This window comes from Longimicrobium sp. (genome assembly GCF_035474595.1).
Taxonomy (GTDB): Bacteria; Gemmatimonadota; Gemmatimonadetes; order Longimicrobiales; family Longimicrobiaceae; genus Longimicrobium.
Genome location: NZ_DATIND010000028.1, coordinates 53842 through 109598, shown reverse-complemented (window position 1 = coordinate 109598; position 55757 = coordinate 53842). Strand labels below are relative to the sequence as shown.

Below are 55757 nucleotides of genomic sequence, written 5' to 3'. Positions count from 1 at the left end.
GGCGGTCCGGCGCCCGCGTCGCTGAGATATCCGCCCCCGCGATCGCGGTCCCGCTGTCCGTGAGGACCCGCCCGCGGATCACGTCGGCACGCGCCTGTGCACGGCTCGTTAACGGTACGATGGAAAGGGCGACGGCCAGCGCGAGCAGCACCGGGCGCATGCGGAACGACTGATGTGGGACCGGGGAGCGGCGGAACAAGATCATCTACGACTCGGGGCGGGGTAGCGCGTCAGAGCAGAAGGTTGAGGCGAGAGGCGGACCGGGGTACGCCTGGAGTGGCAGCGTGCTGCCATCACAGCCGGGCCAGCACACGGCCGAGCAGCTCCTTTGCCAATTCGTCCGCCGCAGGCCCGGCCGCGTACACTCCGACTTCGACGTGCAGGCCATTCTTCACGCCTTCGATGGCGTGCACCTCGCGAATGCCGGCGGCGGGCCGCGGCGGCTGCGGGGTACGTCGCCCCGCGGTGCTGCGGCGGGCACCCGCCGGAGTGACGGTCAGAACGACGCGGCGGCCGCCGCCAAGGTCGTACTCGCAGCCCCCGTCGAACTTTCGGGCGAGCACGCGGGCCGGGGCTCCGGGCCGATCGGCCGCCGCCGAGGCGACCTCGTCACCCGGCAGCAGCCCGCACCGGTCCACCTCGTGCCGGGCCCGCTCACCGCGGCAGGAAACGACGGCGCCACACAGGAGCAGCGCGGCGGCCAGCCGCGCGGAACACAGACACGAGGTCATCCGGAGATTGTCGCTGGAAGAGTGTGGGAAACCAACGATATCCATCCAGCCGTTCTGCGGCAACCACGGCCAGCCCGCCATTGCAGAAAAACGTCGCCGCCCTGATCTTTGAAGGACTCCCAGCATATCTACCAGCCGTACTCCACCGCGCCACCTCCCGCGGTTCCGACGCATGCTCGAGAGATGAAGAGCTGTTTTTTCCTCGCCGCGGCTGTGCTCGCGGTGTGCAGCCGAACCCTCGCCGCACAAGTAAGCGGGACGGTCGTCGATTCTGCGGGTACGCCGGTTTCCGCGGCCAAGGTGGAGGTCTGGAGCGCCCTGCGCCGGAGCGCGGCGACCACCTCGGACCCGTCAGGCCGCTTCTCCTTCGGGGCTCCCGAGGTTTCGGACGCAACCGGCCTCGTGGTGAGCCGGGTAGGATACCAGACCCGGGCCGTACCGCTCACCGGCGCCGACACGGCCTTGCGGGTACGGCTCCAGGCCGCCCCGGTGATGCTGGCGGGGATCACCTCCGCGACGCAACCCCGCGATCCGTGCCCGAACCGCGAAGACCCGCGCGCCCGCTCGTTCTGGGAATCGGTCCGGGCGAAATACCCCGCCGTGCCCGACACGCTGGTGTTCCACTCGCTGGGAACGATCCGGTCGCAGCAGCAGGATGCGTCGTCCATTGGAGAGTTCGGAGACGAGCGCGGAAGCCGCCAGTGGACCGCCGCGACGAACGACGCCTGGCCGGTGTGGAGGCGCCTGATCGGCTCTTCCGGCTACGCGATGCCGCAGGCGCAGTCGGTGCAGCCCCGGTATGCGTACTGGCGGTACGTCCCGCTGGAGGACGGCTTCTCGCAGCATTTCGTAGAGGAGCAGTTCGGAGCGCTGCACACCCTCAGCATCGCGAACTCGTCCGGCGGCTACACGACGCTCGCGTTCTGTCCGCGCGCCGGACCGCGCCGTTCGGAGGTGAGCGGAACCCTCACCGTGTCACCGGAAGGCTTCCTGGTTCGTGGTACCTGGCGGTACCGCACCCCATCGCCGCGCGAGGATGCCGGAGCGGAAGTCGACTTCGTGCCTCCGGTGGCCACCCGGCAGAGCCTCCTGCTGGTCCAGTCGTATCTCTTCTGGCGTCGCGTGCAGCCGCGGCGATACTACGTCGAAGCCGTGGAATACGAAGAATGGCGGCTCTACCCGGGCGCGAATCCGCCGCCGGTGCCGGCCGACCTCTACGCCCGTCCCGTTCGGGCGGGACGCCACTGAACGCGAGATGCCAGGTTGTCGTGATCCGTGGCGGGGTCGTCCGGGTTTGCATTATACTCGTGTGGCTGGTCCCTCCTCACCTCCTACCCCAAGGAAATCCATGAAGAAGCTGCTGCTCCTCGTGTGTAGCGCGGTCACGTTCGGGGGAAGCTACGTGCTGCTCTCGCCGCCCGCTTCCGCGCAGACCCCGATTTCGCCGTGCACTCCGCCGAAGGGCGCGGAGAACTGCAAGATGACGTCGTGCTCCTGCAGCAACGGATGGTGCACCAGCACCTGGGTGTGCCCCTGACGCGACCACCCGCCGGTGCCGGCGCGGAAAACCCCGCCGGCACCCCTGCGCCTCTGCCGCTCCCGTCACGCGCTCCGCTACGTCTCCAGCGCCGTCCACATGAAGAAAGAAGCAGTTCTGAACGCCGCCGTCGTCGTGATGATGGTCTGCGCCGTCACGGTCACGGCGCTCGTTGTCCGGAGGGAAATCTTTCCTCCCGCTGCGGCAGCGACCCCTGCGAATCCCGTACGCGTCGGTGACTGGCGCAGTTTCGCGGAAGGCGGGCAGAAGACCGGCAACCCGGCGGCGCCCGTCACCGTGGTCGAGTTCGCCGATTTCCAGTGCCCTGCCTGCCGCAAATTCGCCGATCAGGTGCATCAGGCGGAGCTGAGACACCCGGGCAAGATCCTGGTTGTCTACCGGCACTACCCCCTGCAGGCGATCCATCCGTATGCGATGGCGGCGGCCAACGCCGCGGAATGCGCCGCCGAGCAGGGGCGGTTCGCCGAGTTTCACGATGTTCTGTTCGCTTCCCAGGATTCGATCGGCCGCACACCGTGGGTTCAATTTGCCCGGGCCGCAGCGGTCCCGGATACGGCTCGATTCACGCAATGCGTCGATCAGCGCAGGTACCAGGCACGGATACAGGCGGACATCTCCGCCGGCCGCCAGCTCAAGGTCGACGGAACTCCGACTGTGGTCGTGAACGGGTTGCAGTTCACCGGGGTGGGAAGCGACGAGGATTTCGAGTCGCTCATTGTGAAACTGCTTGATTGATCGTGCGAAGTGCGGCGCCAGATGGCTCGCGAGGACCGGTCACGCGCGGCGCCATAGTTGCCCGCGCTCAAAGCGGGGCTGGTCGAGCGGGTGAGGATTGCGAACCCGGATCATCGCGCGCACGGATGCCGTTGCTCCGGATCTCGGAGCAGGGCACCACGTGCTGGTCCCCCAGGGGAAATGCGGTACGCCCGACGATCTCGAGTTCGGAGAGGTCTCCGAACTGCAAAACGCCGGTGACGTTCTCCCGCCCCACGGTGACTACGGCGCGCACCAGATCGGCGGGCGAAAAGGTGAGGATCCGGTTCCCGGCATGAAGCCGCCGGTCGGAGCCACTGAGTCCCTCGGGGCGGTATGTAATGCGCATTCTTCAGGAAAAACTGGGCGGCGTCATGCGTCGAGCATCACTTTCTTCTTCAGCCCGTTGAGTCTGTCCCATCCGAGCTTCTCCCGCTTCTGAAGTTGGCCCACAACGATTCCGGGCGCGATCCCGATTGCCTGGGCAAACGACTCAACTGAGCGCCGCGTGAAGTTGCCTGTGGCGAGAAAACGGGACATCCGTTCGATGGGGACCAGGAAATCCGTTGCGAAGTCGTTAGCCTCCATTTCCCTGAGGTCCTGATCATCGCCTGTTTGCTCAAGACATTCGACGAATATTTCATTCCGACCATGGAAGACGACGTGTGCAGCCTCGTGGTAGAACGTAAACCAGAAGTGATCATCCGATCTATAACGGCAACTTAGCTGAATGATGGCTTTCTCCAAGGTCAACCAACGAGTTGCTCCACTGATTCCGGTATTCGGCAATGCTGCAACGAAGACGACTGCAACACCGGCGCTGGAGCAGCGATCGGCTATGGCAGTCAAGTAGTGCTCGGGTTCTTGAACAGTCAGCTTTCTCAGTTCGTGCAAGGCATCCATGAAAGCGTCCCGGTTATATGGAGCGCATTCGATACGGTCAGCCAGAAGCACGCCGATCCTGAGCCATGCCGCCACAGCCGCCGGATCCGCATCGACGTGAACTGACTTTCGGAACTGCACGGCAGTGCGGGCACACTGCAGTTGCCATTGTGCAACCGAGTTAGCGCCAAAGAAACGCAGTATCTCGGCGAGTTGCGCCGCACCGTCGCGTATCCGCTTGATCCATCCACGTTTCGCGAGCTCCTTGACCGGAACGGACTCGATCGACAGCTCCTGCATGCGCGCGAGCACCTGCAGTTGTTCGAGTCGGAGCCGCTCGACGAGCCCGAGTCCGTCCCGTTCAACCTCGCCGTAGTCAAGGCCGGCCTCTCTCAGCACCTGACGCCGGGAGATAGGGTCCTCTGCCACTCCGCTTGCCAACGCGGAGAAGAAAGCATCCATTTGGTCTTCGTTATTGCGCGTCATTGCGATCTCTTCATCCAGGGTTCCGGCCCTTCCCGTGGATTCGCTCCAGCCTCCGCATCAGCTTTCGCTCCGACGTGTATACCTTCTTCACGTCTACCCCCAGCTTGGCCGCGATTTCCCGCGGCTTCATCCCGTCGCGCAGCAGTTCGCCGAGTTGCCGCAGTTCAACATCATCTCCGCTCGCCATATCGACGGACTTCCAGAATTCCTCGATCCAGGCCGAGCGCTCCTGGACCGACTCGTCCCGCGGATCGGTCGCGGCTCCAAGGCGAACGAGGTCACCCTCGTCCGCCGCAGCGACCTGGAGCCGGTTTGTCCGGGAGCGTGCCAGCGCGTAGAGGGCGCTGTCGATGCGGCTGGTGAGATGATCGAACAGCCTGGGGTGCTTCTCACGGTTCCAATGGTGCTCACCGGAGAAGAGCTTCGTGATGACGTGCTCGACAACGTCCTGAGGGTCGTTGCCATTGGGGAGGTTGAGGTCTCCTCTTGCCCATCGGAACCGCTTCGCACGCACGATGGTGTACGCGGTGAGCTGGGGGATCAAGCCCTTCCAGTCCTGCGATGCGAGTTCCGTGACGAGTTCGGCGTGATCCACGATAGGTAGGGCGGGCCCGGTTCGGGCGGGCATGGTGCCAGCGCCCCGTGGTACTCTGCTGAGGCAGGCACCGAATTCGTCACGTGACGAATTCTTCCGGGTGTTTGGCTAGGTAAGGTGACGGAGTGCGCGACGCGAGGGTTGGGCAGGCGGCAAGTATAGACCGCCGGTCGATCGTACGAAAGTACCCGCAAGGCGCGGCACCCTGATCCGCTTCTCTGCGACTGCCGTGGAGCGGTGACAGCCAGGCGATGTCGATCGCCAGCCTTCCAAACCCGCGCGGCCGAGCCGCTGCGCCCCTAAAGCTGCGGGAGTAGAGAGATGAAGCCTGAGAAGCTGGAACTTACGGTGGTAGTGAACGGCACGCCTACGCAGCTCGAAACTCCCGCACAGGCCGAACTGCGGAGTGTGGTAACCCGTGCGCTGGCGCAGACGAAGAACTCCGGCCAGCCCTTCGAGAATTGGGAGCTGCGCGACGTGAACGGCCAAGCGCTCGATCTTGGAAAGAAGGTCGGGCAGATCAACTTTGCGTCTGGCTCGACGCTCTTCCTCAGCCTCCGCGCCGGCGTTGGCGGCTGAGGATGTGGTGACGGCTCCTGGAGGGGAACTGTTGGCGGACCCGGCGGTCTCGCGCGCCAAGTTCGCGCGAGAGATCGCCGATTTCCGCACGGTGGAATCCGAATACCGCCGCCGGGGCATCCTTCTGCTCGGAGCGGAGTTCCCAACCGTGTCCCTGGCGTTCGCCGCGGCGCAGATCGCGCCGTCGCCGATGGTGTTTGGTGCCGATCTCGACTTCACCAACTACGACCTGCTTCCGCCGGCCGTGACACTGGTGAATCCATTCACGCGTGAGCCCTACCGGGCGCGTGAGCTTCCAACAGACCTGCCCCGCCTGGCGAGGGTGAATGGAAAGCCGGTGCGTCGCGAAGAAGTGGACAAGCTCCTGGCGAAGCACCGGGGCAATATCCCTAAGCATCTGGGCATGCTCAGACAGCGGCTGCTGGTCTGGCACGATCCGGATCAGGTTCCGTTTCTCTGCTTGCCCGGGGTCCGGGCCTACCATGAGCACCCCGAGCACTCGGGCGATTCCTGGCTCCTCCACCGGACGAGCGGAGCGGGGCGGCTTGCGACGATCATCGAGCATCTGTACCGCTTCGGCGTGCTCACTGTTCGCGGCTACGCCTTTGACGTGAACATCCAGATCGGACCGGGCCCGACGAAGCAGCCTCAAGCTCAAGCGCAGGTGCACCTGCGCGGCCTTCAGATCGTACCCGGTGGGGAATGACTGACCTGTTGACCGTCCGTCGGGTTCTGCTTCCGCGCGAGCTCGCCGACGCCACCCGCGACAGCCTCAGGGTCGCGGGTGAACAGGGCTGTGAAGGGATGGCGCTCTGGGCTGGCGTACAGGATGGGGAGCGGTTCGATATCCACGCGATGATCGTCCCCGAACAAAAGGCTGCGCGGGGTAGTGGGGGGCTCCTGGTGGCAGTCGGCGCGGACGAGCTCTTCCGTTTGAACCGTTGGCTCTTCGAGCACCGCCTGCGCCTGATTGCGCAGATACATAGCCACCCAACCGAGGCCTATCACTCGGAGACGGATGACGCGTTTCCGATCATGGCGCAGGCCGGGGGATTTTCGCTCGTCCTCCCCGACTTTGCCGCGCGCGGGTTCGATCTGGAAGATGTTGCAGTTTACAGGCTCAGCGAGGATCGGGGCTGGGTGCTGCAGACGCGCGACGAGGTTCTGCGGACGTTCATTATCACCGAGGTGTGACCGTGGCGCTCGCGAGGTACTTCGACAAGGCGATACTCGCCGGGTCGTCCGTGTTGCAGGGCTTCGATCCAGCGGCGTTCACGAAGACTCTCGAGTCGCACGTGATCGGCATCGCGTGGGACGGCCCCGCAGCGGAGTCGCAGGAGGGGCGGACGGCGCTCGCGCTGATCGTGGAACTGCTTGCACGCCTCTATCCGGTCCTTGCCTTCGCACAGGATGATGGGGAGACGAGTGCGTTCGCGGCCTCGTTGATCGCCCGCGCGCGTGCGATCAACGAGAGGCTCGACCTGGCCGAGCCGGCGGCCGCCATGGTCTGGGTCTGCGTGGGACAGGGCGCTGCACCGGCGAACGATGCTCTGGCCCTTCACGTCGGCAGCGACGGCTGGATCGCGCGCTTCTCTTCCCGTGGGCCGGTGCCGGTCGGATCCTCCCCGAACCCGTTCGGCGCGGCGGCCGCGGCGTGCCTTGGTGCCGCCAACGTCTTCCGGTACGTATTCGGCGACCAGCTTGTCGCCGGCGATCTCGACGGAGACGTGCAGATTTCGGTTCTCACGCTGGACCCGTTGGAGGCGGAACCAACGAATCCCACCCTCCCCCCGGTGGATTTTGGCGAGGCGTTTCTGGTCGGCGCGGGCGCGATCGGAAGCGCGACCGTGTGGACGCTCACCCGCGTGCCCGCCCTCGCCGGAACGCTGCACGTTGTCGACGGGGAGAAGCTGGATCTGAGCAATGTCCAGCGTTATGTGGGGTCGTCAGAGGCCGAGATCGGAACGGTGAAGGTTGAACTGGCGGCCCGGGCGCTCGCGAATACCGGGCTTCGCGTCGAGCCGGCGGCGATGCGCTGGGGCGAGTTCCTGAAGCGGCGCGGGGACTGGGGGCTTGAGAGTGTCCTCGTTGCGCTTGATAGCGCCGAGGACAGGATCTTGGTGCAGGGTGCGCTGCCCCGCTGGATCGCCAACGCGTGGACGCAGCCCGGCGACATCGGCGTATCGCGTCACGACTTCGACGACGAGCGGGCCTGCCTTGCCTGCCTCTACACGCCGAAGGCGGTGCAGCCCCACCTCCGGGATAAGGTGGCAGAGGACCTCAAGCTCACGACGGTGGAGGCGAAGGCTCGGGTGAGTAATCTCCTCTACAATGGGGACGCGGTAGGCGAGGAGTTCTTGAGAGAGGTGGCTACGGCGATGAACATGGACGTGCAGCCCCTGCTTCCGTTCGCCGACAAGCCGCTGATCGAGTTCTACCATGTCGCCGTGTGTGGAGGTCTGATCCTGAGCCTCGGCGGTGGGAGCGACGCGTCCCGCGCTGAGGTCCCTCTCGCGTTTCAATCGGCGATGGCGGGGGTTCTCCTGGCTGCTGAGTTGGTCGCGCACGCGGGCGGCCTGCGATCGGTGCCCCTCGCAGTGACAACGAAGATCAACCTTCTGCGGCCTCTCGGCTCGGTGCTGTGCCTCCCTCACGGAAAGGCGCCGGGTTGTATCTGTGGTGATGAGGACTACCTCGCTGCGTATCGGACAAAGTACGAACATGTTCACGGGAGCGGGGATGCCAGCCTCCGCGCCACACGGGAAGGCCCTGCACTTCTCTGATTTACCATCCAGCAACCGTCACATGGCCAATGTGGGCAGACAACGAAACCACGACGGATCTCCTGAACGTCCGCCACCTCGTTCAGGTCATCTCGGACACGATCCAGACCGAACGTCTTCTTCCGTTGACGATCGGTGTCTATGGCGGCTGGGGAAGCGGGAAGTCGAGCCTTGTGCACATGGTGCGGGCCGATCTGGAGCGAAAAGAGGGAATCGTCTGCATCTCGTTCAACGGTTGGCTTTTCGAAAGCTATGAGGACGCGAAGTCTGCCCTGATGGGCACGATCCTGGACGAGATCCGCACTCGGAGGACGCTGGGTGCGAAAGCGCAGGCTCTCCTCGGAAAGCTGAGTGCGCGCGTAGACTGGTTCCGCGTGATGTCGCTCGCGGGCAAGGGAGCCCTCACGCTGGCGCTGGGCGGGGTTCCGGGCGCGCTTACCGGCCTGCAGGTGACCGGTGCCGCGATGAAGTCGCTCGCGCGAAAAGCCGGAGAGAAAGCCGTGGCGGCCGACCCCGAGAAGCTCGAGGGTCTGGTCCGTCAGAAAGATGAACCGGATACGGAGGAGCCGGTCCACGCGATCCGCACTTTCCGGGAGGACTTCGTCGAACTGCTCGAAGAGACCAAGATCAAGACGCTGGTGGTCTTCATCGACGAGCTGGACCGGTGCATTCCCGAGACGGTGGTGCAGACGCTCGAGGCGATCCGCCTATTTCTCTTCGCGGAGCGGACCGCGTTCGTAATCGGCGCGGACGAGCGACTTGTCCAGCACGCGGTTCGCCAGCGGTTCAAGCTCGAGGGAATGGATCCGCAGATCGGGGCGGACTACCTGGAGAAGATGATCCAGATTCCGTTCCGCATCCCGCCTCTCGGCCGCCGGGAGATCCACACCTACATGAATCTCCTGTTCACGGAACTGCACTGTGATGCGGGTGCGTTCCGCGACTTGGTGGAGGAATTGGATGTTCGGGAGCGGGGGCCATTCGGAGAGTTGACGTTCTCGTTCGAAGACGCACGTGAGCTCCTCCGCCCGCTTCCCCCGGAGCTGGGCGACAGCTTCGCACTGACGGAGCAGCTCGCCGACACGCTCGCCCAAGGACTCGCGGGGAACCCGCGCCAGACTAAGCGGTTCCTCAACGCGCTGCTCCTGCGGATCCGCCTCGCGGAACTACGTAAGATCGAGCTGGGGCGTCGCGTCCTTGGGAAGCTGATGCTGCTTGAGTACTTCCGCCCGGAGCACTTCCGGATTCTGGCAGGGTGGCAAGGGCGCCAGGCGGGCACGCCGGAGGAGATTGCGGCCCTGGAAGCCGCGTTGAAGACACCAGCCCCGGCACCGGCTGTGGAGGCCAACGCTGCCATGCTCCCGGTGGACGCGAGGGCGCCACGAACCAAATCCGGCCCCAAGCGAGCAGCAGCCGATGCGGAGGATGGTAAGGCGGGTGCCGCGGCGGGCGTGCCCGAGCACGCAAGGGATTGGTTGGAGGACAGTTGGTTAAAGAGCTGGCTCACTCTCGAGCCGGAGCTTGGGGGCGTAGATCTGCGTCCGTACTTCTACGTCGCCCGCGACAAGATCGGGCACACGGAGAACGCGCTCCTTCAGCTCAGTCCAGGAGCGACCGAGACTCTGCGCCAGCTTCGAAGCCCGTCGGAAGCTCTCCGAAGCGCCGGCCAGACGAGGCTGAAGGAGCTCTCCGCGGGCGAAGCGGTTGGCATCCTCCAGGAGCTCGCGACGCAGGCGCGGCAGACGGAGCAACTCGGGGGCGCGAACGATCCTCCACTGGTTTCTTTGTTCCTGCTGGCGGAAGCGCGGCCGGAACTCGGGGGGGAGGTGGTCGCGATGTTCCGGGGGATGTCGGAGACGCAGATCCCGGTGGGCGTGATTCCCCGTCTCATGTACAGTACGAAGGGTCAGTCCGGTGAGGCACAGGCCCGGGCTCTCTTCGAGCAGTGGTCCAGATCGACCGTGAACGTACGTCTTGCCCGCGCTGCGGAATTGCAGCTGAAGAAGTAGCCTTTTCCAGGGGATCCTGAACATTGGGTACTTCGAAACCATACGGCGGTCCCAAGGGTCCGGGCGACCTCCTCCCGCCCGACGCGCCTCCGCCTCCGCAGGAGCCTTGCGATGAGCCGCCACCGGAAGAGCTTCCTCCGCCAGGTGACGACGATCCAGGAGGAGACAGCCCCGACGATGGAGATCGGCCGGTGCCCGGTAGCGCCGTTCCACCGCCTCCGCTGAAGAACCCGTGGAGAGCCGCCAAAACCGCGATGCGGGCTTTCGCGCGATCGGGCGGGGGTGCGCCGGGACGGGGCTCCCGGAGCCGCGCGGTCCGCTACTTCGTGCGCGCGCAGGGCGGGGCACAGCGCGCGGCGCGGAACTCCCCGTCGGCGATTGCCTCGGGCCGCGCTCTCGCGCGATTTCTCTCCGCGGTAGCTGCACGAGGCCTCGCTGAGGCCGCCCGCGAGTTCAGGATTGGCGAGTTCCTGAACCGGGGGATCGACGTTTTCCTTGCGGCACTGACTCGGGTGCTGGCACCGCGCGCGGGGACGAACGAAGAGGCCGCCGCCCATGCTGCGATCGCCGAAACCACTGCGTTCCTGTTCGATGAGTGCGGAGTGGAAGACGCCGGCCTTGAAGCGCTTGAGGAGCTTGACGCGGCGACCATGGGACGCGCACTGGAGCATTTCGTCGCCTCGTTCATCAACACGAGGCTCATGCACGTACTGGGTAGTCGAATCGAGGCCGCGGCGCAATCCGCAGAGCAGGCTGTCGCGCTCGAGGCCGAAGTGAAGGACTACGTGCGCGAAAGGGTGAGGCTGGACTTTGCCGAGCGCGACCTGCTGGAGATCAACTGGGACGCGCCGGAAAGCCAGAGAGAGATCCAGGACATCTTTGAGGAGGCATATGTCCTCCTGGAGGACGCGCAATGAGATGGCACGTCGACGTCCGGGTAGGAGATGCCGAGCATGAATTGGCGGTCGGCGATGGGGAACAGGTGCTGCGGCTACCAATCGACACCGGAGGTGTGCCAGGCTCGCTCAAGCATAACGCGTGGGACGTCATCCGGCGGCACCAACTTCCTGATCCCGCTCCCGCGGCCGTAGACCTCTTCCGGATGGCCGCGGCAGTATACGCAGCCGATCTGAGGACCTCTCGCGGCGCAGATCCGCATTCGGACGGATGGACGCGGCACTTCGTGCTGCACCTCCCGGTCTCGGATCCGGCACTCTGGGAGGCTGCCCGTGACACGCTCACGCAGTTGCTCAGGTTCCTCACGGGTGACGTTTGGGAGGCGACGTTTCTCCAAGCACCGTTTTCGGCACCTGTTGCTCGGAATTATCGCAAGACGTTCCCGCCGCTCGATGCGACCGCGGCATGCCTGCTCTCCGGTGGCCTGGATTCATTCATCGGGGCGGCGGATGCGCTGCATTCGGGAGAGCGGCTGTATCTCGTGAGCGCTGGCTCTCAAGGAAGTGCCGCGCACTCGACCGGCGCGCAGCACCGAACGGTAAATGCGCTTCGGCAGCAGTACGGCGACGATAATCTTCGCCACCTCGAGTTCAGAGTGAGTCCCCCGCGAAAGCTCTTTCGGCACCATGTAGAAGACACGCAGCGGAGCCGCTCGATCATCTTCCTGAGTCTGGGTGTATTCGCATCCGCCGCGCTCGGGGGAAACCTGCCGCTCATCGTCCCTGAAAACGGCTTCATCACGCTCAACGTCCCGCTTGCGCCAAGCCGGTTGGGAAGTCTAAGCACGCGGACGACACATCCCGAGACCATCCGGCTCTTCCGGCAGCTGCTAAATGAACTCGGAATCAATGTCGAGCTACGGCTCCCGTTCCAGTTCATGACGAAGGGCGAGATGCTCGACCGCGCCGGAGACCGTGACTGGGTAATCGCGACCGCTCCGGTTACCGTATCCTGCGCCCATCCTACGGCGGATCGCTGGCTGGGTATAGGACTTGGTAAGCCGAACTGCGGCTACTGTCTCCCATGCCTCATCCGGCGTGCTTCGCTCGCGCGAGTCGGCGCGGACGATTCCACCCAGTACCGGGAGAATCCGCTGACGAAGGAGCTCTCGAGGAAGAAGATGCGGGATCTGAGGGCGATCCAGTTCGCCGCCGAACGGGATCCGGAGGCAGCCGGGGTGGCCGATGTCCTGCAGTCAGGCCCTCTCCCCGCAGACGAAGACCAGGTACGGATGTCGGTGGAGGTGTATCGCCGTGGTCTGCGCGAGCTTGCCGCATTCCTGAATCCCGGTCGTTGAAACGTGACTGCAACTCTCGTCGATACCCATTTTCACCTGGATCTATCCGCGGATCCCGGCGCGGTCGTGGCCCGGTGCGAGGCGGAGCGGATCTACACGGTCGCCGTCACAAACGCACCTTGCGTGTTTGAGAAAACCGAGCGTCTCACCGCCGGACGAAAATACGTGCGTGCAGCCTTGGGATTGCATCCAGAGCTCGCCGTGCAGCGCCGGACCGAACTCCCGATGTTCGGCGAACTGCTCTCGCGAACAAGGTATATCGGCGAGATCGGCTTGGACTACAGCACACCGTCTGCCGAGGAGCGGCGGGGCCAGCGTTCGGTGTTCGACAAGATATTGCAGCTCTGCTCCGACGCCGGCGACAAGGTGCTCACGATCCATAGCCGGCGCGCGGCGGAAGACGTGGTCGATGCAATCGGCGGGTCATTCCGAGGCACCGCGATTCTCCACTGGTATTCGGGATCGATTCAGGCTCTCGGCCGAGCGGTCAACGCGGGTGCCTACTTCTCGCTCAACATCGCGATGTGCAAGGGCAAGCGGTTTCCGGCTCTTCTTTCGCGGATTCCAAACGACCGCATACTCACCGAGAGCGACGGCCCGTTCGTGGAAGTCGACGGCCGCAAGGGTGAACCCGCAGACGTGCGGCGCGTTCTGGAGGTGATTGCCGAAATGTGGAAAGTCGATGCGGCCGAGGTTGCGAAACTCGTGTACGCGAATTTCGGGCATGCATTGCGAGATCTTCCGACGACGGCATCGGCAGCGGTCATCCGTGAGCGATCAGCTCTGGGAGCGGATCGCCAGATCACATGAGCTTCGATGTGTCATCGAGCGCTGGCCGTCCTGGCGCCGAAGCAGCCCGTCAGCGTGACGCCTGCGGGGAGTATCACGAGGAGCGCCGGCGGGCGCTGCGTCCTTTCAGCACCTTCGTCTCCCTCTACGCCGTAAGGCTGGAGCGTACCCGCCGCACCCATTCCGGCACGGGCATCCCCGCGCCGGCATACAGGCGGTTGATCGTGGCGATCAGGATCGCCACTCCCTCATCTGGTTTGGGTAGCGTGCTCACATAGCGCCGGAGCTGGTCGGCGATCACCTGCGCGGGAACCCCGCTGAAACCCTCCTCCCGCTGATACCACTCCCGCAGCCGGACCATCGTTTTGCCATAAGGCTGCGTCCCATTCAGCAAGTTGCTCAAGCCCGTGGGCGACATTCCCACCGACTCGGCGACGGAGCGCAGCGACCGGGAGTCGACCGCCGCCTGGAGTGCGTTCCTGATCCGCTCCAACTCGCCGGAGCTTCCGAATGGGGATGTCACGGTCTCAGCGCCTCGTCATCCTGCGTGTGTGCATTGTCGTCCCACGCGACTCCAGTGAAACGGCGCGTATGCGGTGAGTCCCGTGGGTGGGGAATGCCGAACTCGGCGTAGAGCGCTAGCAGCCGCTCCATCATCAAGCGGGCGCAGTCGTCGCGGTTCGAGTCCGGCGCCCCGGCGCGGAGCCCACGCACGAAGCGCTCGTAGTATTCCTCCGTCTCGCCGCTCGGGTCCGCCGACCCGTCGCTCACCTCACCCGCCGGAGACGAGGGGCGCGCCCCCATTCCGTAACCGGAGCCGAAGTTCCACGGGTTCCGGCCTTGGCGGCGCCGCGCGCCGGATGCGGTCGCGCAGCTCGCGCGCGCGAACATCGAGCTCCGCCAGTTCCGCCTCGTCGTACCGGGGTTGGAGCAGGAGCCGGGCGATCTGCTTCGTGACATGCGCCAGTTCGTCCTCCATCGCCGGCACGCTTGCCTGTGTTTCGGGCGGCGGGCTCACGTCTGGAGCCTCGCGCGCAACCTAACCAGCCATTCGGGAACCCCTTGCCCGTGCGCCTCGTGAATCTCCGCAAGCCGTTCGGCAAATTCCCGGACGGCCTCGTCACGCTGCTCCGATGGGATGTCGTCGAAAAGGCCGTAGAGCATCGCGGCGAGGGCTTCCGAATCGTCCCGAAGTGATTTTCGACCTGGCACCCTGCGATGCTTCGCGGTAAGCGGCCATGAGCGTCGGCGAGGGGCGCACGACCGTGGTTTCCCCGCCCTCGCACGTGGGTCAGCGTGCGGAAGTGCACCTGCCGCGTGGTTGAGCCCACGCGCGCACGCCTCCTCGTCAGATCTCCGTACGGGAGGCAGCGATGGGGCGAACAATACCCGTGCGCCGTGACCGGTTCGATATGCCCGTTGTGGCAGGTACTATCGGTGCGTTCTAGTGGCGGGATTTGTTGGGAGCGCGCCGTGGCGGGATCAGATGGTGGCGCGTCGTGGCGGCAATTGATTGCGGGGAGTACATTCGGAGATGCGCGCCCTTTACCCCCACATCATCCCCCCCGCGAGAGAGGTTCAGATGCAACGCTCATTCGCTGTAGTCGCTGCTTTGACGTGTCTCGTTTTCGGCGGTTGCAACTCCACGCCCGCGTCCCCGGAGGCCGTGCCGACCCGCCCGAGGCTGACCGGCTATACCTACGGGTCTGGGAACGTCGTTGCCACGCCGCCGGACGAAACGACTGCGGCCACCGCGTCCGCGGTGGCCGTGCAATCGGATAGCGCTTCGAGAGGGGGCTACACCTACGGTTCGGGGAACTAGGCGCGCGAGCCGCTCGCCCGGTTCTGGCTGGTCCCGCCGCCTACCTCGCGGCGTGGCTTCCAGCGCCTCAGGCGGATCTCGAAGTGACGTGTCAATGGGTAGACTTCCACCATCTCACCATCCGCCCTGGTAATCGGGCGTTGTTCAAGCACATCCGCGAGCAGGGCGCGCGCATCCTGCTCGTAGCGGCTCTGGTTCATCCGCACAGCGCTGTCGATCGCTTCGCGTGCGTGGCGCTCCGCGCGCGACCATTGCCCAAGCACGCGCGCGCCTTCGGCCAGGAAGATCAGGGACGGCGCGGCTTGTTGCTGGTCGACGGAGATCTGCGCAAGCGCGCGCCGCTCCGCGTCGTCATAGCGGTGAACCAGGCCCCGACCGGCGGCGGCCCACGCGAACGTCGCCACGCCCGGTAGCAGGTGGTGCCTGGGCACCACGCGGACGAACAACTCCAGGAGCGGGTATGCCAACGCGTACTGCTGCGTGCGGATCAGCGCGTACGCGAAATCGTGCGCGAGGTACGGCAATCGCCGATGATGGAGCGGGTATAGCTCAACGGCCGCATCTGCATGTTCGATCACCTCGGATACATCCCCGGCTTCCGCAGCCAGGGCCATGAGGTCGTGCCGGGTCTCGGCCGCGCTTCTTCGGCGGCCCGTCCTCGCCGCGCGCCTGGCTGCCTTCAAGAACCAGCGGCGGGCCTCATCCAGCCGGCCGCACTCCTTCATCAACGCTCCGTAGCCAAGTAGAGAGCTGACCGCCTCCGAGCGGTCACCGGACCACGCTGCAAAGCGGTATCCACGCTCGAACCAGAGGGCGGCCCGGTCGAACAGCGACGCCTCGCGACAGAGCCGCGCCGCGGCATTCGCCAAACTCGGGTCGTTCGGATCAACGCGGGCGGCAAGTTCCGCGAAGTGCAATTCCGTCTGCTTCTTCCACGCGCCTCCCGCCCATTCGCTCACGCGAGAACACGCCGAAGCAAGTTCGGGCTCGGTTACCTGGGGGCGAGAGCGCGCCCGCGCGAAAATCTCGAAAATCGTAGCTTGGTGTGCGAATGGATCCACCTCGTCCACGGAGAAGATTTCCCGCAGCTTCGCGTGACTGAGGGTGCCGAAGCACTCGCGCCTTTTGGCGCCTGAATCAACGAACAACCTGGCCGTGCGGGCCGCTCGCCAGAGTGCCACCCCGGCCGATCCATCCGTCTCATGGAGGATGGAGAGTCCGAAAAATCCCTTTACCTGATCGTACAACCAAAAGGGTGGCGGGGGCGGGATTCGCCGCCGCGGCGCCCGCTCGAGTGTATTCTTTGTCTTCTGACGAGCCATGAGGCCACGGATCGGGCGGGGGCTACAATTCGTATTCAGACACACAATACCTCCGAATGTAGCCAAGCGCTACACTTGCCACACCCCCGCAGCATGGCTCGATCACGCGGGTCTAAGTGGACAAGGGGACCACGGCGCGCCAGAACCGGCTGGCCACAGAGGCCTGGGGTTCGTCCAAGCCGTGGCCGCTGCGTCGGCACCGGGAGGACGAGAGAGCAGTACCTCATGCGTAGTCCGGCGTACCCGTTGCTGCGCAGCACCGATTGTCCCCAGTGGCTGACGCGCCGCGGTTGCGGCCTCCCGCTGATGGCGGCCGCACACGAACTCCCCGCGGACCGTGGCCCGCCGCGCGCCGTGACTCTGGGAGGGGGTGGGCGAGACGTTGACGGATGTCGAGGACAGCGGTATTCTGTCGTATATAGACTACATTCACAAGTGCGCGAACGCCCCGAGCATGGGCTTGGCGCTCCCTAATCGGGATCCTGCAGCGGCTCGGATCTGAGTTCATCGACCGCTGCCCCGAACTCGCCCCAGCTGCGTCGCAGCACGGTGAGGACTCGGTCGATCACCTTGACGGTGGGGTTTTCCTTGCCGCGCTCGACGTCCCCATAATAGACCGCGTGCAGCTTCGCACGCGACGCGGTCTGCTCGATTGTAAGACCTCGTTCCTTTCTGAACCTGCGAAGAGCGGGGCCGACGGGAACGCCAGGGTCGTGAGCCATGCGCCCACGCTACCGGTTTCGTCGCGCCCCGCACCATAAGGTATACACTACATTCCGAGAGGCGCCCCGCGGACGGGCACGCTCACGGCGGATCCCATCCCATCACCAGAGGTCGTAATCACATGCGTAGTACGCTCGCCTTCCACGCGGTCCTTTTCACACTCACCACCACCTCCGCTCGCGCCCAGCAGACCGACCAGCTCGCGGATCCACAGGCGCCCGCCGGGCGCCACGCTGTCGGCTGCAGCCAAGTGGCGGATTACGTACCCGGCACCGCGGCCGCGGGGGAGTTCACGGTCTCCGACTGCTTCTCGTTGAACGCCGGCCTGCGCCAGCCCACGGACTACTGGCGCTTCCACACCGACGTCCGCAGGGACGTCCAGGCGGTGGTCGAGGCGCCCGGGATGCAGGTCCACCTGCGCCTGCTAACCGATGACGGGGTGGAGGTGAAGGCGGACGAGTTCGTGAACTCTTTCGCGATTCTGTCCACCCAGGTGCCGCCTGGCACGTACCGGCTGGAGGTGGAGAACCGCAGTGAATCGAGCGGAGGAGGACGTGCGTTCGGGCGGTATACGCTCCGGAGTTCCACGGACGTGGCCGGGTTCGAAGGGTGTCCCAAGCTGGAGACGCTTCCTTCCGCAGGCCTTGTCGCCGGCGAGTGGAGCGTGGAGGACTGCCTCCTGCCGACGATGATGCGCTACGACTTGCGGCGCCACGACTATTACGTCCTCGACGTCACCTCCCGCCGTGACGTCGCCCTCAGCCTCGAGTCTCCCGGGGTGACCAGCACACTTGCGCTGTTTACACGAACCGGCGAGCCGGTTGCCGACGCGATGGTCGCCGGCGAGCCCGGCCGGATCTCGGCCCAACTCGCCCCAGGCGCCTACGTCGTCCGTATCGGGGTGGCCTCTGGCGCAGAGCGTGAAACGGGGCGCTATACGCTCCGGGTGAGGTAAAGGTAAACCCGGGAGCGCCTGCTCTGGCCGCACGCAGGCCCCGCGCACGCTTGCGATATCGGCAGGCGCTGGTCCCGGTCGAAGACGTTCTCTGTGACCAACTGCTCGTGCGCGTTCTCGCGCACGAGTCACTTGCTTTGAGGCCGGACCTGACCTCCCTCAGCTCGTTCTCGCGTGGATGACGGTCTCGTCTACTGGGCAGGCGTCTACTGCTGCGCTGTTCATCGGTCGGACACATCGTCTCGCTGGCACAGCAACCGATTCCGCAATGACGACTCGAGAGGGCGGCAACTCGCCTGAACCGAAAGAACAGCTTGTTCTCGCACCGTTCGAAACGACGCCCGGAGCGGCCGACGCTATCCCCTACAGGGTCTGGCCCGATCCCGAGGAAACGCCGGCTGGGGAGGCCGAACCGGGCTTGTCCGGGTTTGGTGCCCGTACGAGCATCCGGCTGGATCAGCGCGCTTTCGAATACGTCGAAGACGGGCGTCTGCGTTCGCGGATGCGCCACGGCCGCTCGATCGACCGTGGACGATTGGTCTCGAGCATTCTGCACGGCTTGGCGAACGCCGGATTCGATCTCGCCGAGGCAGAGCCAGAGGAGATCGCCCTCGCGGTCAGTCGGCGCTTCGCCCGGTCAGCTGAATAAAGCCACTCGGTGGCCGCAGTCCTCGATGGCCCTAGCGCTCGGCCGGACAACGTGCCGGACGAGCGTCGGTCGGCCGTTGCCGATCCGGCCCAAGCCCTACCCTGACGAATTGTTGTTTCGTGTTGGCGCACGCACGTCCTAACCTCGGGACAACCGCGGCCCAGCGTGTCTCTCCACCGCGATCCGCCGGGCGGCGAATGCACCGCGGGGCCGAGAGCGAGGTACGCCTAACCCGCCCTAGATTCGGGAATTCTGCCCGGCAGTATCGCCCATGCGTCTATAACGGTGAGGGCGAGAGAGTCTCGGATCCGGCCAGTCCGTCACCGAAGCCAGGAGTATGTGCGTGGGTGCACAGATGTCCCTATTGGCGAAGCTGCCGATCTCGTGGGAAGAAATCGACGCCTTGATCGCCGAAGCGAAGGGCTCGACCTCCGAACTCCACCGGATGATCGTCCACGCGGTTGATACCGGTCGGTTGCGCGGACGTGCGCCGACGGTTTCGACGCTCTGGCGCCGGCTAAGGCACAAGCAGGGGCTAGACGCAGCCGAGGCGAACAAGGGACGCGACCGCGAACGATGGAAGAATCTCGACCCCGGCTCGCAGGAGGCGCGCGCGGTGACCCGCGTAGAGGCCGCCGTACGACGGGGTCACGAGGCGATTCAAGCGCTATATCCTCTGGGGCAGATCACGCGCGACGAGATCACACGGCACCAAGCAGTATCCAAGCGCGGCTCTTCGGGGAAGCTGCGGCGGAAGGTGGCCACCGGTAACCTGCAGGAGCTCGATGTTTTGGCGGCTGATTTGGAATCCCGGGCCGCCATCCTCGAGCGCCGCTTGGCGCGTGCCTCATCGAGACAGGAGCAAAAGACTGCCGCGACCGCGACGGCTCCCGTCGTGGAGCTGTCCGGACATGGTCTGGTCAAACCTGCCGGGACCGAAGGCGTAGACCCTCTTTACGGCACAGAGGGAGACACCGGTTGGGGCCGCGCGGCCGACGCGGCGCCGCGACCCGCCGTGGGCACCCTCGTCGACTTTGTGACTCCATGCCACACAGACGTCATTGCGCAGGCCCGCTGGCGCATGGTCGCACCACTGCTGGGCAACGGGATAGCCGACCCGCGCCAACTGGCCGCCCACTGGCGTAAACGGTTCGGAGAGGTCCTGACGGTCCCAGGAGCGGAATACCCGGGGATTCCGCGCGAGGTGTGTACGAAGTACCGGAATATCCACTGGCGCACCCTCTACCGTTGGAAGGAGGCCATCGAGCTGTCGGAGGCAACTGCGCGTGAGGTCGGGATCGATACGGCCGCCGCCGTCATATCACTCCGACACCAGTACCCGAACCACCGCCGTGGACCAAAGAAGGCCACGGCGATCGTGGTTGAGCGAATCTACGCCATTTATAGAGAGCACCCCGACTGGTCCGCTGCCGCCATCGCGCGCCACATGCAGCGAGCCGGTACGGACATCTCCGAGCGCACGGTACAGGCGGTTGTCCACCAGATCTCCCATGCCGATAGGGTCGAAGCACGGGGTGGGCCGGCGGGTGAGGACGTGATCCTGATCACCAGGCTGCTGCGCGAGTCACCCTACGCCAACCGCACGTGGATCATCGACAACTCGTTCATACGGTTCGACGTGGTGGCCCCGGATCATGAGGGGCCGCTCGACGAAACTGAAGAGGACTTGGGGTTTGAGGCAATCGTAGAAACAATCATCCCGGGTGGCCTTGTCAAACGCAGGCGGGTGCGCCGTCTGTGCCTGACCACGATCATCGACGCGTGCACGCGCAAGATCCTTGTCGTCCGCGTCTGGGCCGAGGCACCCAGCGCGCGGACGGCATTACTCGCGCTCAGGGAGGCGATGCTCCTCTATGGAGTACCGGAGGTCGTCTACAGCGACAACGGGAGCGACTTCAGGTCTGGTGAGGTTGGGGATCTGCTGAGAGCACAGGGGGTCATGCAGATCTTCTCCGTGCCGTACTCGCCACGAAGCCGAGGCCGGATCGAGCGTTCCTACCGTACCATCAAGGAGAGCATCCTGCCCCTGCTGCCGGGCTACGTTGGCGGCTCCAACCCACGTAGCTGGCACGAGATGGAGCTGCTCACGATTCCGGAGGTCGAACAGCACATTCGCACAGGTGTCGAGATCCACATGAACCAGCGCATCTGCCGCACGACCCGCCGAGTCCCCAACGAGCACTACGAGGCGTCGATCGGAGCGCGTGGGCTGGCCGGCATCAGACGTCCCAACGACGAAGCTCTGATCCCGCTGCTGTTGCGGGACGATCACGTCCGGTTGGACGGCCCGGGGATCCGCGTCGGCGGTCTGCAGTACCACTCGGATGCATTCGCCGAGATCGCCAACGGGTCAGAGGTCTCCGTGTACCACGACCCTGGCCGGCCGACAGTTGCCTACGTCGCAATGCAAGGCCCCGGCGGTCGCCTGGAATTCCGCGGAATCGCGGAGGTATACGGTCCGGGTGCGCCGCCCCCCGAGATCGGCGAGCAGCGGCGACGCGAGGCAGAGTTCCGAGCGGAGTCGGAGGCCCTGCGCACGCGCAAACGGGAGGAGGCGGTGCTACACGATGCCTTGCGCGAGGCGTCGGACCACGGACGCATCACCGGGATCGCCACTGCGGATGCGTTAGTCGCCGCCTACGACCGTTTAGCAGGCACAGTTCCGCCTGCACTTCCACGGACGCCAGCGACAACGCACAGGCTTCTCCCGCTCCCCGCGGGAAACCCTTCGGCGCCGGAGCCAGCATCTGGCGGTGGGCCAGTCGAACAACCGCAGCCGAAGCATAGGCGGACCGCTCGCGGCGGCAGAGCCCTGGTACTGCCATGGGACTGACGCGCCCTGAGCTCTGGACCACGGGTAGGGACGGCGCCGAACAGGGCGGATCGCATAGGGAGGTCCCGCGCTTCGGCTCACCTTCTGAGCTGCTGGCCCGCGCTCCGGCGCCCCTTGCGCTTCAAAGCACTCCCCTCGACATCGCGCTGGTTCGGGCAACCGCGGCCGACCTGTTCCAACGCGTGGACCCCACCTCCGCGATCGGGGCAGCGGCGCTTTCCAAGCGGCGCCTCCCACACGTGTACCCGCGCTCCATCCTCGATGTGATGGACAAGCGGTTCGCGGGCGTGGTCCACAACCGCGAATGCGTCTACATTCGCGGCGCGCAGCGGCGCGTCGGCGTCACCTTCTTTCTGACCGATTACGCACGCGCCTTCAACTACCGGGCGGCGACGATCCGCGACCCTCGCCGCATCGCCTACGTGCAGCTGTCCAGCGGCTTGAGAAGCGAGGCGAAGTTCCTGGATCAGCTCTGCACGAGCATTCGCACCAGCCTGAAGACTACCGAGCTGCGGTTCCGGGCCACCGGTACAATCGTTCGGCGGATCATCGACACGCTCCGGCTCTACCGCGTCAGCGTGCTGATCCTCGATCACGTACAGCTGCTGCCGCCCGCACCCCGCGCGGTGATCGCCGACCTCATCCAGCAAGCCAGCGCCGAGCACGCCACGCCCCTAGAGCTCGACGAGTACGAAGGACTCCACCCCCGGATTGGGGTGGTGGTGGCGGGTCACGGAGCACCCGAACGCGTCTTCAACGCCCCCGGAGAAACTCTCGGTTATCTCCTGCCGAGCGAGTTGGTATTTCCCACCTACGGGACAGCCGACGACGTCGCTGATGCACTCCGCAAGTCCGAGATCGGTCTCGGCGATCTCGACTCCTCCCACTTCGATGATGCGTTGCTTGCGCAGTACGTTCTAGAGTTGACGGAGGGGCGGATCGACCTGATCAGTCAACTCCTTCCGATCATCGATCTGGTCGCGCGGCTTAACGGGGCCGAGCGTCCGACGTTGGCAATTTTCGCAGCCGCGGCCTCGTTCGACCAGGCGCTCAGGCAGCGCATGCTCAACCGTGCGGACCCCGTACCTGACCGGCACGGCTGGGGTGACGTCGAACGGCGCGCGCAAGCTTACATGGCTGGAGAGCCGGTGCCGCTGCGCGCGCGCACCGTAACGGAACGGGACGAGAGCTCCGCCATGGCGAATCGAGGCCGCAAGCGGCTCAGCCCTAAAGAGGTGCACGACGGGCGCGACCACGCCGAAGGGCAGCGCCGGCAGATGACGTCGATTCGACGCAAGCGGAAGCGGGCAGGGTGATCATGACCTCCTTTTCGCCCGCCCGCGAGCGCTTGTCGGCCCAGGCCGAAGCGGCACTCCAGGCCGCTTTGAACGCCGCTGGCCACCTGGTCACAAGTGATGCAATCATCAGGGCGTGGGTCACCGCCAACGGTGGCGTGCCCGCGCCCGACGCACAGACAGTCAGGTGGCACTGGGTATTCGCCCCGGCACTGGCCAGGGGCCGAATCGTCCGGCGAGGCAAGACGCTGTTCGGACTAAGTGGGCATTCCGCCTCGGCCGTGCCCCCACCTTCACCACCACCCAAGAATGGCCAGCACGTTCTGGAACGCTGCGCGACCGCGGAAGGTGTGGTGGTCCGCCTGGCTCGCGAGCAGCGCCGACTGGTCGGCGCAACCGAAGTGGCAGACTCATGGCAGCGGGTCGCCGCGTCGAAAGCTCCCGCCGGCGCAAGCAAGCGGTTGGCACGCTACCTCGAACCAGCGATCCAGGCCGGACGGATCCGTGTCGTCCGGAAATCGAGGAGGAACTACTTCGGGCCGTCCGACGAGCCTGGCTTCGAACCGCCGCGGTACGCCTCCGACCTGCAGCGCGCGGAAGCAGCGCTCGGTCGCGCCATCGTGCGCATGAAGAGCGCGGTCCTGCTCGAAGAGATCCAGCGAGAGATCGACGCCGACCCCGCACTCACCCTGGAGTCGGAACGGCTCACCCTGGCAAACATGGTAAGTACGCTGAGCCAGACCGGCAGGTGCAAGAGAATAAGACACCTTGCACGCTACGAGGATGCGGTACGCTACTATTCTGCCCCGGGCGGTCCATGGTGGGTGAGTGCAGCGGCCGAGCACGTCCTGGACCGCCGCTGGCGCGCCATCATGGCGCTCTGGAAAGCGTCCGGCGGACGCCCGTTCACGACACACGCACTCAGGCTATACGCCTGCAGCCGGCCGGGTCTTCAGATCGAGAACGATCCGCCCTACGCGTGGACTAACTCCCTGCACCTGTTCCACACGCAGGAGTCGCTGGTGCGCCTGGGGAGACGTGACTCCAGGCATGTCCGTTGGGCTCCAACCAGAGAGTGGAACGCGCTCACGCCGGAGCTACGCGAAGCTCGGCTCCAGGACGGCTACCGCGCATTTCCGGGAAGCGACGACATCGCGGCGGCGGGCAATGGGAACGCCGCCGACGTGGGCCCGGTCGATACCGGGTTCGCTTCGCGCAACGAGGATATGCGGAGCCTGGTGCGGCTCGCTAAGGCGATACGCGGCGCCGCCGAGCCGGACAAGCACCGGCGGCAGGTCCTGCGCCTGCGCCCTGTGTGCCTGTCCGACATCGCTCGGGCAGTGGAGCACAGGCCCGAGTGGGTCCACACGGCAGGGCCGCCGCTCCACACCTGTCTCACGGAGGCGTCACGGCTGCGGGCGGGGATGCGGAAGACCGCGATCGTCTTCATTGGCAGAGTGGCGAACCGCGCGTTCTACGACACCAGCGGCAGCCCGGCTTCGGCCGCCTTCGTGGCGTTCCGCGCAGCACTACGCGCGGCATCGCCATCACGGCTCCGAAGGACCCTGCGCGAGCTCCGCAACGCGGCCGAGCTTGCCCGGAGTGGCATCCTGCCTCTTGCCAAGGCCATCATCGACGCGCGCGCAGCCAAGCTTCTGAAGGATTTGCGAGATCGCCTCGAGGCGTTGGAACGAGCGGCGGAAGCAGCCGCGCTCCTGTCCGAGGAGGTAACTGCGGTTCAGGCGACTCTAGGGAACCTTGCTGAGATCGCGGCCGACATCAACCGCTGGGCTCCGTCTGGGAATGTCGACTCCGCTGCTGGTGTGGTCGACATGCACGAGAGGACCCGCCTTGAGTTCGTCGACTCGGCGGACGCGTTCCGTTCCATCGCGGACGTCGCCGAGTTCAGGCTGCTCACGCCCCGATTGCTTGCCTGGCGCTCGCCCCTGATCGGCCGGTATTACCTGTTTCCCGAGGTCCTGATGCGAACGCGATCTTCCGGTGGCACTCGGGGCCGCCCGTTGGAACTGGGCGTTGATCGCGTAAGCTTCATCGCGTACGCGGCGTCCCGCTGGGCGGGGCCCCGAGCTGCGACGTACGCGAACACCGCCCTGTTCGCCCTCGGCGACCTGCGAGACCCCGAGCCCGTCATTGTGGCGCTGGAGGATCCCACCCGCCCTTCGCTGCACCCGACGGCCGCAGCGGCGCTCGGGGTCCTCGATGACTCCGGGTCGCGCGACGCACTGGTGCGCTACCTTATCCGGAGTGTCGTGAGCGACGGCAGTTACGGGCCGGGCACCTGCGTATCGGCAGCGGAGCTGGCCGCCTATGGCCTGGCTCCGCTGCCGTTCGCGCCGGCAGCGACCGCTCTGCGCGCGCACGAACAAGAAGCATTGGAGGCGGTCGCACGAGAGGGCGCTGACGCGGCGCTTCGATTCACAGCCCGGGCGGTACTTCGTGCATGGCTCGAGAACTGGTCCGGCGAGGCACTGATGAGCTTGTAAATCAGAATGTGCATTCGCTTCCTGCGCGATCACGTGGGTAGCGAGGGCAAGTTCGTGTGCATCGCTGAGCGGGCGGCGGCACCCGCGTTCACTCGCCAAGTGCGAAACTGCTGAAGAAGACGGTGTCTCACTGGTCCCACACGGTCCTTGAGCGGCTCGGCAGCGAGACGCCGCGCGGACGATCCCTTTAGGTAGGATCCGAATCCGTCGGTGAGTCTTCGTCTGCTCTGGACGACCTTACCTTCTCCACCCGCTCAATGATGTGATCTGCGAGGTGTCGACCTTCCTCCAACTCCTCGGGCGTGAGGGTGCGGGCCGTGCGGAGGAAAGCCTTGATCTGTTCGTTGGGCACTGGAGAGTCCGCGTAGGGCACTCGTTGCCCGAAGTTGAGCCGCTTTAGGAGGAACAGTTCGCGCAGCCAACCGATAATCTTCCCGACCTCTCTCTCGTCCACCACTTGGTCCTCCGCCTCCTCTACCGGGAAAGGCGACGCCCGGTTGGGATCCCCGTCCCAGCCTGCGTCCTCAGCATACCCGGTCTTCTGGCGGTTTTTCGTTCCCATGTCCACTCCCAGTGCGCGGGGCCCGGCCATGGGGCGGGCCCACGAATGTATCGTCAATCTGACCGCTCGTCCTTGATAACGCCCATCCGGACCAGGTGCTTCTTGAAGCGTGGTCCTATCGTGGTGTAGTTCACTGCTCGCTCAGTGATCTGGCGGCCTAACCTCTGGATCGCCCGGTTCGTTCGTTGCTTTGCCGCCTCGACACTGAGGCCTACGCGGTCTGCAACCTCTTTCCAGGGACGATCGTTGTAAATCCGGGCCACTATGATATCGCGAGTCTGCTGCGGCAGGGCTTCGAACGCCTCCCGCAGGAGGCCGAGCAGCACCAGTTGCTCGAATCTCTCCTCAGGGGGTAACAAGTAAGTAATCGGCGGACTCTGCAGCCACTCTGCGGTAGCATCGGTCAACTCGGCACGTGCGTGTTCTGGCGACCTCAGGTAACTCTTTACGTGGTTCTCCGCGACCACAATGAACCATGCCGCGACCTGACCATCGTGGCTTGCGTGGCACTTCTCTATGTTCAGGATCGCGTGGGTGATCGCATCGTGAGCGATGTCATCTGCCTGGTAGCCGGCCCCCATCATGCCGTAGACAACGAACCTCACCGACCTCTCCGTTCGGGCGATAAGTTCCCGCACGGCGGCAGTGTCGCCCGTCTTTGCTCTTTTCACCAGCTCAAGCAACCCAAGCTGTTGCTTGGTTTGATGCTTTGCCATTTGAACCTAGAGGCCCTGTTCGAAACCGATAGACAGTTAACGACATGATAGTTACCCGTACAGGCCCGAGCCAGTGTCTACAAACACAAGAGAGGTTGGGGACAAGGTGTGGCAGAATTCAGAGGCGCGAAAGAGAGGTGGGTTTGTGGCAGTTTGCATTTCGGGACCCCTTTCCTCTTCCATACGCCGGGGGCCGCACAACCTTCGTAAGTTACGCCAGCATAAACAGTTGTGATGTGCGTCCGCACGGTAGCACCCAGCGGGAGAACACGTAAACCCGCAACGCAAACTGCCACAACCCCTGCCCGCCGACGGTTTTGCACAGAGCGAAATGGGCGCCGCGGGATCTCTCCCGCAGCGCCCATGATTACTCCTAAGTTTGACCCTGCATGCGATTTACGGCCAACCGACTACGAGCTTGTGGCAGAATTCGCGTTCGTTTGTGGCAGAATCCGCTGCGCAAATGTGGCAAAATTGCCTGCGGCCTTCAGCCGGGCTCAGTGCACGGCGTTGATCATGTCGAACATGGGCAGGTACATGGCGACCACGATGCCGCCGATCACCACGCCCATCACCACGATCATGATGGGCTCCAGGATCGAGGTCAGCGCGCTCACCGCCGCGTCCACCTCGTCGTCGTAGAAGTCGGCGATCTTGGACAGCATCTCGTCCAGGCCGCCGGTCTGCTCGCCCACGTTGATCATCTGCACCACCATGGGCGGGAACACGCCGCTCTCCTTCAGCGGCTCGCTGATGGTGGCGCCGCCGGCAATGCTGGCGCGGCTCTTCATCACCGCGTCGTGCACCACGCGGTTGCCCGCCGTGCGCGCGGTGATCTGCAGCCCGTCCAGGATCGACACGCCGGAGCTCACCAGCGTGCCCAGCGTGCGGGTGAAGCGGCTGACCGCGCTCTTGCGCAGCAGGTTGCCCAGCACCGGCATGCGCAGCATCAGCCGGTCGATCTGCAGCTTACCGTTGTCGGTCTTGTAGTACTGGCGGATGGCCACCACGAACGCGATCACCGACAGCACCACCAGCCACATGTAGTGCTGCAGGAAGTTGCTGAGCGCCAGCACGATGCGCGTGGGCAGCGGCAGCGCCAGCCCGGCGCCGGTGAACATCCCCGCGAACACCGGCACCACCTTCCACAGCAGCACCGTGGTGCAGAGCACCACCACGATCAGCATCACCAGCGGGTACACCATGGCGCCCTTGATCTTGCGCACCAGGGCGTCGTTCTTCTCCAGGAAGAGCGCCAGGCGCATCAGGATCACGTCCAGAATGCCGCCCGCCTCGCCCGCCGCCACCATGTTCACGTACAGCTCGGTGAACACCTTGGGGTGCTTGCGCAGCGAGTCGGCCAGCGTCTGCCCGGCCTGAATGTCCTGCAGCACCTGGGCGATGATCTTCTTGAAGTTCTTGTTCTCGGTCTGCTCGGCCAGGATGGTCAGGCTCTGCACCAGCGGCAGGCCGGAGTTGATCATGGTGGAGAACTGGCGCGTGAAGATCACCACCTCGCGCGTCTTGATCCCCGTGCCGAACTGGATGTTGAGATCCCGGGCCTTGGTGTTCACCGAGATCGGCCGCAGCCGCTGGCGCACCAGGTAGCCCACCACCTCTTCGCGGGTGGGAAGCTCGATCTCGCCGCTCAGGATCTCGCCGTTGAGCGAGCGAGCGCTGTACGCGAACGTGGGCATTGCTTACCCCAGGGGACAGGGAACAGGGGACAGGGGACAGGGGGTGAGCGCTTCACCCGCATCCCCATCCGTCACCGCAGTTTCGAACCGACCGTACTTCCGTACTTCTCGTACTCCGCCGGAGGCGGGCCTCAGCCCGGAACCGGCTCGCCCACCATCTGCAGGAACTCGTTGGGGTCGCCGGACCGCTTCAGCGCCTCCTCCAGCGTCACCTCGCGCTGCAGGTAGAGCTCCTTCAGCGAGTCGTTCAGCGTCTGCATCCCGTGCTTCTTCCCGGCCTGCATGATCGAGTAGATCTGGTGCACCTTGTCGTCGCGGATGCAGGCGCGGATGGCCGGCGTGCACACCATCACCTCGGCCGCCATGGCCCGGCCGCGGCCGCGAGCCTTGGGCAGCAGCTGCTGCGTGACCACCCCCTCCAGCACGAAGGCCAGCTGCGCGCGGATCTGCGGCTGCTGGTGCGCGGGGAAGACGTCGATCACGCGGTTGATGGTCTCGGCCGCGCTGTTGGTGTGCAGCGTGGCCAGGCAGAGGTGGCCCGTCTCGGCGATGGTGAGCGCGGCCGACACCGTCTCCAGGTCGCGCATCTCGCCCACCAGGATCACGTCGGGGTCCTGCCGCAGCGCGTACTTCAGCGCCCGCCCGAAGCTCTGGGTGTCGCTTCCCACCTCGCGCTGGTTCACCATGCACCCCTGGTGGCGGTGGATGAACTCGATGGGGTCCTCGATGGTCAGGATGTGCCCCCGGCGCTCCTTGTTGATCTTGTCGATGATCGCCGCCAGCGTCGTCGACTTCCCCGACCCGGTGGGGCCGGTAACCAGGATCAGCCCGCGCGGCTTCTCGGCGAACTTCTGGATCACCGCGGGAAGGCGCAGCTCCTCGAAGGTCAGGATCTTGAACGGGATCTGCCGGATGGCCAGCGCCACGCACCCACGCTGGCGGTACACGTTGCCGCGGAAGCGCGCCAGGTTCTGGATGCCGAACGAGAAGTCCAGCTCGTCCTCGGTCTCGAAGCGCTTCTTCTGGTTCTCGGTGAGGATCGAGTAGGTCAGCTGCAGCGTGTCCTTGGGCGTCAGGATGTAGTCCATCCCGCTGTCGGTGATGTGCCCGTCCACGCGCACCTTGGGGCGCTCGCCCGCGGTGATGTGCAGGTCGCTGGCGCCGCGCTCGATCATCTCCTCCAGGAGCGAGCGCAGGTTCAGCGTGCGTACGGCGGTGGCGGCCTCGCGGGCCGGCTCGGCGGCGATGGTCATTCGTCAGGTCCTGCGGTTCAAGCGGAAAACGGGAGAAACGGAAAGACTCGGGCGGCCGTCAGCCGGCCGCCGTCTCCTTGATCACTTCTTCGAGCGTGGTGATGCCCTTGCGCACCTTCAGCATCCCGTCCATGCGCAGCGTCAGCATCCCCTCGGCCACCGCCTGCGCCTGCAATTCGGCGGTGCTGGCGTTCTGCAGGATCATGCGGCGCAGCGTGGGGCTCATCGCCATCACCTCGTACAGCCCCTGCCGGCCGCGGTAGCCGCTGCCGCCGCAGTTGTCGCACCCCTTGCCGCGGTAGAAGGTGGTGTTCTGCATGTCGTCGTCGCTGATGCCGCCGGCGCGCAGGTACTCTTCCGGGTAGGTCGCCGGCTCCTTGCAGTTGCTGCAGATGCGGCGCACCAGGCGCTGGGCGGTGATCAGGTTCACCGCGCTGGCCACGTTGAACGGCTCGATCCCCATGTCCACCATGCGGGTGATGGTGGAGGGCGCGTCGTTGGTGTGCAGCGTGGAGAGCACCAGGTGGCCGGTGAGCGCCGCCTTGATGGCGATGGACCCCGTCTCCAGGTCGCGCACCTCGCCGACCATGATGATGTTGGGGTCCTGGCGCAGGAACGCCTTCAGCGCCGCCGCGAAGGTCATCCCGATGTCGGTGCGCACCTGCACCTGGTTGATGCCGTGCAGGTTGTACTCGACCGGGTCCTCGGCGGTCATGATGTTGACCTCGTTGGTGTTGATCTTCGACAGCGCGCTGTACAGCGTCGTCGTCTTGCCCGAGCCGGTGGGCCCGGTGACCAGCACCATCCCGTAGGGGTTCATGATCGCCTTCATGAAGTCCTGTTCGGCCTTGGGCTCCATGCCGAACTTCTCCAGGTCGAGCGTCAGGTTCCCCTTGTCCAGAATGCGGAGCACGATCTTCTCGCCGAACAGCGTCGGCAGGGTGCTCACGCGGAAGTCGATCACCCGCTTGCCGAAGCGCAGCTTGAGGCGCCCGTCCTGCGGCACCCGGCGCTCGGCGATGTTCAGGTCCGACAGGATCTTGAAGCGGGAGATCAGCGCCGCGCGCATCTTGATGGGCGGCCGCATGATCTCCTGCAGCACGCCGTCGATGCGGTAGCGGACGCGGATGTCCTTCTCGTAGCACTCGAAGTGGATGTCGCTGGCGCCGCGGTGCACGGCGTCGGTGAGGATGCCGTTGATCAGCTTGACCACCGGCGCCTCTTCCACCGCGGCCTGCAGCGAGGCGACCGAAACCTCCTCCTGCTCCTCCTCGACGCGCTCGACCTCGCCCTCGTCGTCGAACTGCTTCAGCAGCTCGTTGATCTTCTCGTCGGCGCTCTCGTACTCGCGCTCGACGATCTTCTTCAGCGTGAAGTCGCCCGCGATCACCGGCTCGATGTCCAGCCGGGTGAGGAACTTCAGGTCGTCGATCACCCCCAGGTCGGTGGGGTTCGACATGGCCACGGTGAGCGTGCGCCCCACGCGGCGCAGCGGCAGCACCTGGTGCTTCACCGCGAACTCCGCGGGAATCAGCTTCAGGATGCGCGGGTCCAGCCGCACGCGCTCCAGGTCCACGGCGGGCACCCGGTGCTGCCGCGCCAGCGCGCGCACCAGGTCGCTCTCGCCCAGGAAGCCCAGCTTCACCAGCGAGAACCCGATCCGCGTGCCGTTGGCGCGCGAGTCGTCCAGCGCCTTCTGGAGCTGGTCGCGGGAGATCAGCTGCTCGTGTACGAGCTGGTCGCCGATGCGGTCGGCGGGTGCGGATACAGCCATGGACCTCGGGAGTCGGAAATGCCGCGGGGCCGGGAGAGCACGGACTGGAAATGTCTTGGGGGGCGAGCCTCAACTTCGCGGCAGAGCGCCGCGGATGTCAAGGGATTGCCGCACCCGACGACCGGATCCGCGCCACGGTGGCGGGGCCGATCCCCGGCACCTTCTCCAGCTCGTCCAGCGACCGGAACGCGCCGTGGCCCTCGCGCCAGGCCACGATGCGCCCGGCCAGCGAGGGCCCGATGCCGGGGATGCGAGTCAACTCCTGTGCCGAGGCGGAGTTGAGCGAAATTGCTGGGTTTCCGCCCGCGGGCGGTATGGCAGAATTCCCGGCTTCGGGGCGATTTGCGGCACTTCGCACGGCCGGTCCATCCCCCTGCGGGAGCATCACATACGGGGCGATGGCCGCCAGCGCCGCCGGGCCGATGCCGGGGACCGAGTCCAGGTCGGCCAGCGAGCGGAAGGCGCCGTGGGCCTGCCGCCACTCCACGATCTTCTTCGCCTGCCCGGGCCCGACCTTGGGGATGCGGTCCAGCTCCTCCTCCGGCGCCGTGTTCGGGTCGATGCGCTCGCCGGCGGCCAGCGGCTGCGCGCGGTGCGCGGCGTCGCGCGTCCTCCGCTCCACCTCGGCGCGGAGCTGCGGCTCGCGGGCGTCCGCCTCCACGCCCGGTCCCGTCAGCTCCACGGGTGAATCGCGGTGCATCATCCGCGCGCCCACGCCGGCGCTCACCAGCAGCGCGAACACGCCCAGCGCCAGCCGTTCCTGCGGTGTCGTGTGGATCATCAAAATCTCCCGTCCGGTTGGTTGATTCGATGCTCGATCGCGACCCTGACCTCCGTCCATCTCCCTAACCCCGCTGATCTCACGCGGAGACGCGGAGTCGCGGAGAACCAATCGCCACGCTGAGTTCTCTGCGTCTCCGCGTCTCCGCGTGAGATCCAGCGATGCCGGAGCTCACTTCGGTGCCGGAATCCCGCGGTAGACGACCTCAGCCAGCACGCCCCCGACCAGCGCCAGCGTCTCGCGGCGGGTGGCGCCGGGAAGGTCGCGCGCGGTGTGGAACCACGAGTTCCCCGGCCCGTACTCGGGATCGTTCAGCCGCGCCGCCGGAATCCCCGCGCGGGAAAGGAGGAGGTGCGCGCCCAGGCTGTCCGGCACCGTCTCGGCGACGAAGACCGAATCCAGCCGCATCTCCGCCGCCGTCCCCCACACGCGCCGGACGACCGCGGGGGCGTGGCGGAGCGAGCCGGCGTCGCGCGGCAGCCACGCGTCCCGGTCCCCCACCAGCTCCAGCACCACGGCGAACGCGGGGCGGTTCGCGGCCGGCAGCGTGGCGAGGTAGTGCTCCGTCCCCAGCCACCGCCCGGCCACGAAGTCGTCGCCGTCGGTGAAGAGGAGGTCGACGCCCACCTCCGGCTTCTGCTGGCGGAAGACCTCCGCGAGGGCGGCCAGGACCGCCGTTCCCGAGGCCCCGTCGTTCGCGCCGGGGACGGGGAGGCGGCGGTCGGCCGGGTCGGCGCTCTCCTCCGCGTGCGGATGCGTGTCCCAGTGCGCCACCAGCAGGATCCGCCGCGCCTCCGCCGGCCGCCAGCGGGCCAGGACGTTCGTCATCTCCACCCGCTTCCCCGGCGCCGTGTCGAAGGTGAAGGGCTGGAGGACCACGGTGTCGGCGCGGAACGAGAGCTGGTCGCGCAGCCAGCGCACCGCGCGGCCGTGCGGCTTCGTTCCCGCGTAGCGGGGCCCGATGGCCACCTGGTCGGTCAGGAACGCCCAGGCCACGTCGCCCGGGAACTCCGGATGGTCCACGTGGCGCCCCAGCGCCGGGTCGCCGCGCGTGCAGGCGGAGAACGCGAGCAGCACCCCCAGCGGCACGCACCCGCGCGCGCGGCGGAACGGCATGTCGGTCACGGAGTTGGGGATTGATTAGGAGGCGCCGCCGCCGCTTGTACGCAGCGTACGGCGCGGGTATGTTACGCATCCAGGCGCTCGCCCTGCAAGCCCCTTTGGACACTTCGCATGAAGATCCTCACGCGTTACCTGCTCCGGGCGCACGTCGGCCCGTTTTTCTTTGCGTTCTTCGCGCTCACCGGGGTGGTGCTCATCAACACCCTGGCCCGCCGCCTGGCCGAGCTGGCCGGCAAGGGGCTGCCGATGCGCGCCATCCTGGAGTTCTTCGTCTACGCGCTTCCCGCCAGCGTCGCCCTCACCTTTCCCATGGCCGTGCTGGTGGCCATCCTGTACACCTTCGCCACCTTCACGGCCGAGAACGAGATCACCGCGATGAAGGCCGGCGGGCTGGACCTGAAGCGCCTGCTCCTCCCCCTGCTCGCGGTTGCCGCCGTCCTCACCGTGGTGATGATCTGGTTCAACGACCGCGTGCTCCCCGAGGCCAACCACCGCTGGAGCCAGCTCTTCGTCGACATCGCGCGCAAGACGCCCACGGTGGCGCTCGAGCCGCAGACCATCAACAAGCTTTCCGCCCAGTCCGGCTCGGCGCAGACCTATTATCTCCGCGCCGCGCGGATCGACCCCACCACCAACCGGCTGTGGGACGTGTCGATCTACGACGTCAGCAACCCCAACGTGCTGCGCTCGATCTACGCCGACAGCGGGGTGGCGCAGTTCAACACCTCGCGCACCGACATGGTGCTCACGCTCTGGCACGGCCACATGCGCGAGGTGCCGCTGGACGACCCCAAGACCTTCCGGCGGATGACCTTCTCCCAGCAGAAGTTCGGCATTCCGGGGATCGGCACCTCGTTCAACCTGGGCGGGCAGGACGAAGGCTACCGCGGCGACCGCGAGATGACCGTGGGGATGCTGCAGGCCCGCATCGACACGCTGCGCGGCCAGCGCCGCGAGGAGCTGCGCCGCGTGCGCCTGGAGATGCAGGGCGACCTCGGGTTCGCCGTCTCGGGCGGCCGCAAGCCCTTCGCCACCCTGCCGGGCGAGCCCCCGCCGCCGCCGGTTACGCACGTGGAGCCCGGGAGCGTGCGCACGCGCACGCGGCGGACGGCCGACGACCTGGCCTCGTCGGTGGCCCGGGTGAAGGACCTGGAGGAGCAGGTGCGCGACCTGGACGTGGAGATCCACAAGAAGTACTCCATCGCCGTGGCCTCGCTCGTCTTCGTCATCGTGGGCGCGCCGCTGGCGCTGCGCTTCGGGGGCGGGGGGATCGGGATGGTGATCGCCACCAGCATGGTCATCTTCGCCATCTACTACGTGGGGCTGATCGGCGGCGAGTCGCTGGCCGGGCGCGGCTACGTGACCCCGTTCGTGGCGATGTGGATCGTGAACGTCTTGATGACGATCCTGGGCGTCGCGGGGCTGGCCACGATGGGGCGGGAGACGGCCACCGCGCGCAGCAGCATGTGGGACCAGATGCTGCAGGGCTTCCGCGACTTCTTCGCCACCGTCACCCGCCGGAAGGCACGGGGCTGATGCGGCTTCTCTCGCGTTACGTGGTCCGCACCTTCACGGCCACCTTCCTCATGCTGGTGCTCGGGCTGCCGCTCCTGTTCATCGTGGGCGACGTGACCGACAACATCGACACCTACATGGAGAAGGGGATCACCGGGGGAAAGCTGGCGCTGGCGTACGTCTACCAGCTCCCGCTCTTCATCCAGTACTCCTTCCCCATCGCCGCGCTGGTGGCCACGGTGTTCACCGTGGGGGGGATGACGCGGCACCAGGAGATCACCGCGGCCAAGGCCGGCGGCGTGAGCTTCTACCGCATCTTCCTGCCCATCGCGCTGATGTCGGTGGTGCTGGCGGCGGCCGCGTTCGGGCTGGGCGAGCTGACGCCCATCACGCTGCAGAAGCGCGCCGTGCTGATGGGCGACCAGAGCATGATGCGCAACGGACCGCGCATCAACTTCGTGTACCAGACCGAGCGCGAGGGGGTGCTGACCGCGCGGCGGCTGGACCCCGAGGTGGGCGAGATCAGCCAGGTGGTGCTGGAGCGCAACGCCCGCGGCAGCCAGCCGGGGATGCACCGCATGGCCGAGCGGGCCACGTGGACGAAGGCGCACGGCTGGCTGCTGCAGCGCGGCTACGTGCGCGAGCTGTACGCCGACGGCCGCGAGGTGACCACGCACTTCGACTCGCTGCGCGTGGCCGGGCTGATCGAGACCCCCGAGGACCTGCTGGGCGAGCCCAAGGCGCCCGAGGCCATGGGGTACCGCGAGATGTCGCGCTTCGTGGGCGCCATCGAGCGCTCCGGCGGCGACGCCAACCCGCTGAAGGTGGAGCGGGCGCAGAAGCTGGCCATCCCCATGGCGGTGATGGTGATCGTGCTCTTCGGCGCGCCGCTGGCCACCAGCAGCCAGCGCGGCGGCACCGCCTTCGGCGTGGGCATCAGCCTGGGCGTGACCATCGTGTACATGCTCCTCTTCCGCGTGGGCAAGGCGGTGGGCAGCAGCGGCGCGGTGGACCCCACGCTGGCCGCCTGGTTCCCCAACGGCCTCTTCCTGGTCGCCGGCCTGGCGCTGATGTCGCGGGTGCGAACGTAGCCGTCCGGGCTGTCCGGAAGATGGAGAGGCGCGCCGCATCTGAACGATGCGACGCGCCTCTTGCGTTGGGCGGCTGCTCCGTGCATCTTCCGCGCTCACTCCGTCCAACAGCCGACCTGTACATGCCCTCGCATTCCGAGTACATCACCCGCGTCCGCGAGCTCGACTGGAACGGCCTGCGCGCGCTCTGGATGCGCATCAAGGCCGGCCACACGCCGGGCTGGCCGCCAGGAAAGGCTTTCGAGCACCTGGTCCTGCGCGCCTTCGAGCTGGATGGCGCGGAGGTCCGCTGGCCGTACCTCGTCCGCCACGGCGGCGAGGTAGTCGAGGAAATCGACGGCGCGGTGTATGCCGCTGACCTCTCATGCCTGGTCGAGACGAAGGATACGGCCGGGCTGGTCGATGTCACCTTTCTCGCCAAGATGAGGAACCAGCTCGCGCGGAGGCCGGCCTGCACGCTGGGCCTGTTCTTCAGCCGGAGCGGCTTCACCGACGCAGCGATCACGCTCGTTTCGTATTTCGCGCCGCAGACAGTGCTGCTTTGGAGAGGCGAAGAGATGGATTATCTTCTGGGCAACGAGTTCATCGTCGCGGGACTTCTGGAGAAGTACCGCCGCGCTGTGGAGGACGGGCCTGTGTACTACAACCTGGAACTCGGGAGGACCCGGTGAGCGTGAACGTCGCCACCGCGGGCGCGCCGGCCAGCCGCCTCGTCACCCGCATACTCCGCTGCTCGCTGCATCTGGACGTACGGATCCGGGACAGTTGGAACCGCTCCGGTGCGATCGGCACTGCTTCGACGCTCCTGTCTCCCTCCTGCGAGCAGCCGGCTGCTGTCGTTCTGGACGCAGACACCCTTGAGGAGGGTCCCCTCCAGGAGCAGCGGAGCACGGTCGAGCACCTGCTCACGATGGCGTGGTCCGGAGTTCCGTTCCGCCTCGTCCTGGCCGTGCCGCAGGTGGAGGCGGTGCTGTTCCACGACCGCGCGGGGCTGGAGCGGGCGATGGGGCGCAGGATCGCGGACGAGGATGCGTTCGAGGCGCGGTTCCGCCCGAAGGCGGTGTTCCGGCGCCTCGTCGGCGAGGGCGCCGAGCACGATGCGCCCTTCGTGGAGGAAGACGCGGACGGCAACGTCAGCCTGAGGGACGAAATCGAGGAGCGCTCGCTCGCGGTGATCGACGCGCTGGACGAGGCGGCGCTGGCGCGGATGGCCACGCACCCCATCATCCGCGAGATCGCGGCCTTCGTCGCCGAGGTGGAGGCGTGGGACGGCTACGAGCAGCCGGTGCCGGTCCGCCGCGCGGGATAGGCATTTCCGGCCCGCCGAATCGATCGGGCGCGCCGCACATCGGAGTGTGGCGCGCCTTTCTGCATCTGCCCGACGCGGGGTTGTGTGCGGCATTTGCAAGGCATGCCGGCTTCGCGACCAGACGATCCCGATCCTCCCCCACGCGGAGACAGGATGCCGGCCAGGAACGAAGACCTGCACGGAATGGTTCCCGACACCTCGCCGGTGGCGCTGGTGCTGGTGGACGTCATCAACGACATGGAGTTTCCCGGCGGCGAGCGGCTGGCCGAGCACGCCCTCCCCGCCGCCGAGCGCATCGCGGAATTGAAGCGGCAGGCGCGCGAGGCCGGCGTGCCGGTGATCTACTGCAACGACAACTTCGGGCGCTGGCGCTCGGACTTCCACGAGGTGGTGGAGCACGTGCTGGAAGACGGCGTGCGCGGCGCCCCCGTCGCCCGGCTGCTGAAGCCCGACCACGACGACTACTTCGTCCTGAAGCCCAAGCACTCCGCCTTCTACGCCACCACGCTCGGCACGCTGCTGGATTACCTGGGCGCGCGGCGGCTGGTGTTCTGCGGCTTCAGCGGCGACATCTGCGTGCTCTTCACCGCCGGCGACGCGTACATGCGCGACTTCCGGCTGCACGTGCCGTCGGACTGCTCCGCGTCCATCGACCCCGAGGAGAACCGCCGGGCGCTGGCCTACATGCGCAAGAACCTGAAGGCCGACACCACGCCGTCGACCGGCCTCGACTTCCGCAAGCTCATGGAGGAGCCGGCCGACCAGAGCTGAGCGTCCTCTCCGGCATCGCTGGATCTCACGCGGAGACGCGGAGTCGCGGAGATGGCGAGGCTGCACCTCCGCGACTCCGCGTCTTCCGCGTGAGATGCCGTTGCCAGAAGCACCTCGCCCCCGGCGCCAGTGCGGCGCCGGGGGCGAGACGTTCGTGCGAACCCGGATCAGGTCACGGGGCCGGGTTGCCGCCGCGGCCGTACTCATTCAGGATCTGCTGGCGGTACTGCTCGTTCGCGAAGATGGCGACCTCCACGCGGCGGTTCTGCTGGCGCCCCGACTCGGTCTCGTTCGAGGCCACCGGCTCGCTCTCGCCGCGGCCGCTGGTGCGGATGCGCTGCGCGGGCACGCCCATGGAGACCAGGTAGCCGCGGGCCGCCTCGGCGCGCTGCTGCGACAGGTTCATGTTGTACGCATCGGAGCCCACGTTGTCGGTGTGGCCCACGATCAGCACCTCGGTGCCCGGGTAGCGCTGCAGGCTCTGCGCGAGCTGGCGCAGGTTCTCGCGCCCGGCGGGAAGGATGTCGACCGAGTTGAAGGGGTACAGGATCCCCGACGCGAAGGTCACCGCGATGCCCTCGCCCACGCGCTCCACGCTGGCGTTCTGCCCCAGGTCGCCCTGGAGGTCCTGCGCCTGCCGGTCCATCTGGTGGCCGATCACCGCGCCCGCCGCGCCGCCGATCACCGCGCCCAGGATGGCGCCGCGCGCCGTGCTCCCGGTGTTGTGCCCGATCACCGCGCCGATGGCGCCACCGGCGCCCGCGCCGACCGCGGCGCCCTTCTGGGTGTTGTTCAGGCTGGCGCATCCGGCCAGCGACACCGCGCAGGCCATGGCGGCCAGCTTCTTCGCATGCACGTTCATCATCCTCATCCTCCCGTAGAGGGGCGTTCCATCTCCGGAACTGGTGGGTTTGGCCTCCGGGTTTGCAAGCCCGGTGCCGTCCCGGAGCCCATGGCGCGCGCCGCCCCGCCCGTCACGCGCCACGCAAGTCCAATCCTAGCAAACACTTGCGATCTCGCGACAGATCGGCTTTATCGTGCCTGCCTGATACCCGTCATCCGCCGGATCATGCCTGTATCGCCGCCGCACAGGTGTCCACCCACGCGTGCACGCGTCTGCGCTCTGGTGGGACACCCGGCATCTCCATCTACCTCGCTTCGGCCGGCATCGCGGGATCTCACGCGGAGACGCGGAGTCGCGGAGAACTCATCACCGCTTCACCCTTGAGCCGCGGAGGTCAGCCTCCCGCCGGGGGACGCTCTCCATCTCCGTCGTTCAGGAACGCGTCGAGGACGGCGATCAGGTCGTGCGAGACCTCGGGCGCGGGGCGCGAGGCGTCCATGATCTCGACGCGCCCGCGCTGCCGGAAGTCACGCTGGATCAGCTCGAAGTAGCGCGAGCGCACGCGGCGCTGCTGCTCGGGGGTCTCGAAGATGTCCTTCTTCCAGCGCGCGCCGCGCATCCGCGCCTCGGCCTCGCCGGGGGGGACATCGAGGAAGATGGTGAGGTCGGGGACGATGGCCGGGCGGTTGATCTCCAGCAGCCACTCCAGGTCCGTCGTCTGCCCCTGGTACGCCAGCGTGGAAAGGAGATACCGGTCGCAGACCACGTGTCGCCCCGCCTCCAGGTTCGGAAGCACCTGCGCGGCCACGTGGTCCGCGCGGTCCGCCGCGAACAGGAGCGCCAGCGCGTCGGCGTCGAACGCCGCGGCGCCGGCCAGCGGCGGGTGCTCGGGGTCGTGCAGGTCGTAGTTCGCGCCGACCAGCCGCTTCTGCAGGGCGAGGCGGATCAGCATCCCCACGGGGCCGTCGCTGGGCTCGTGCGTGAAGAACGCCTTGCGCCCGGTGCGCACGAAGTGGTCGCGCAGCGCGTTCAGCTGCGTGGTCGTCCCCGCCCCGTCGATCCCCTCCAGGACGATGAACTTCCCGCGGCGGGCACTGCCGGCGTCCTGCGCGTGGGGCGTGTCGGCCATCAGCCGTGTGGGCGTGGTGTGGGTTGCGTCGGGTCCGGCGGCGAATCTACCGGTTGCGGACGCGCGCCGCCACGAGTGCGCCCGCGCGGGTACGCCTTCGGCATCTCCATCCCCGCCGTCTCCATCCTTGACCCCGCGCGTGCCGCGCCTTATCCCGAGCGGATGAAGAAGCGATCGCATCTCCCGGCCCTTCCTCCGCTCCCGGCGGTCCTCGGCGCCATCGTCAGCGTGCAGGGCGGCGCGGCGCTGGCGAAGGGGCTGTTTCCCGTGCTCGGCCCCGCGGGCACCGTGGGGCTGCGGATCGGGATCTCCGCGCTGATCCTGCTGGCGGCGTTCCGGCCGTCGCTGCGGCGGCTGACCGCGCGGGAGTGGCGCGCGCTGGTGCCGTACGGCGTGGTGCTGGGGGTGATGAACCTGGTGTTCTACCTCGCGCTCGACCGCATCCCGCTGGGGCTGGCGGTGACGGTGGAGTTCGTGGGCCCACTGGGCGTGGCGGTGTTCGGCTCGCGCCGGGCGGTCGACGTGGCGTGGGTGGTGCTCGCGGCGGCGGGGATCGCGCTGATCGCGCCGTGGACGGGCGGCGGCGTGGACCCGTTGGGCGTGCTGCTGGCCTTGGCGGCGGGGGCGTGCTGGGGCGCGTACATCCTGCTGGGCGGGCGCGTGTCGCGGATGATTCCCGGCGCCGCCGCGGTGGCCACGGGGATGATGATCGCGGCGATCACCGCGCTTCCGGTCTCCATCGCCGCCGGCGGGTTCGCGCACCTCACCGCCGGGCGGTTCGTGGCGGGCGTCGGCGTGGCGCTCCTCTCCAGCGCCATCCCCTACACGCTGGAGATGATCGCGCTGAAGGAGCTCCCCGCGCGCACCTTCGGCATCCTGATGAGCCTGGAGCCCGCAGTCGCCGCGCTGGCCGGCCTCGCCTTCCTGGGCGAGTTCCTGACGCGCCTGCAGTGGCTCGCCGTCGCCCTGGTCATCGCCGCGAGCGCGGGGTCGACGCTGACGTCGCGGCGCACGGAAGTGCCGACGGAAGCGGAGGAGGGATGGCAGGGCGGCTGACCCGCTGCCCGAACCTGATGGCCGAGGCTCCGACGGCACCGGCGACTGAAGTCGCAGCGTCGCAGCAACAACAACGGGAAGCCTCGCAAACTGCGCGAGGCTGTTCGGCTCGGATCAGGGATCGGCTCGCGCCCGCACTCCCGCACTCCCGCACTCCCGCACTCCCGCACTTCCGCACTTCCGCACTTCCGCACTTCCGCACTTCCGCACTTCCGCACTCCCGCACTTCCGCACTTCCGCACTTCCGCACTTCCGCACTTCCGCACTTCCGCACTTTCGCACTCCCGCACGTGGTCCGGTGCTTGCTCTTCCGCCCGGCGTTCGCAGCAGACCGGTACCACGAGCCACGAGCCCAACTTGAGCGTCACCGAAGACGAGGGGACGGACCTGCTTTCCATCCTCCGCTCCGAGTTCAGCCTGGACGAGTTCCGCCCCGGCCAGGAAGAGGTCATCCGCTCCGTGCTGGGCGGGCGCGACGCGCTGGTGGTGATGCCCACGGGCGCCGGCAAGTCGCTCATCTACCAGCTTCCCGCCCTCCTCCTCCCCGGCCTCACCCTGGTCGTGTCGCCCCTCATCGCCCTGATGAAGGACCAGACCGACAAGCTCGACGAGCTGGGCGTGGCGGCGTGGACCATCAACTCGTCGCTCAGCGCGGCGGAGAAGCGCGAGGCCGAGGCGGCGGTGTCGGGGACGGGAAAGATCCTGTACGTGACGCCCGAGCGCTTCCGCGACCGCGACTTCTTCGAGCTGCTGCTGGAGCGCGAGGTGAGCCTGTTCGTGGTGGACGAGGCGCACTGCGTGAGCCAGTGGGGGCACGACTTCCGCCCCGACTACATGATGCTGGGCGCCATCGCCGACCGGCTGGGGCGCCCGCCGGTGATGGCGCTGACCGCCACGGCCAGTCCCGAGGTGCGCGAGGACATCGGCCGGCAGCTCCGGATGCGCGACCCGCTGGTGCACGTGGCCGAGCTGGTGCGCCCCAACCTCTTCCTCGAGGTCGTTCCCACCGTGAACGACAGCGAGAAGGACGCGGCGCTGGACCGCTACCTCCGCAACTCGCAGGGCACGGGGATCGTGTACGTGGCCACGGTGAAGGAGGCCGAGCGGCTGCACGACGAGTTCGGGAAGCGCTATCCGCTCGCGCTGTATCACGGCAAGCTGGGCTCCGCCGAGCGGCACGAGGCGCAGGACCGCTTCATGGCGGGCGACGTGAAGGCGGTGATCGCCACCAACGCCTTCGGGCTGGGGATCGACAAGCCCGACATCCGCTTCGTCATCCACTATCACTTCCCCGGCTCGCTCGAGGCCTACTACCAGGAGGCCGGGCGCGCGGGGCGCGACGGGCTGCCGGCGCGCTGCACCATCTTCTACCGCGTGGAGGACAGCGCGGTGCAGGGCTACTTCCTGGGCGGCAAGTACCCCGACCTGCAGGAGGCCATCGCGGTGGCCCGCATCGTCAACAACATGCCTCTGGAGGAAAAGCGCGAGCTGGACCAGATCGCCGAGATGGCCGACGTGCCGCGGCGGAAGGCCCGCATCGTCCTGACCCTGCTGAAGCGGCACGCGATGGTGCGCGAGCACCGCGGCGGCCTGTGGGAGCGGATGGCGCCCGACGTGACCGCCGCCGACCTCAGCCGCGAGCTGACCGACTACGAGGAGCGCCGCCAGCGCGACCGCCGCAAGCTGGACGAGATGGTGCGCTACTGCCGCACCGCGCGCTGCCGCACCAAGATGATCCTGGAGTACTTCGGCGAGGAGCGCGCCGAGGACTTCGTCTGCGGCCACTGCGACAACGAGACCGCCGCCGGCGGCGCGAAGCACGAGGCGGAGCGCGGCGCCCGGCGCGAGGCGCTGGTGGACCGCGTGGTCACGCCCCCCGTCCCCGACGAGGCGCCCGCCGCCTTCGCCGCCGGCGACGAGGTGGTGCACGGCACCTTCGGCGAGGGGCTGGTGCTGGGGATCGACGGCGACCGCGCCGAGGTGGACTTCGCCGGCCACGGCACGCGGACCATCCGCACCGAGTTCCTGAAGCCGGTGGACTGACGGGAGATTTTTCTGGCGCGCCGCACGGGCTCTGGAGACGGCCGCGGGTTCATCGCCCGCGGCCGTCCTTCGTTGGGTGCGAAAGTGCGAGAGTGCGAAAGTGCGAGAGTGGGATTAGCTTGACGCCGTGCGGCCAATCGGCGCATCCGCTCGCCTCCCGGCCACTTTCGCACTCTCGCACCTTCGCACTTTCGCACCATGTTCCTCGGCCACACCGCCGCCGCGCTCGCGGGGAAGCGCGCCGCGCCCCGCACCTCGTTCGGCATCCTGCTGGGCGCGGCCATCTTCCTCGATCTGCTCTGGCCCGTCTTCCTGCTGCTGGGGTGGGAGCGGGTGCGCATCGATCCGGGGAACACCGCGTTCACGCCGCTGGACTTCGTCTCCTATCCCATCTCGCATTCGCTGGTGGCGGCGCTCGGCTGGTCGGTGCTCGCGGGCGGCGTGTACTACGCGGTCACGCGCTACGGCTTCGGCGCGTGGACGGTCGGCTGCCTGGTGCTGAGCCACTGGGTGCTGGACTGGCTCACGCACCGCCCCGATCTCCCGCTCTGGCCGGGCAGTGCGAAGGTGGGGCTGGGGATGTGGCACTCGCTCCCGCTGACCCTCGCGGTCGAGCTCCTGCTCTTCGCGGTCGGGCTGCTGATCTATCTCGGAACGACTCGGGCGCGCGACGGCGTGGGGCGATGGGTATTCTGGGCGCTGATGGCGTTCTACCTGATCGTCTACGCCGCCAACACCTTCGGCCCGCCGCCGCCGGACGTACGCACGGTGGCGTGGATGACGCTGGCGATGTGGCTCCTCCCGCTCTGGGGGTGGTGGGCCGACGCCCACCGCGAAGTCACCCCCCAGATCCCCCAGACCGCCTTCGGCGCCGTCCCCCGCCCCGCCGGTTGATGCCGATTATACGCACGCCCTCGGGAAAGACGTCATCCTGAGGCCGGCCACACTGTAACCTTTCTCCGCACAAGCCTTTGCAGGCCGAAGGATCCATAGCCGGCCCCGCACGTCAGCCTGCAATCCCGCCGGATTGCTGACCCGGCGAATGGAGATTCGAATCCCCCGGACGCCTCGCATCCGGGGGATTTCTCTACATCCGCATCCGGGCAATCCCGACCGCACCCGCCGCGGCGAGATGCATCTTGAGCATCAGGTAGATGTTCGCTTTCAGCCCACGGAGGTGGACCGTGTGGATGCGTGCCTTGCGGGTGTGGCTGGTGCTCGTCGTCGCGATGGTGGCGAACGGAGCGCTGCGCGCGATGGTGGAGCCACGCATCGGCGCCGCGGCGGCGCAGGTGGTGAGCGTGGCGATGGGGATCGGGCTGATCCTGCTGATCACGCGCCCGTTCATTGCCGCCGCCCAGAGTCTGTCGACCGTTCAGAGGACCGAGGTCGCCGGCGCGTGGGTGGCGCTTACGGTGCTGTTCGAGTTCGGGTTCGGGCACTACGCGATGGGCGCGAGCTGGACCGAGCTGTTCGCCAACTACGACCTGCTGCAAGGCCGCCTCTGGCCGCTCATTCTCGTCGCCCTCGCCGTCTCCCCGTTCCTCTGGCGCCCGCGGCGGCCGCTGCACTTCGCGCCGCACAGCGCCTGACGCGATCCTCGGCTTCGGCTGATCTCACGCGGAGACGCGGAGTCGCGGAGGGGGCAGCCAAGCACCTCCGCGCCTCCGCGTCTCCGCGTGAGATCCAGCGATGTCAGAAGAAGCGCAGGAGATTCAGAACACCGGGATCCCCAGCTCCCGCAGCGCGTCTCCGACAGTATGGACGGAGCCGGTGACGAGGATCGTGCCGTGCGGCGCCAGCGTCTCCGCGCGCTGCAGGGCGGCCGCGAAGTCGGGGATGACGCGGATGGGGATGGAAGACGAATCGCCGATGCGCGCCGCGGCTCCGGCCGGGTCCCAGCGGCGGGGTTCGGGGGACGACGGGGCGACGGTGAGCACCGCCGCGTCCGAGCGGGACAGGAGCGGCGGGAGCATCTCCATCCATCCCTTGTCGTTCAGGATGGCGGTGACGAGCACCACCGGCCGCGGCAGGCGGAGGCGGTCGAGCGCGGCGGCCAGACTCGCCACCCCGGCCTCGTTGTGCGCGACGTCGAACACCCACGTGGTGCCGCGGACGCGCTCCACCTGCAGGCGACCGGGCCAGCGCACCGACGCGAACCCCGCTTCGACCGCCTCCCACGACGGGCGGATGGCGCGCGGAAGCTGGCCCAGCAGCTCGGCGGCGACGGCGGCGTTGCGCGCCTGGTGCTCGCCCACGAGCCGCGTGTGCACCTCGCGCGAGCCCCACCGCGGCGACTCCAGCTCGAACACCGTCCCCTCCAGCGAGGGCACCACGTCGGCGACGGCATCCGCGTCGAGCTCGGTCAGCGGCGCGCCCACCTCCTCCGCGCGCCGCCGCAGCACGTCCAGCGCCCGCGGCTCCGTCTCCGCGACGACCGCGGGGATGCCGGGCTTGAAGATCCCCGCCTTCTCGAATGCGATCTCCTCCAGCGCCTCGCCCAGGTACTCGGTGTGGTCGCGGGTGATGTTGGTGACCGCGCAGGCCTCGGGGGTGATCACGTTGGTCGAGTCCAGCCGCCCGCCCAGCCCGACCTCGACGACGGCCATCTCCACCCCCGCTTCCGCGAAGCAGAGGAAGGCGATGGCGGTGGTCGCCTCGAAGAAGGTGGCGCCGGTGCGCTCGATGGCGGGACGCAGGCGCGCCTCGCAGGCCAGCAGCAGTTCGCGCTCCACCGGCCGCCCGCCGATGCGGATGCGCTCGTCGAACGACACCAGGTGCGGCGAGGTGTAGAGCCCCACCACGCGCGACGGATCGGCCGCGCGCAGCGCCGCGTCGCAGAGCGCGGAAACCGAGCCCTTGCCGTTGGTGCCGCCCACGTGGAGCGAACGAAAGCGCCGGTGCGGGTCCCCCACACCGGCGAGCAGCTCCTGCGTCCGTTCCAGCCCCCAGCGAATCCCGCCGGTCGGCCGCGCGAACAGCCATGCGCCCGGCTGGTCGTCCTTCATCACCCGTCAGTTCCGACAGTTCGAGATAGAATCAGTGCGCCGCGAAAGCATCCTGCCCGCCAGGCAGCCCCCTCCGCCCGCTCCGCGGGGGAGGGGGAGAACCCGGCGGCAACACCAATGCTGGTGCATGGCCCGAATGCCGGGGAGCAGTCCCGCAGGGACTTTGTGCTGTTGTTGCCCGCCAATTCATTGGCGGGAGATGGGAGATCAGGCCTCCGCCCCCGCGAACTCCTCGGGCGCCGGCTGGCCCAGCATGTGGCGCAGCACGCGGGCGATCTCCGCCTTCATCTTCCGGCGGTCGACGATCAGGTCCAGCATCCCGTGCTCCAGCAGGAACTCGGAGCGCTGGAAGCCCTCGGGAAGCTCCTGCTTGATCGTCTGCTCGATCACCCGCGGCCCCGCGAAGCCGATCAGCGCCTCGGGCTCGGCCACGTTCACGTCGCCCAGCATGGCGTAGCTCGCCGTCACCCCGCCCGTCGTGGGATCCGTCAGGATGGAGACGTACGGCAGCCCCGCTTCGTTCAGCCGCGCGAGGACGGCCGACGTCTTGGCCATCTGCATCAGAGAGAAGATCCCCTCCATCATCCGCGCGCCGCCGCTGGCCGAAACGATGAGGAGCGGAGTGCGCTTCTCCAGCGCGCGCATCCCGGCGCGGGCCAGCTTCTCGCCCACCACGGAGCCCATCGACCCGCCGATGAAGGAGAAGTCCATCACCCCGATGGAAACGGGGATCCCCTCGAGCGCCCCGGTGCCGGTGATCACCGCCTCGCCGTGCGGGTTCTTGCGCTCGGCCTGGGCCAGGCGCTCGCGGTAGGGCTTCAGGTCCACGAACTGGAGCGGGTCGCCCGAGCGCAGGTCGCGGTCGGTTTCGCGGAAGGTGCCGTCGTCGATCAGCAGCGCCACGTAGCCGCCCGCCGAGAGCCGGTGGTGGTGCCCGCAGTTGGGGCACACCTGCCAGTTCTCCTTCAGCTTCTCGCGGTACAGGATCTCGCCGCAGCTGGGGCACTTCTCCCAGACGTCGCCGGGCAGGTCGCGCTTGTCGGACGCCTGCAGCCGCGTCTTGGGCTTCTTGAACCAGGCCATATCGAAGAAAGTGCGGAAGTGCGTGAGTGCGAAAGTGCGCGGGGAACGGTGCAACGACATGCGCCAGTGCGCCGGACTCCGGAGAATCCAACGCACTCACGCACTTCCGCACTCCCGCACTTCGGTTTATCTGGCCCGGCCGGTCTCCGCCGCCACGCGCTGGATGACCGCCATCGCCAGCAGGTTCACCAGCAGGAACGAGCCCCCGTAGCTGATGAAGGGGAGCGGGATGCCGGTGACCGGCATGATCCCCACCGTCATCCCCACGTTGATCAGCACGTGCGCGAACCAGCTCCCGAAGATGCCGATGGGCACCAGCGACGCGAACGGGTCGTTGCTGCGCTCGGCGATCTTCACCAGGCGCCAGAAGATGAAGCCGAAGCAGCCCAGCACCGCCAGCACCCCGATGAAGCCCAACTCCTCGCCGATCACCGAGAAGATGAAGTCGGTGTGCTGCTCGGGGAGGAAGGCCAGCCGCTTCTGCGGGCCGTGCAGCCACCCGCGCCCCAGCCACCCGCCGCTGCCGATGGCCACGCGGCTCTGGATCAGGTTGTACCCGGCGCCCCGCGGATCGATCATGGGGTCCAGGAACACCATGAAGCGGTTCTTCTGGTACGGCTGCAGCTTGTTCCACAGCGGCAGCGCCGCGGCGCCCGCCATGGCGTTGGCCAGCCAGATGGTGGCCTTCTCGGAGATGAACGCGTCGCGCCTGAGCAGCAGCACCAGCATCAGGACGATGTAGACGCCCCATACCTGCCAGCTGATGGACAGGAACAGGCTGAGGATGGGCGAGACCAGGAAGAAGATGGTGGACAGCGGCGTGCCCGCCCAGAACAGGCACCACACCAGGATCGAGGCGAACACCAGCGCCGACCCCAGGTCCGGCTGCAGCATCACCAGCCCCATGGGCAGCATCACCACCACGATGGGCTTCCACAGCCCCCACAGCGTCTTGGGCGGCTCGCGCCACTCGCCCAGCACCCGCGCCAGCATCAGCGCCGTGGCGATCTTGGCCACCTCGCTGGGCTGCAGGTGCAGCGGCCCCACCGTCAGCCAGCTCTTGGTGCTGGCCGCCGTGCCCTCGCCGCCGCCGAAGAAGAGGGTGGCCACCAGCATCAGCAGCGCCACGGCGTACGCCGGCTGCGCCGCCCACTCCAGCCAGCCGATGGGCACGCGCAGGATGAAGGGCACGATCATCAGCGCCAGCATGAACCAGATCAGCTGCTGGCGCCACGCCCCGGTCACCGTCTTGTCGGGTACGTCGAGCACCCCGGCGCTGTAGATCATGGCGATGCCGAACATCGCCAGCCCCACCACCAGGCCGAAGAGGATGGGGTCTCCCAGCACGAACGAGCGGTAGCGCCTCACGCGGTCACCTCGGCAGCGGCAGGTGCATGCGCCGCAGCATCATCAACCCTCATGCCAGCGACCGGTAGAGCGTGGACGCGCCCAGCCCCACGGCGGCCGCGTACACCGAGGCCAGCAGCGCGGGGATCAGCAGCGCCATCACCGAGCCGCCCACGCCGCCCACCGCCAGCATCACGTACAGCAGGAGCTCGTACAGCAGCGTTCCGGCGAAGAAGAACGCCACCATGTTCAGCGGGTCGTCGCCCGCCAGCCACTCGCGCGAGCGCGAGCCCAGGTAGCCCAGGATGGCCAGCGCCAGCGAGGCCACCCCGAACACGAACGGGTTGGCCGAGCCCTCCAGCAGCCCCAGCAGGAAGCCCAGCCCCGCCGCCGTTCCCGGGCGCAGCCGGCGCGACGCCAGGAGCAGCGCCACCACCAGCAGGTCGGGAGCCAGCACGCCCAGGCCCAGCCCCACCCGCAGGATGAAGTGCAGCGCGACCAGCACCACGATGAACACCGCGAACTTCCACCGCGTCCCCTCCGTCATCCCTCGCTCCTGTTCACCGTCGGGGGGTGGGCGGCGGCGGCCGGAACCCCGGCGGCACGCGCGGCTCGCCCGGGAACACCGGCTTCCCCGGCAGCTCGGGCGTGGGGTCGCGCCGCGCCGGCCGCGGCCTGGGGCGCGGGCGCGGCGTGGCGGGCTGCTGCGTGCGGATGGTGGGCGCCATGGGCGTGGCCGCGTCGGGGGCCACCGCGCGGGCGCTGGTGTCGGCCACCTCGGTGGTGGTCAGCCGCACCCCCCACGCCGCCGCCAGGTTCTGGTCGCTGGCCGCCGTGGTCGGGCTTCCCAGCACCAGCACGTGCGACATCTGCGACGGGTTCACCAGCGGGCGGATGAAGTAGGTGCGCTGCCACCCGCCCGGCTGCTTCCCCTCGCCGATCACCTTGCCCACCGGGATGCCGCGGGGGAAGAGCGCGCCGTCGCCGCTGGTCACCACGATCGACCCCGTGTCGGGCACGGTGTGGAAGGCCACCGGCGTGAGCGCCAGCACCCGCTCGCCCTGCGGGTCGTTGGCCGGCGTGGCGATCCCGTACGTCTCGCCGTCCACCGTCATCACCGCCACCGCGAACTTGTCGTGCGTCCAGTCGATCGCGACGGACGATGCCTCGCCCAGCTTCCACACCTTCCCCACCAGCCCGTTGGCGGTCACCAGCGGCGCGTCGGGCTTCACCGAGTCGCGGCTGCCCACCGAGAGGCGCAGCGTCCCCGCCGACCCCGGGCCGGACAGGCGGTCGGCCTCGGCGCTGGTGAACGAGTAGGTCAGCCGCGGGCGGAAGGCCAGCAGGGAGCGCAGCTCGCGGTTCTCGGCCGCCAGGTTGCTCTGCCCCACCAGCACGCCGGCCAGCGAGTCGCGCTCGGCGCGGATGCGCGCGGCGTCGGCGTAGCGCCCCTCGCGGTCGCTGGAGCCGTGCTGCATGGCCATCACCGGGTACAGCACGGTGGTGCGCACGGCGTGGCCCACGGCGTCGCGGTACGCGGCCGGGATCACCAGCAGCAGCGCGCCCAGCGCCGCGAAGCCCGCGGCCGAGGCCAGGTCGCGCTTGCGCGCCCGCTCGCCGCTGCCGCGCAGGTAGGGTCTGAAGGTGCTCATCGGCCGCCCCTCACGAGGCCAGGACTCCTCTGAACTTGGCGATGTCGTCCAGGATCCGCCCGGCCCCGCGGACCACGCAGGTGAGCGGCTCCTCGTCCACGTGGATCGGCAGGTTGGTCTCCCGCGCGATCAGCACGTCCAGCCCGCGGATCAGCGCGCCGCCGCCGGTCATCACGATCCCCCGGTCCACGATGTCGCTGGCCAGCTCCGGCGGGGTGATCTCCAGCGCGCGGCGCACCGCCTCGACGATGGCCTGGATGGGCTCCTGGATGCACTCGCGGATCTCCTGCGAGTGCACCCGCACCGTCTTGGGGATGCCCGACACCAGGTCGCGCCCCTTCACGTCCATCTCCCGCTCCTCGCCGGTGCTGAAGGCGCTGCCGATCTGGATCTTGACCGCCTCGGCCGTGGCCTCGCCGATCATCAGGTTGTAGTTCTTGCGCAGGAAGGTGACGATGGCGATGTCGATCTCGTCGCCGCCAACGCGGATGCTGGTGTCGCACACGATGCCGGACAGCGCGATCACGGCGATCTCGGTGGTCCCGCCGCCGATGTCGATCACCATGTTCCCGGTCGGCGTCTCTACCGGCAGCCCCACGCCGATGGCCGCCGCCATGGGCTCGGCCACCATGTACACTTCCTTGGCCCCGGCGGCGGCCGCGCTCTGCCGCACCGCGCGCCGCTCCAGCTCGGTGATGCCCGAGGGCACCCCCACCACCACGGTGGGCTTCAGCTTCAGGAAGCGCTTGGAGGTCACGCTCTGCAGGAAGTAGCGGAGCATGATCTCCGTCACGTCCACGTCTGCGATCACGCCGTCCTTCAGCGGCCGCACGGCCAGGATCCCCTCGGGGGTGCGTCCCAGCATCCGCTTGGCTTCCAGCCCGATCCCCTTGGGCTTGCCGCTCGCCTTGTCCAGCGCCACCACCGACGGCTCGTTCAGGACGATCCCCTCGCCCTTCACGTAGATCAGGGTGTTCGCGGTTCCCAGGTCAACGGCGATGTCGTTGACCGGGAGAAAGCTCCCCTTCTTGAACCAGCCCAATGCCATGTGCGGACCGAGACTTTCCGCCGGAGCGCGGAACTGGCGCGCCGGACACGTTCGGGTAGTGAGCCCCAAGTGTACGAAGGACTTGCGGAACCCGAAAAAGCTACGCCCGCCCCCCGGTGCACGCAACCCGAGCGCCGCGGTTTCGCCGCGTCGCGAGCCCGGCCCGATGCACGGGCCATGCCGGGAGGAAGTGCGTGAGTGCGTGAGTGCGTGAGTGCGTGAGTGCGTGAGTGCGTGAGTGCGTGAGTGCGTGAGTGCGTCAGTCACGGTAATGGGTCGGGATCTCGGGCCGGAAGCTGTCCCGCGCCGAAGCCCACGCACTTTCGCCCTCTCGCACTTTCGCACTGCCGTTCTGGAAGTGGTGCCGGATTGTCGTTGTACCGATCTTCTACGGCCATCAGGAGAACAGATTGGGCGTCTTGCGTCACCAGCGGTTTTCCACCACTGTTCATCCTCCCGATCATCACCAGCGCTGTGCCGCCACCCTTTCCGGAGGTCAGGATGGGCAAGCTCAAGCTCGACGTGGATTCCCTGGCCGTCGTCTCGTGGACCACCGCGCCCCAGGCGCGCGAGAGCGAGCGCGACACCCGGACCTGGGGGTGTTCGCTGATCAGCTGCGTGGCGGCCTGCGCCCTGGGCGGGCAGCGCTGAAGCACGACCGCACGCCCGGCGTGGAGATCACCTCCCGCCGGGCGTGCGCACGTCCGGGATCGGCGCAGACCGGCCCCGGCATCTCCATCCCACCAGACCGGAGGCACGGATGAAGAAGGTGAAGCTCGATCTCGACATGCTGGACGTGGAGTCGTTCCCCACCGCGGCGGGTGGAAGCGACCTGGGCACGGTGGAGGCGTACGACGCGCCGACGCCGCCGTACAAGACCTGCAGCTGCACCACGGGCGCGTCGTACCTCGAGGCGTTCTGCCCACCGCCGCAGCTGGTGGACTGAGCCCGCAGTGCGGGGGCGGCGCGCCGCCGTCCCCGCGTCTCGCCCTGATCCGGAGGCATGGATGAAGAAGGTGAAGCTCGAGCTCGACACGCTGTCCGTGGAGTCGTTCGCGATCGCCGCCCCCGAGCGGGAGGAGGGCACCGTGCAGGCGTACGACGCGCCCACGCCTCCCTACGCGTCCTGCGGCTGCACCACCGGTGCGTCGTACCTGGAGGCGTTCTGCCCGCCGGCCTCGACTGCCACCACCTGCGTCGAGCAGGCGAGCTGAGCGATCCGCCCGGCGCGGAGACGAGGCGATTCTGAATTTCGGGGCAGCCCCGTTCATCGAAACGGTGCGGGCGGCGGAGCGAACCACTCGCTCCGCCGCCCGCTCGCTTGTCCCATGCGGCGGAAATCCGCATCCCGCCTCGATTTCACCTCCATCCTCCGCCGCCCGGCGCGGACGGCCTCACCGGCATCCACCGTGCGTTCCTGCGGGCGTTCCTTTCAGCCCGGAACGGTCGTGCGGCGGCGAGTCCCTTCGTCGAGCACCCGGGCCCATGCCTTCCAATCCGGAGAAGGCGATGAAGAAGCTCGCGCTGGAGATGGAGCACCTCGCCGTCGAATCCTTTTCCACGCTGCCGCGCCAGGTGGCGGGCTACGGGACGGTGCGGGGGCAGGAGGCCGGGCCCACGATCCCGAGCTGCCCCTCGCTCAACCTCTGCCCGACCGAGGCGTGCCCAACGGGCGACTGCCCCACGAGCGCCACCACCCTCTGCCGCTGCTGAACGGAGGCCGCGAGATGAAGAAGCTGAAGCTGGACCTGGACGCGCTGTCCGTCGACTCCTTCACCGCCTTCGGCGTGGCCGCGGGCGCGGGCACCGTCGCCGGGCGCGAGCTGCAGCCCACGCTGAAGACCGTCTGCGGCAGCACCTGGCTGGAGTCGAACCCCACCTGCTGCCCCTGCACTCCCCGCTACCCGGAGCCCTGAACATGCCGAAGCTGAAGCTCGATCTGGACCGCCTGGCCGTGGATTCCTTCCCCACCTCGCCCGAGGTGACGCACGGGATCGGCACGGTGCACGCGCGCGAGGAGCAGCAGACGCTGAAGGTCGTCTGCACCATCGGCACGCTGGCCACCAACCCGACCTGCTGCCCCTGCACGCCCTGACGGTGCCGCATCGCATCGAACGAAAGGGCCGGCACCCGCGCGGGTGCCGGCCCTTTCGCATCCTCCGGATCGACCCGCCGTCAGTGACCCGTCGAGCCGAATCCCGCCGTCCCCCGCCCGCTGTCGCTGAGGTCGTCGGCTTCCACGATCTCCGGCACCTCGAAGCGCGCGAACACCAGCTGGGCGATGCGCATCCCGCGCGGCACCGGCACCGGCTCCGCGCCCGAGTTCCACACGATCACCCGCAGCTCGCCGCGGTAATCCGGGTCGATGGTCGCGGGCGAGTTGGGAAGCATGATGCCGTGCTTCAGCGCCAGCCCGGAGCGCGGCCGCACCTGGCACTCCACGTCGTGCGGCAGCTCCATCTCCAGCCCCGTGTGCACCAGCCGCCGCTCCCCCGGCTGCAGCACGAAGTCCGGCTCGCAGCTGGCCACGTCGAAGCCGGCCGAGCCGGGCGTGGCTCGCGCGGGGAGCGGAAGGTCGGGATTGCTCGGCAGGCGGCGAAAGCGGACGAACATCAGGGGACAGGGGACAGGGGACAGGGGACAGGGGACAGGGGACAGCAGGAAGGTCCGGGCTGGCCGATGCCGCGGCAACGGTCGGGCTTGCGTGCAACCCATGGAAACGGAGCGGGGACAGGCCAGCGCGAATGCCGCGGCTGTTCCTGTCCCCTGTCTCCTGTAACCTGTCCCCCGCGGTTCAGCTCGTCCGCAGGACCTCGTCGACCTGCGAGATGGGCAGCCCGAAGGCCTCGGCAACGGCCGGGTACACCACCTTGCCGCCGACGATGTTCAGCCCCAGCAGCAGCGAGTGGTCCTGCCGGCACGCCTGCTCCCAGCCCAGCCTGGCCAGGCGCGCGGCGTACGGGAACGTCGCGTTGGTCAGCGCCAGCGTGGAGGTGCGCGGCACGCCCCCCGGCATGTTGGCCACGCCGTAGTGGATCACGCCGTCGATCTCGTAGATCGGGTTCTCGTGCGTGGTCGGGCGGATCGTTTCCACGCAGCCGCCCTGGTCCACCGCCACGTCCACGATCACCGAGCCCTTCTTCATCAGCTTCAGGTCCTCGCGCTTCACCAGCTTGGGCGCCTTGGCGCCGGGGAGGAGCACGGCACCGACGACGAGATCGGCGTGCTCCAGCCGCTCCAGCAGGTTGTGCCGGTTGCTGTAGATCATCTCCACGTTCGCCGGCATCACGTCGCTCAGGTAGCGCAGCCGCTCCAGCGACAGGTCCAGGATGGTGACGCGCGCGCCGAAGCCCGCCGCCATCTTGGCCGCGTTGATCCCCACCACCCCGCCGCCGATGATCAGCACGTTGGCGGGCGCCACGCCGGGAACCCCGCCCAGCAGCATCCCCCGGCCGCCGTAGTACTTTTCCAGGTACTTGGCGCCGGCCTGGATGGCCATGCGCCCCGCCACCTCGCTCATGGGCGTCAGCAGCGGCAGCTCGTTGCTGGGCAGCTGCACCGTCTCGTAGGCGATGGCCACGCACTTGGTGTCGATGATGGCGCGCGTCAGCGTCTCGTCGGCGGCGAAGTGGAAGTAGGTGAAGAGCACCTGGTTCTCGCGGATCCGCGGGTACTCCACCGGGATCGGCTCCTTCACCTTCATGATCATCTCGGCGCGCGCCCAGACGTCTTCCACGTCCAGCATCTGCGCGCCGGCGGCCACGTACTGCTCGTCCTCGAAGCCGCTTCCCACCCCGCCGCCGCGCTCCACCAGCACGGTGTGGCCGGCCTGCACCAGCGCCTCGGCGCCCGCCGGGACAAGGGCGATGCGGTTCTCGTTCGTCTTGATTTCCTTCGGGACCCCGATGATCATCGTCGGTCTTCGTTCAGGCTGTTGATTGAGGGCCCGCGGGACAACGAGCGGGCGGGCGCACAATATACACGCCCGCCCGCGTTTGGCGAGGGAGGGGTGAACCGGGCTCACCCGTGGCGCACGATCCCGGCCGGCGGCGGCTCGATGGTGAAGGGCCGCTGCGCCTCGAAGTCGTCGTTGCGCACCCCCGCCCGCTCCAGCCCCGGCTCCTGCGTGAGACGCCGCCGCCTCACGCCCTGGTAGATGCGGGCCTGCAGGTCGCCGTACGTCCCGGTGAAACCGCCTCCATCCCACGCCTCCAGCAGCGCCCCGGTGAACGCGCCGTAGCGTGGGCCGTCCGCCGCCGTCTGGCTGTCAAGCGCGGCGGAAAGAAGGAGCACGCTCGCGCCGACCTCCGCCACCGTCCCGTCCGCGAAGCGCCGGCCCACGCCGGGTGGACGGCAGCGGGCCTCGGGCATTTCCCGACGCTGGCCGCCGCGGAGCACGGGCGCGCGGTCGCG

At 67.6% G+C, this 55757-nt stretch carries 59 protein-coding genes (2 of these 59 only partly in view); 31 read left to right on the top strand and 28 right to left on the bottom strand.

Annotated features, from left to right (window positions below; genetic code table 11):
• Positions 1-205, bottom strand: the 5' end (the start) of a protein-coding gene (locus tag VLK66_RS05440) for a carboxypeptidase-like regulatory domain-containing protein (protein ID WP_325308365.1). Its footprint begins 3473 nt before the window's first position; the window shows 205 of its 3678 coding nt (coding positions 1-205); its start codon is at positions 203-205; its stop codon lies beyond the left edge, outside the window.
• 88 nt (positions 206-293) lie between these two features.
• Entirely contained in the window at positions 294-812 is a 519-nt protein-coding gene (locus tag VLK66_RS05435; protein WP_325308364.1) for a hypothetical protein, read from the bottom strand.
• 102 nt (positions 813-914) lie between these two features.
• Here VLK66_RS05435 and VLK66_RS05430 point away from each other — a divergent pair, with 102 nt between their 5' ends.
• From VLK66_RS05430 to VLK66_RS05420, 3 genes are all read left to right on the top strand, one after another.
• On the top strand, positions 915-1979 hold the full coding sequence (locus VLK66_RS05430; protein WP_325308363.1) for a carboxypeptidase-like regulatory domain-containing protein: 1065 nt from the start codon (positions 915-917) through the stop codon (positions 1977-1979).
• Between the two features lie 100 nt (positions 1980-2079).
• Positions 2080-2268: a hypothetical protein gene (locus tag VLK66_RS05425; RefSeq protein WP_325308362.1), complete on the top strand. Its 189-nt coding sequence runs from the start codon at positions 2080-2082 to the stop codon at positions 2266-2268.
• A 99-nt stretch (positions 2269-2367) separates the two neighbouring features.
• Positions 2368-3024, top strand: a complete 657-nt coding sequence (locus VLK66_RS05420; RefSeq protein WP_325308361.1) for a DsbA family protein — start codon at positions 2368-2370, stop codon at positions 3022-3024.
• Between the two features lie 67 nt (positions 3025-3091).
• Here the strand turns inward: VLK66_RS05420 and VLK66_RS05415 are convergent, their stop codons facing one another.
• Genes VLK66_RS05415 through VLK66_RS05405 form a run of 3 tightly spaced genes read right to left on the bottom strand, consistent with a single transcriptional unit; the run spans position 3092 to position 5038 of the window.
• Positions 3092-3391 carry a hypothetical protein gene (locus VLK66_RS05415; RefSeq protein ID WP_325308360.1) on the bottom strand — a complete coding sequence of 100 codons (300 nt, stop codon included), beginning with the start codon at positions 3389-3391 and terminating at the stop codon, positions 3092-3094.
• A 23-nt stretch (positions 3392-3414) separates the two neighbouring features.
• Complete coding sequence (locus tag VLK66_RS05410; protein WP_325308359.1) at positions 3415-4410, bottom strand: ImmA/IrrE family metallo-endopeptidase; 996 nt, start codon at positions 4408-4410, stop codon at positions 3415-3417.
• Positions 4411-4420: 10 nt separating this feature from the next.
• Positions 4421-5038, bottom strand: coding sequence for a hypothetical protein (locus VLK66_RS05405; RefSeq protein WP_325308358.1), 618 nt, complete (start codon positions 5036-5038; stop codon positions 4421-4423).
• Positions 5039-5326: 288 nt separating this feature from the next.
• On the opposite strand from VLK66_RS05405, the gene VLK66_RS05400 reads away from it, so the two are divergent.
• The 8 genes from VLK66_RS05400 (at position 5327) to qatD (ending at position 13440) form a co-directional block, all read left to right on the top strand.
• A complete protein-coding gene (locus VLK66_RS05400) occupies positions 5327-5584 on the top strand; it encodes a DUF2604 domain-containing protein (protein WP_325308357.1) in 258 nt (85 codons plus the stop codon).
• Positions 5585-5615: 31 nt separating this feature from the next.
• Complete coding sequence (locus VLK66_RS05395; RefSeq protein WP_325308356.1) at positions 5616-6290, top strand: putative metal-binding protein; 675 nt, start codon at positions 5616-5618, stop codon at positions 6288-6290.
• Positions 6287-6778, top strand: coding sequence for a Mov34/MPN/PAD-1 family protein (locus VLK66_RS05390; RefSeq protein WP_325308355.1), 492 nt, complete (start codon positions 6287-6289; stop codon positions 6776-6778). Before VLK66_RS05395 ends, VLK66_RS05390 begins: the two co-directional genes overlap by 4 nt.
• Entirely contained in the window at positions 6775-8367 is a 1593-nt protein-coding gene (locus VLK66_RS05385) for an E2 ligase fold family C protein (RefSeq protein ID WP_325308354.1), read from the top strand. Before VLK66_RS05390 ends, VLK66_RS05385 begins: the two co-directional genes overlap by 4 nt.
• Positions 8368-8396: 29 nt before the next feature.
• Positions 8397-10376: a KAP family P-loop NTPase fold protein gene (locus VLK66_RS05380; RefSeq protein ID WP_325308353.1), complete on the top strand. Its 1980-nt coding sequence runs from the start codon at positions 8397-8399 to the stop codon at positions 10374-10376.
• Between the two features lie 326 nt (positions 10377-10702).
• Positions 10703-11293 (top strand): Qat anti-phage system associated protein QatB, encoded by a 591-nt coding sequence (qatB, locus tag VLK66_RS05375; protein WP_325308352.1) that lies wholly within the window; start codon positions 10703-10705, stop codon positions 11291-11293.
• Positions 11290-12630: a Qat anti-phage system QueC-like protein QatC gene (qatC, locus tag VLK66_RS05370; RefSeq protein WP_325308351.1), complete on the top strand. Its 1341-nt coding sequence runs from the start codon at positions 11290-11292 to the stop codon at positions 12628-12630. The genes qatB and qatC overlap by 4 nt, the downstream gene beginning before the upstream one ends.
• Before the next feature lie 3 nt (positions 12631-12633).
• Entirely contained in the window at positions 12634-13440 is an 807-nt protein-coding gene (gene qatD / locus VLK66_RS05365) for a Qat anti-phage system TatD family nuclease QatD (RefSeq protein WP_325308350.1), read from the top strand.
• 124 nt (positions 13441-13564) lie between these two features.
• Here qatD and VLK66_RS05360 read toward each other — a convergent pair whose 3' ends face one another.
• The 5 genes from VLK66_RS05360 to VLK66_RS05340 form a co-directional block, all read right to left on the bottom strand.
• A complete protein-coding gene (locus tag VLK66_RS05360; RefSeq protein ID WP_325308349.1) occupies positions 13565-13912 on the bottom strand; it encodes a hypothetical protein in 348 nt (115 codons plus the stop codon).
• A gap of 26 nt (positions 13913-13938) precedes the next feature.
• Positions 13939-14190: a hypothetical protein gene (locus VLK66_RS05355; RefSeq protein WP_325308348.1), complete on the bottom strand. Its 252-nt coding sequence runs from the start codon at positions 14188-14190 to the stop codon at positions 13939-13941.
• Between the two features lies 1 nt (position 14191).
• A complete protein-coding gene (locus tag VLK66_RS05350; protein ID WP_325308347.1) occupies positions 14192-14437 on the bottom strand; it encodes a hypothetical protein in 246 nt (81 codons plus the stop codon).
• A gap of 800 nt (positions 14438-15237) precedes the next feature.
• Positions 15238-16200 (bottom strand): hypothetical protein, encoded by a 963-nt coding sequence (locus VLK66_RS05345; protein ID WP_325308346.1) that lies wholly within the window; start codon positions 16198-16200, stop codon positions 15238-15240.
• Positions 16201-17033: 833 nt separating this feature from the next.
• Complete coding sequence (locus VLK66_RS05340; protein ID WP_325308345.1) at positions 17034-17285, bottom strand: helix-turn-helix transcriptional regulator; 252 nt, start codon at positions 17283-17285, stop codon at positions 17034-17036.
• 122 nt (positions 17286-17407) lie between these two features.
• On the opposite strand from VLK66_RS05340, the gene VLK66_RS05335 reads away from it, so the two are divergent.
• The 5 genes from VLK66_RS05335 to VLK66_RS05315 all read left to right on the top strand — a co-directional run bounded on the left by VLK66_RS05335 (position 17408) and on the right by VLK66_RS05315 (position 25543).
• On the top strand, positions 17408-18241 hold the full coding sequence (locus VLK66_RS05335) for a hypothetical protein (protein WP_325308344.1): 834 nt from the start codon (positions 17408-17410) through the stop codon (positions 18239-18241).
• Positions 18242-18509: 268 nt separating this feature from the next.
• Positions 18510-18890: a hypothetical protein gene (locus VLK66_RS05330; RefSeq protein WP_325308343.1), complete on the top strand. Its 381-nt coding sequence runs from the start codon at positions 18510-18512 to the stop codon at positions 18888-18890.
• Between the two features lie 364 nt (positions 18891-19254).
• Complete coding sequence (locus VLK66_RS05325) at positions 19255-21744, top strand: DDE-type integrase/transposase/recombinase (protein ID WP_325308342.1); 2490 nt, start codon at positions 19255-19257, stop codon at positions 21742-21744.
• Positions 21735-23060 carry a hypothetical protein gene (locus VLK66_RS05320; protein WP_325308341.1) on the top strand — a complete coding sequence of 442 codons (1326 nt, stop codon included), beginning with the start codon at positions 21735-21737 and terminating at the stop codon, positions 23058-23060. The genes VLK66_RS05325 and VLK66_RS05320 overlap by 10 nt, the downstream gene beginning before the upstream one ends.
• A complete protein-coding gene (locus tag VLK66_RS05315) occupies positions 23057-25543 on the top strand; it encodes a hypothetical protein (protein WP_325308340.1) in 2487 nt (828 codons plus the stop codon). Before VLK66_RS05320 ends, VLK66_RS05315 begins: the two co-directional genes overlap by 4 nt.
• 187 nt (positions 25544-25730) lie before the next feature.
• Here VLK66_RS05315 and VLK66_RS05310 read toward each other — a convergent pair whose 3' ends face one another.
• The 7 genes from VLK66_RS05310 to VLK66_RS05280 all read right to left on the bottom strand — a co-directional run bounded on the left by VLK66_RS05310 (position 25731) and on the right by VLK66_RS05280 (position 33442).
• Complete coding sequence (locus tag VLK66_RS05310; protein WP_325308339.1) at positions 25731-26105, bottom strand: hypothetical protein; 375 nt, start codon at positions 26103-26105, stop codon at positions 25731-25733.
• A gap of 53 nt (positions 26106-26158) precedes the next feature.
• Entirely contained in the window at positions 26159-26788 is a 630-nt protein-coding gene (locus VLK66_RS05305) for a sigma-70 family RNA polymerase sigma factor (RefSeq protein WP_325308338.1), read from the bottom strand.
• Positions 26789-27318: 530 nt separating this feature from the next.
• On the bottom strand, positions 27319-28518 hold the full coding sequence (locus tag VLK66_RS05300) for a type II secretion system F family protein (protein ID WP_325308337.1): 1200 nt from the start codon (positions 28516-28518) through the stop codon (positions 27319-27321).
• Positions 28519-28649: 131 nt separating this feature from the next.
• A complete protein-coding gene (locus tag VLK66_RS05295) occupies positions 28650-29771 on the bottom strand; it encodes a type IV pilus twitching motility protein PilT (RefSeq protein WP_325308336.1) in 1122 nt (373 codons plus the stop codon).
• A 58-nt stretch (positions 29772-29829) separates the two neighbouring features.
• A complete protein-coding gene (gene pilB, locus VLK66_RS05290; protein ID WP_325308335.1) occupies positions 29830-31545 on the bottom strand; it encodes a type IV-A pilus assembly ATPase PilB in 1716 nt (571 codons plus the stop codon).
• Positions 31546-31642: 97 nt separating this feature from the next.
• On the bottom strand, positions 31643-32326 hold the full coding sequence (locus VLK66_RS05285) for a ComEA family DNA-binding protein (protein WP_325308334.1): 684 nt from the start codon (positions 32324-32326) through the stop codon (positions 31643-31645).
• A gap of 171 nt (positions 32327-32497) precedes the next feature.
• A complete protein-coding gene (locus VLK66_RS05280; RefSeq protein WP_325308374.1) occupies positions 32498-33442 on the bottom strand; it encodes a M28 family peptidase in 945 nt (314 codons plus the stop codon).
• Between the two features lie 117 nt (positions 33443-33559).
• Here VLK66_RS05280 and VLK66_RS05275 point away from each other — a divergent pair, with 117 nt between their 5' ends.
• The 5 genes from VLK66_RS05275 to VLK66_RS05255 all read left to right on the top strand — a co-directional run bounded on the left by VLK66_RS05275 (position 33560) and on the right by VLK66_RS05255 (position 38134).
• Entirely contained in the window at positions 33560-34984 is a 1425-nt protein-coding gene (locus VLK66_RS05275) for an LptF/LptG family permease (protein WP_325308333.1), read from the top strand.
• Positions 34984-36054, top strand: a complete 1071-nt coding sequence (locus VLK66_RS05270; RefSeq protein WP_325308332.1) for an LptF/LptG family permease — start codon at positions 34984-34986, stop codon at positions 36052-36054. The genes VLK66_RS05275 and VLK66_RS05270 overlap by 1 nt, the downstream gene beginning before the upstream one ends.
• A 122-nt stretch (positions 36055-36176) precedes the next feature.
• A complete protein-coding gene (locus tag VLK66_RS05265) occupies positions 36177-36725 on the top strand; it encodes a restriction endonuclease (protein ID WP_325308331.1) in 549 nt (182 codons plus the stop codon).
• Between the two features lie 239 nt (positions 36726-36964).
• On the top strand, positions 36965-37363 hold the full coding sequence (locus VLK66_RS05260; RefSeq protein ID WP_325308330.1) for a hypothetical protein: 399 nt from the start codon (positions 36965-36967) through the stop codon (positions 37361-37363).
• A gap of 153 nt (positions 37364-37516) precedes the next feature.
• Positions 37517-38134: an isochorismatase family cysteine hydrolase gene (locus VLK66_RS05255; RefSeq protein ID WP_325308329.1), complete on the top strand. Its 618-nt coding sequence runs from the start codon at positions 37517-37519 to the stop codon at positions 38132-38134.
• A gap of 172 nt (positions 38135-38306) precedes the next feature.
• On the opposite strand, the gene VLK66_RS05250 is transcribed toward VLK66_RS05255, so the two are convergent.
• Positions 38307-38999, bottom strand: a complete 693-nt coding sequence (locus tag VLK66_RS05250) for an OmpA family protein (RefSeq protein WP_325308328.1) — start codon at positions 38997-38999, stop codon at positions 38307-38309.
• A 373-nt stretch (positions 39000-39372) separates the two neighbouring features.
• Complete coding sequence (gene tmk / locus VLK66_RS05245; RefSeq protein ID WP_325308327.1) at positions 39373-40107, bottom strand: dTMP kinase; 735 nt, start codon at positions 40105-40107, stop codon at positions 39373-39375.
• A gap of 162 nt (positions 40108-40269) precedes the next feature.
• Here tmk and VLK66_RS05240 point away from each other — a divergent pair, with 162 nt between their 5' ends.
• The 4 genes from VLK66_RS05240 (at position 40270) to VLK66_RS05225 (ending at position 44798) form a co-directional block, all read left to right on the top strand.
• Positions 40270-41163 (top strand): DMT family transporter, encoded by an 894-nt coding sequence (locus VLK66_RS05240; RefSeq protein WP_325308326.1) that lies wholly within the window; start codon positions 40270-40272, stop codon positions 41161-41163.
• Between the two features lie 357 nt (positions 41164-41520).
• Positions 41521-43206, top strand: coding sequence for an ATP-dependent DNA helicase RecQ (locus VLK66_RS05235; RefSeq protein WP_325308325.1), 1686 nt, complete (start codon positions 41521-41523; stop codon positions 43204-43206).
• A gap of 198 nt (positions 43207-43404) precedes the next feature.
• Positions 43405-44100, top strand: a complete 696-nt coding sequence (locus tag VLK66_RS05230) for a metal-dependent hydrolase (protein ID WP_325308324.1) — start codon at positions 43405-43407, stop codon at positions 44098-44100.
• Positions 44101-44396: 296 nt separating this feature from the next.
• Entirely contained in the window at positions 44397-44798 is a 402-nt protein-coding gene (locus VLK66_RS05225) for a hypothetical protein (protein WP_325308323.1), read from the top strand.
• A gap of 123 nt (positions 44799-44921) precedes the next feature.
• Here the strand turns inward: VLK66_RS05225 and VLK66_RS05220 are convergent, their stop codons facing one another.
• From VLK66_RS05220 to VLK66_RS05195, 6 genes are all read right to left on the bottom strand, one after another.
• Positions 44922-46214 carry a folylpolyglutamate synthase/dihydrofolate synthase family protein gene (locus VLK66_RS05220; protein WP_325308322.1) on the bottom strand — a complete coding sequence of 431 codons (1293 nt, stop codon included), beginning with the start codon at positions 46212-46214 and terminating at the stop codon, positions 44922-44924.
• 207 nt (positions 46215-46421) lie between these two features.
• Positions 46422-47297, bottom strand: coding sequence for an acetyl-CoA carboxylase, carboxyltransferase subunit beta (gene accD, locus VLK66_RS05215; protein ID WP_325308321.1), 876 nt, complete (start codon positions 47295-47297; stop codon positions 46422-46424).
• A gap of 126 nt (positions 47298-47423) precedes the next feature.
• A complete protein-coding gene (gene rodA, locus VLK66_RS05210) occupies positions 47424-48665 on the bottom strand; it encodes a rod shape-determining protein RodA (RefSeq protein ID WP_325308320.1) in 1242 nt (413 codons plus the stop codon).
• A 49-nt stretch (positions 48666-48714) separates the two neighbouring features.
• Complete coding sequence (mreD, locus tag VLK66_RS05205; RefSeq protein WP_325308319.1) at positions 48715-49191, bottom strand: rod shape-determining protein MreD; 477 nt, start codon at positions 49189-49191, stop codon at positions 48715-48717.
• A gap of 13 nt (positions 49192-49204) precedes the next feature.
• Positions 49205-50296 carry a rod shape-determining protein MreC gene (mreC, locus tag VLK66_RS05200; protein ID WP_325308318.1) on the bottom strand — a complete coding sequence of 364 codons (1092 nt, stop codon included), beginning with the start codon at positions 50294-50296 and terminating at the stop codon, positions 49205-49207.
• A gap of 10 nt (positions 50297-50306) precedes the next feature.
• Positions 50307-51344 (bottom strand): rod shape-determining protein, encoded by a 1038-nt coding sequence (locus tag VLK66_RS05195; protein ID WP_325308317.1) that lies wholly within the window; start codon positions 51342-51344, stop codon positions 50307-50309.
• A gap of 501 nt (positions 51345-51845) precedes the next feature.
• Between VLK66_RS05195 and VLK66_RS05190 the strand changes: the two genes are divergently transcribed.
• The 6 genes from VLK66_RS05190 (at position 51846) to VLK66_RS05165 (ending at position 53439) form a co-directional block, all read left to right on the top strand.
• Positions 51846-51995, top strand: a complete 150-nt coding sequence (locus tag VLK66_RS05190; protein ID WP_325308316.1) for a hypothetical protein — start codon at positions 51846-51848, stop codon at positions 51993-51995.
• Positions 51996-52104: 109 nt separating this feature from the next.
• Positions 52105-52290, top strand: coding sequence for a hypothetical protein (locus VLK66_RS05185; RefSeq protein ID WP_325308315.1), 186 nt, complete (start codon positions 52105-52107; stop codon positions 52288-52290).
• Between the two features lie 61 nt (positions 52291-52351).
• Complete coding sequence (locus VLK66_RS05180) at positions 52352-52558, top strand: hypothetical protein (protein WP_325308314.1); 207 nt, start codon at positions 52352-52354, stop codon at positions 52556-52558.
• Between the two features lie 295 nt (positions 52559-52853).
• Complete coding sequence (locus tag VLK66_RS05175) at positions 52854-53057, top strand: hypothetical protein (RefSeq protein ID WP_325308313.1); 204 nt, start codon at positions 52854-52856, stop codon at positions 53055-53057.
• Positions 53058-53071: 14 nt separating this feature from the next.
• The gene (locus VLK66_RS05170) at positions 53072-53260 is read left to right on the top strand and encodes a hypothetical protein (RefSeq protein ID WP_325308312.1); all 189 of its coding nucleotides are present in this window, start codon (positions 53072-53074) and stop codon (positions 53258-53260) included.
• 2 nt (positions 53261-53262) lie between these two features.
• Positions 53263-53439 (top strand): hypothetical protein, encoded by a 177-nt coding sequence (locus tag VLK66_RS05165; protein ID WP_325308311.1) that lies wholly within the window; start codon positions 53263-53265, stop codon positions 53437-53439.
• Between the two features lie 80 nt (positions 53440-53519).
• Here the strand turns inward: VLK66_RS05165 and dut are convergent, their stop codons facing one another.
• From dut to VLK66_RS05150, 3 genes are all read right to left on the bottom strand, one after another.
• Positions 53520-53957 carry a dUTP diphosphatase gene (gene dut / locus VLK66_RS05160; protein WP_325308310.1) on the bottom strand — a complete coding sequence of 146 codons (438 nt, stop codon included), beginning with the start codon at positions 53955-53957 and terminating at the stop codon, positions 53520-53522.
• A gap of 181 nt (positions 53958-54138) precedes the next feature.
• Positions 54139-55257 carry an alanine dehydrogenase gene (gene ald, locus VLK66_RS05155; RefSeq protein WP_325308309.1) on the bottom strand — a complete coding sequence of 373 codons (1119 nt, stop codon included), beginning with the start codon at positions 55255-55257 and terminating at the stop codon, positions 54139-54141.
• Between the two features lie 107 nt (positions 55258-55364).
• Positions 55365-55757 carry the 3' end of a caspase family protein gene (locus VLK66_RS05150; RefSeq protein WP_325308308.1) on the bottom strand. It continues 459 nt past the right edge of the window, so 393 of the gene's 852 nt are visible here — the last part of the coding sequence; the start codon falls outside the window, past its right edge; it ends in the stop codon at positions 55365-55367.

Bases quoted from the DNA above. Each gene is read 5' to 3' on its own strand.
- VLK66_RS05435 (WP_325308364.1), bottom strand. From the start codon at position 812: ATGGCGGGCTGGCCGTGGTTGCCGCAGAACGGCTGGATGGATATCGTT.
- VLK66_RS05430 (WP_325308363.1), top strand. From the start codon at position 915: ATGAAGAGCTGTTTTTTCCTCGCCGCGGCTGTGCTCGCGGTGTGCAGC.
- VLK66_RS05425 (WP_325308362.1), top strand. From the start codon at position 2,080: ATGAAGAAGCTGCTGCTCCTCGTGTGTAGCGCGGTCACGTTCGGGGGA.
- VLK66_RS05420 (WP_325308361.1), top strand. From the start codon at position 2,368: ATGAAGAAAGAAGCAGTTCTGAACGCCGCCGTCGTCGTGATGATGGTC.
- VLK66_RS05415 (WP_325308360.1), bottom strand. From the start codon at position 3,391: ATGCGCATTACATACCGCCCCGAGGGACTCAGTGGCTCCGACCGGCGG.
- VLK66_RS05410 (WP_325308359.1), bottom strand. From the start codon at position 4,410: ATGACGCGCAATAACGAAGACCAAATGGATGCTTTCTTCTCCGCGTTG.
- VLK66_RS05405 (WP_325308358.1), bottom strand. From the start codon at position 5,038: ATGCCCGCCCGAACCGGGCCCGCCCTACCTATCGTGGATCACGCCGAA.
- VLK66_RS05400 (WP_325308357.1), top strand. From the start codon at position 5,327: ATGAAGCCTGAGAAGCTGGAACTTACGGTGGTAGTGAACGGCACGCCT.
- VLK66_RS05390 (WP_325308355.1), top strand. From the start codon at position 6,287: ATGACTGACCTGTTGACCGTCCGTCGGGTTCTGCTTCCGCGCGAGCTC.
- VLK66_RS05380 (WP_325308353.1), top strand. From the start codon at position 8,397: ATGTGGGCAGACAACGAAACCACGACGGATCTCCTGAACGTCCGCCAC.
- qatC (WP_325308351.1), top strand. From the start codon at position 11,290: ATGAGATGGCACGTCGACGTCCGGGTAGGAGATGCCGAGCATGAATTG.
- VLK66_RS05340 (WP_325308345.1), bottom strand. From the start codon at position 17,285: ATGGCTCACGACCCTGGCGTTCCCGTCGGCCCCGCTCTTCGCAGGTTC.
- VLK66_RS05335 (WP_325308344.1), top strand. From the start codon at position 17,408: ATGCGTAGTACGCTCGCCTTCCACGCGGTCCTTTTCACACTCACCACC.
- VLK66_RS05330 (WP_325308343.1), top strand. From the start codon at position 18,510: ATGACGACTCGAGAGGGCGGCAACTCGCCTGAACCGAAAGAACAGCTT.
- VLK66_RS05320 (WP_325308341.1), top strand. From the start codon at position 21,735: ATGGGACTGACGCGCCCTGAGCTCTGGACCACGGGTAGGGACGGCGCC.
- VLK66_RS05310 (WP_325308339.1), bottom strand. From the start codon at position 26,105: ATGGGAACGAAAAACCGCCAGAAGACCGGGTATGCTGAGGACGCAGGC.
- VLK66_RS05300 (WP_325308337.1), bottom strand. From the start codon at position 28,518: ATGCCCACGTTCGCGTACAGCGCTCGCTCGCTCAACGGCGAGATCCTG.
- VLK66_RS05295 (WP_325308336.1), bottom strand. From the start codon at position 29,771: ATGACCATCGCCGCCGAGCCGGCCCGCGAGGCCGCCACCGCCGTACGC.
- pilB (WP_325308335.1), bottom strand. From the start codon at position 31,545: ATGGCTGTATCCGCACCCGCCGACCGCATCGGCGACCAGCTCGTACAC.
- VLK66_RS05285 (WP_325308334.1), bottom strand. From the start codon at position 32,326: ATGATCCACACGACACCGCAGGAACGGCTGGCGCTGGGCGTGTTCGCG.
- VLK66_RS05280 (WP_325308374.1), bottom strand. From the start codon at position 33,442: ATGCCGTTCCGCCGCGCGCGCGGGTGCGTGCCGCTGGGGGTGCTGCTC.
- VLK66_RS05275 (WP_325308333.1), top strand. From the start codon at position 33,560: ATGAAGATCCTCACGCGTTACCTGCTCCGGGCGCACGTCGGCCCGTTT.
- VLK66_RS05270 (WP_325308332.1), top strand. From the start codon at position 34,984: ATGCGGCTTCTCTCGCGTTACGTGGTCCGCACCTTCACGGCCACCTTC.
- VLK66_RS05265 (WP_325308331.1), top strand. From the start codon at position 36,177: ATGCCCTCGCATTCCGAGTACATCACCCGCGTCCGCGAGCTCGACTGG.
- VLK66_RS05260 (WP_325308330.1), top strand. From the start codon at position 36,965: ATGGCGTGGTCCGGAGTTCCGTTCCGCCTCGTCCTGGCCGTGCCGCAG.
- VLK66_RS05255 (WP_325308329.1), top strand. From the start codon at position 37,517: ATGCCGGCCAGGAACGAAGACCTGCACGGAATGGTTCCCGACACCTCG.
- VLK66_RS05250 (WP_325308328.1), bottom strand. From the start codon at position 38,999: ATGATGAACGTGCATGCGAAGAAGCTGGCCGCCATGGCCTGCGCGGTG.
- tmk (WP_325308327.1), bottom strand. From the start codon at position 40,107: ATGGCCGACACGCCCCACGCGCAGGACGCCGGCAGTGCCCGCCGCGGG.
- VLK66_RS05240 (WP_325308326.1), top strand. From the start codon at position 40,270: ATGAAGAAGCGATCGCATCTCCCGGCCCTTCCTCCGCTCCCGGCGGTC.
- VLK66_RS05230 (WP_325308324.1), top strand. From the start codon at position 43,405: ATGTTCCTCGGCCACACCGCCGCCGCGCTCGCGGGGAAGCGCGCCGCG.
- VLK66_RS05225 (WP_325308323.1), top strand. From the start codon at position 44,397: ATGCGTGCCTTGCGGGTGTGGCTGGTGCTCGTCGTCGCGATGGTGGCG.
- VLK66_RS05220 (WP_325308322.1), bottom strand. From the start codon at position 46,214: ATGAAGGACGACCAGCCGGGCGCATGGCTGTTCGCGCGGCCGACCGGC.
- accD (WP_325308321.1), bottom strand. From the start codon at position 47,297: ATGGCCTGGTTCAAGAAGCCCAAGACGCGGCTGCAGGCGTCCGACAAG.
- mreD (WP_325308319.1), bottom strand. From the start codon at position 49,191: ATGACGGAGGGGACGCGGTGGAAGTTCGCGGTGTTCATCGTGGTGCTG.
- mreC (WP_325308318.1), bottom strand. From the start codon at position 50,296: ATGAGCACCTTCAGACCCTACCTGCGCGGCAGCGGCGAGCGGGCGCGC.
- VLK66_RS05195 (WP_325308317.1), bottom strand. From the start codon at position 51,344: ATGGCATTGGGCTGGTTCAAGAAGGGGAGCTTTCTCCCGGTCAACGAC.
- VLK66_RS05190 (WP_325308316.1), top strand. From the start codon at position 51,846: ATGGGCAAGCTCAAGCTCGACGTGGATTCCCTGGCCGTCGTCTCGTGG.
- VLK66_RS05185 (WP_325308315.1), top strand. From the start codon at position 52,105: ATGAAGAAGGTGAAGCTCGATCTCGACATGCTGGACGTGGAGTCGTTC.
- VLK66_RS05180 (WP_325308314.1), top strand. From the start codon at position 52,352: ATGAAGAAGGTGAAGCTCGAGCTCGACACGCTGTCCGTGGAGTCGTTC.
- VLK66_RS05175 (WP_325308313.1), top strand. From the start codon at position 52,854: ATGAAGAAGCTCGCGCTGGAGATGGAGCACCTCGCCGTCGAATCCTTT.
- VLK66_RS05170 (WP_325308312.1), top strand. From the start codon at position 53,072: ATGAAGAAGCTGAAGCTGGACCTGGACGCGCTGTCCGTCGACTCCTTC.
- VLK66_RS05165 (WP_325308311.1), top strand. From the start codon at position 53,263: ATGCCGAAGCTGAAGCTCGATCTGGACCGCCTGGCCGTGGATTCCTTC.
- dut (WP_325308310.1), bottom strand. From the start codon at position 53,957: ATGTTCGTCCGCTTTCGCCGCCTGCCGAGCAATCCCGACCTTCCGCTC.
- ald (WP_325308309.1), bottom strand. From the start codon at position 55,257: ATGATCATCGGGGTCCCGAAGGAAATCAAGACGAACGAGAACCGCATC.